This window comes from Pontibacter sp. GD13 (assembly GCF_058216355.1).
In genome coordinates this window covers 115,344-172,439 of the sequence record NZ_JBYZMQ010000005.1, presented here as the reverse complement: position 1 = coordinate 172,439, position 57,096 = coordinate 115,344, and the positions used below count along the sequence as shown (strand labels likewise).

The window sequence follows — 57,096 nt, the reverse complement described above, 5'->3', positions numbered from 1 at the left end:
CGGATGTGAAGCATGCCATCCGGACCACCACCTGGGAGTGGAAACAGCTGTTTACATTTCAGGGCAAGGCCTTGAAAGTGAATGGACGCTACGCCGATCCGGAATTTTTTGAGGTGTTCTCTTTTCCGCTTTTGTATGGCGATGCCCGGCAGGCGCTGCAGCAGCCAAACACAGTGGTTATTTCAGAAACAGTGGCAAGGCAATTCTTCGGTTCGCCGGGCAATGCCATGGGCAAAGTGTTTACTGTAAATAATGAGAAAAGCTACAGCGTTACCGGCGTAGCACAGGAGGCGCCTAAAAACTCCTCGATGCAATTCGATTACGTGATGCCGGTAAATGACTGGATCAACAGTCCGGGCTCGGAGTGGCTGAAAGGTTGGCGGGGCAATGCCCTGCGCACCTTCCTGCAGTTGAAGCCCAACACTGATCTGGCGGCCTTTCAAACCAAAATAAAGCCCATTGTCAGCAACCACAGCGAGTCTAAAACTGATCTGTTTGTGCAGCCCTTTAAGGATATGCACCTGTATTCAGACTTTAACGGGAGCAGTGGCCAGATAGAAGATGTGCGCCTGTTCGTGATTGTGGCTTTTTTTGTGCTGCTGATTGCCTGCATTAACTTTATGAACCTGGCAACCGCGCGTTCAGCCAAACGCGCCAAAGAGGTGGGTGTCCGGAAAGCCATTGGGGCCAGCAAACCCGCTTTGATCCGACAGTTCATGGTCGAGTCTATGCTCGTGTCGCTGTTGGCCCTTTTTGTGGCGGTAAACCTGGTGGGCATCCTGCTGCCGCATTTCAACAACCTTACCGGCAAGTTTATTGCGTTCAACCTAACCGATCCGAAACTGCTGCTGCTGCTGGTGGGCGTGGCCCTGCTTACCGGTGTTTTGTCGGGCAGCTACCCGGCCTTTTTTCTCTCCTCGTTTAACCCGGCCCTGGTACTAAAAGGCACTGTTAAACTTAACCGGAAAGTAACCGCTTTCCGCAAAGGGCTGGTGGTGTTTCAGTTTATACTTTCTGCGCTGCTCATCATCAGCACGCTGGTGGTATACCTGCAACTACATTTTATCCGGACAAAAAACATTGGCCTTAACCGCGAAAATGTGGTGTATATGCCAATTGAAGGGGAGATGAACAACCGCTACGAGGTGATAAAGCGTGAACTGCAGAACATGCCGGGAATTGTGGCGGTTTCGGCCACCAACCAAAACCCGCTGATGGTGGGCAACTCAACCGGCAACATCAACTGGAAAGCAAAAGACCAGAACGCCGACATCCTGTTCAGTGTGATGACCGTGGACTATGATTTCCTGGAGACGATGGGCATCAGCCTAAAGGAGGGCCGCGACTTCTCAAGGGAGTACGGCACCGACACGGCAGCCTTCCTGGTGAATGAGGAGGCCGTGCGCCTGATGCAGCTGAAAAATCCGGTGGGGGAGTGGCTGGAGTGGGATTATCCGGGCCACATCATCGGGGTGGTCAGGAATTTTCATTCGTCGTCTATGCATTATCCGGTGCAGCCCCTTATCATGCGCTTGCAGCCAAAAGACGAAAACGTGTTGTTGATGCGGATCGCACCGGGCAAAACGACGCAGACACTCGCATCGGTAGAGCAATTACTAAAGCGGCAGAATCCATCTTTCCCGTTTGAGTATCATTTTATGGACGACGACTATGAGCAAATGTACAAGAGTGAGAGCATCGTTGGGGAGCTTACCAAATATTTTGCCGGCATCGCCATCTTTATCTCCTGCATGGGCTTGTTTGGACTGGCTTTGTTTACGGCAGAGCAGCGCACCAAAGAGATCGGGGTACGCAAGGTGCTGGGTGCCTCTGTGGCCAGTATTGTACTGATGCTGAGCAAGGATTTCCTGAAACTGGTACTGATCGCCAATGTGATTGCCCTGCCGCTAGGCTGGTACTTTATGAATGCCTGGCTAAACGACTATGCTAACCGGACGGAGCTTAGCTGGTGGATCTTCGCGGTGGCCTTTGCCTCCACCCTCCTGATCGCCATGCTGACTTTAAGCTTCCATGCCTTTAAAACAGCCGTTGGCAACCCCGTGAACTCGTTGCGGGCTGAATAAGAATTACCTTTTAAGCTTATATTTTCCGAACCATTACTACAAAATAAAACCATGAAAAAATCATTGCTTATCCTGTTGGTGTGGCTGGTGCTGGTGGCGCCGGGCTTCGCACAAAATATGTACAGAGGCTTGCCCGTAATTGAGGCAAATACAAGTGTTGCCGATTACCGGATCGGCACGGAACTGGTAAAAGGGAACTGGAGCATTACACCGGAGCTGGCGCCGGATGTATTGCTGGTGCCGGTGCATCAGAAAAAGGTACGCACCACTTTTTACACCGACACAGATTCCATCAGCTTCGATGTGAAACCAGGCAAAACTTACCAGTTTTATGTACACCTTGCTAAAAATGCCTATGCCCTCACAGCTTTAAAAGGATATGGCTTCGAGGCGTTAGCGTTTAATAAAACCAATACCATAGCAGCTTACACCATGTTGTACGAGCAGAACGAGGGCAACGCCTTTCTTGCCACCCTGCGTAAGCAATACGAGCTGGAAAAGCTGGTACAAGGCGCGACCAACGACACCGAAAAAGCGCTGAGAATGGTAAACTGGGTGCACAAGCAATGGCAGCATAATGGAATGAACGAGCCAAGCCAGCCGGATGCATTGACTATACTGGCAGAAGTAAAAGAAGGCAAACAATTCCGTTGTGTGGAGTATGGCATTGTAACCACTGCCTGCCTTAACGCCATTGGGCTGCCTGCCCGCACCATAGGCCTTAAAATGAAAGATGTGGAAACCATTGCATCGGGGGCAGGGCACGTGTTACTGGAAGTATACCTGCCGGACCTGAAAAAATGGGTGATGCTGGACGGTCAGTTTGATGTGATGCCAGTGCTAAACAATGTGCCGCTAAATGCCGTGGAGTTTCAACAGGCTATCGCCAATAACTATCAGAAGCTTGAGATCAGAAGCTTGTCGGGCACCAGCAAGGCGGCATACACCAACTGGGTTTACCCTTACCTGTACTATTTTGATATTCGGTTTGACAACCGGGAAGGCATGAACCTGACCAGGGAAACAGTAGATGGGAAACAATCGTTGATGTTGTTACCGGTAGGCGCCAGGCAGCCAAAGGTATTCCAACTGAAATACCCGATGGATGCGTACAAATTCACTAATTCACTGGTCGATTTTTACCAGGCCCCTGCAGGAGTTAACCCGGGAGCGTCTGCTTTAAAGTAAGTGAATTTGGGCCTTTAAAGTAGATTTCAACGTATAAATCTGAAACCCTTTTGGCTAATAAAAATGTTTTATACTTCAAGAAGTATACCGTAAAGATGCGTACCTTTGTGGTATACTTCTTGAAGTATAGTTTATAAGAACTCGTTCTTTATGTATTGGGGATGACCGGAATTGACAGCTTGTGCAGATTGCGTGTAAGCATGTCGGGTGATGAACGTGCCACCTGTTAAAAATTCGTTCGAACAATAACTGGCGAATATAACTACGCCATGGCTGCTTAATCTAGGTATTAAGCAATTGCCATAGTCTCGTGCAGGTTTCGTGAAACTGCTTGCACATTAGAGGCTTCGACTCGTTTTACTAGTTTGTGCAAAGGTGCGGTGCACAGGCGAAATTAAGCATCTAAGGAGTGCGCATAGGCTTGACCTAGGCCCGCAAGCTCCCGACAATCTAACTAGTGTCTAAACATGTAGAAAGCCCGTCGATTTCCTTGTCTGGACCAGGGTTCGAATCCCTGCATCTCCACATTTGCTAAACATAAAAGCCTGTAAATATATTATTTACAGGCTTTTATGTTTTAAGGCACGGCGTAATAGCTTTTCTAAAAGTATAAATTACGCTTTGCTATTCTCCGTTCCCGCACTACGGAGTTAACCCCGTGGTATTTTGGGGCCACGCATCTGCCGCAGCAGGCGCTCAATTCTCGTTATTTTCATAAGACAATACAGAACGCCAATCGAGCAAGACTACTAAAATCAATACCCGCATCACCCCCATGCCTTGTATAAAATCGTGAGCCCGCTTGAAAATCTATAGGAATGAGATATATTCGTATTCCGCTATGGACTTGAATAGTGGTAATGCTTCTGCAAAAGAAGTGTTTTAAAAATGCAGCAATACAACACCACATATAATGCAGATAGTGGGAGTAGGTACTCCTGCTAGCCAGTAGTTGGCAGCAATTATAATTAATGAAAATGGAATTAGAAGACTTGCTTTCAAATTATGTGCTAGGTGATGGGCAAATCATTTCCATTGAAGCAAATCTAAATTATCAAGAAAGAAGTAGGTCAACCGCAACAGTAGAATTGATTATAAGAAAATCAGCAGGAAAGAAGAAGCTTGAAAAGTGTAGAGTTAAACTGCAGTTTGAGCAGCTCATTGAAGTAGGTATAAATGAAGATATGGAAAGTGACTATTACTCTGACATAGTTCTTGTAAAACAAGAGAATGGTACTTACTACTTGTCTTTAGACCCTTATGGGAATATTGGTGTGCCACATGAAGACGATAACTTAGTCATCATTGCTAACACATTTGCTATTGAAGAAATAGAATAACTCCAGCCAACACAGTTTATACCATATGCTACGGCTGACACCTTGCACAAGGTATACACGAACTACGTTATGGGGAATAGAAATATGTGAAAATGAAAAACTAACTCTTCCGTATCTTTAAAAGAAAATGCCAGAGTTAAGCAGATTCTACGGGATCATAATAAAAATGTATTTTAGTGACCATAACCCGCCTCACTTTCATGCAGAGTACGAAAGTTATAAAGCGGAATATGATATTAGAACGTTAGATAGAATTGCAGGGACTCTACCAAACAGAGCACATGCTTTAGCTCTGGAGTAGGCTTCTCTTCATAAGGATGAATTGCTCAAGAACTGGGAAAAAGCTCAAGTACCTGCAAGCTTAGATAAAATTGAACCTTTAAGATAGTAAAGAGCCATGAATGAAATAGTTGGGTTTGAAATTTTGAGCAATTATAATATCTGGTTAAAGTTTCAAGACGGTTTTGATAAAGTAGTAAATATCAGGCCATTGATTGGACAGGGATTTACAAAGGACTTGTTGGATCACAACAACTTTAACAAAGTAACCATTGAGTCAGGTGGTGGGCTTGAGTGGTATAATGGGTATGACATCTGTCCTAACTTCTTAAGAGAAATGCCTGAAGAGAAGAAGCACGTGGCATAACCCAACACTGCTTAAACTCGCGTTTTGCTTTGAACTCAGGCAGTGCCCAACCGTTTCAACCATAGAAATTAGGTCCGTAAACCTAAAAGCTAGATCCATAAATTAAAATAACTATTTAAAAATTGAAGACCTTACACTGGAAAAGTACGGACTGGAATGCCCGAAATTTCATATTCTCGATTGGGCAAGAGCTTATTGGCCAATTGACGTTTAATAGCATTTTGAACTTCAAAGCAACATATACCGATGCGCATACGCAGCTAAATTTTACTCAAAAGAGCTTCTGGAACAGAGATGTACTAGTGACAAAGGACGGGAAGCCGATTGGTGAAATTCACAGCGGGCTACTGGGAGAAAAGACATTAAAACGATTGACAGGAGAAAGCTTTGCCATTTCTACCAGCTTTTGGGAACAAGAAGTTTATTGGAAAAATGAGCAGGGGGAAACAATCATCAAATATCAGCAAGCTACCATGAGTTCAATGGAAAAAGGATCAATAAGTGTAATGGACTCATTATCTACTGAAACAGAAAAGTTGCTTATCAGCAGTGGGCTCTTTATCCGACAAATGGCTCGTAAGCGAAGAGTGCGGACAGTGGTAGTAATGCTCTTGATTACAGCTACTGCAAGTCAATCTTAAGGTTTAGGTGTTGTTTTCCATTAACAACACTTAACATTCCCTTTTTACCAGGGCGCAATTCTGCACATTTGTTTGCCCTACTGTGTATATACTATGCGTTTAGCACCAATTAGTAATTTATAAAAGCTTAAAAATTTGCAGCTCCGCATGTCGCTTTCTACGCAGCAATCGGAGATTTCCTTCGTAAACATCCCTTCTTTTTCGTGCCGATACACGCACAGCATTAACTAAACAAAAATATAAGCGGCCAAATCAAATAAATTTACAGCCTTGCAAGCGGCTGATAAACAGTGGCTTAATGGGTTGTGCTTTGGCCTTGCATCGTTTATTTCTAATATTTTTCAGGTATGGTAAATCCGGGCCGGGCATTTGGGGCGTAAGTGAGCCATACTTAAAACAAAAAGACATGAAGAAGATCATTTTATCGTTGATGCTGGTGGCCGGAGCGGCTACGTTAACTCCTGCCCTGGCGCAGGCCCCTAAAACAGTGATGGTGGGCGGCGAGGCCATGTACACCACCAAAGACATCGTGGACAACGCCGTTAACTCCAAAGACCACACCACGCTGGTGGCGGCCGTAAAGGCGGCCGGCCTGGTGGAAACACTTAAGGGCAAGGGTCCATTCACGGTGTTCGCCCCGACTAATGACGCCTTCGAGAACCTGCCCGACGGCACGGTTGCTACCCTGCTCAAGCCCGAGAACAAGCAGACGCTGACCACGGTGCTTACCTACCACGTGGTGCCGGGCCGTATGGACGCAGCCAAGCTGATGGCCGCCATCAAGGCTGGCAAAGGCAAGGCAGAGCTCAAGACGGTGAGCGGCGGCACGCTTACAGCCAAGATGAACGGCGACCGAAACATCGTGCTGATGGACGAGCAGGGCAACACGGCCAACATTTCGGTGTACGATGTGCAGCAGTCCAACGGCGTGATCCACGTGCTCGACAAAGTGATGCTGCCTAAATAAGCATCTTTAATAAGCAGTCTGTTACAGGGCAGTTTTTAAACCAAATACCTACACAAGTTTCTGCTGCATGCTATGTTTATAGCATGCAGTTTTTTTTGTGGGCGCCTCTCTCTGCTCTATTCACTCAAGCTATGTGCTTACAGGGGCAAGGCAGCATTTACTTTTTATACTGTATAAACAGCCTGGCATAACCAAATTTTAATTTAGCAGTATCACTTTACTTTAAATTACCAATAGCCTATACTTGGGCATTCATACCACAGATATTTTAAGATGAGCATAGAGAAGGAGAAGAAGGCGCTGTTTGAAGAGGTAGAGCAGGAACTGCAAGCCAATAATTTTGAGGTAGTTAAACAAGACGATACCCGGCCCTGGGGCGGTTTCTTTGTGATAGATGAAAACCAGGCAAAAGCGTTTGCCGAGAAATATTTTGAAGGAATCCCCCTGGAGGAAATCAAAATATCAGAAAAATTAAGCCCGAAGTTTTTATTAGTGGCTCCCGGAAAGCGACTTTCCTGGCAATACCATCACCGTCGCGCAGAGATCTGGAAAGTGCTGAGAGGCAAAGTGGGCATCGTGACCAGTGCCACCGATCAGGAGGGGGAGTTGCAAGAGCTGGCGCCTGGCACTCTGATTACCCTGCAACAGGGCGAACGGCACCGGCTGGTTGGGCTTGAGGAATGGAGCGTGCTGGCTGAGATCTGGCAGCACACTGATGCCGAGAACCCTTCGGATGAAGAGGATATTGTGCGGGTGCAGGATGATTTTGGGAGGTAATGCCTTTTTAAAAGAACCCTTCAAACTAGCACCACCTAAAAGCTTTATACTATAGCCATTTTGTTATCGTTTAGCGAGCATAACTAACTTATCCTGATGAATTACTTAAGTAAAGGCCTGGTTTTACTGGGCTCCGTATTTTTAATGGCGTCCTGTTCATCCTCTAAATCAAAACCAAACAGCACCGGGAAAATAATCGTGATCGATGGGAAGCAGGTGCGCGTGGCAGATGCCCGGCATGATAACGGGTTGCACAAGGGGTGGTATAAAAACTCTAACAATCCTCACCACTCTAACACGACCAACCCGGGCCACACAAAGCAAAAGAAGAAAGGCAACGGTAAAAAGAAGAGTTAACTAACGCTTATATTAAATTAAAAAGGCGCTGTAACAGTAGTTGTTGCAGCGCCTTTTTTGTACTTTAATCCTGAATATATGGTTTTACTTATAAAATAATTTACCTTTTTTCAGGCGATGGGTATGGTGTTATTTAATTTATACTGAACCATTGTTTATTTATAAAGTATATGTAAAACTTTAATGAACTTATTTTCTACACTTTAGCTTTTACAAATCAACATTGAAAACAACTTTTAGCCATGATGCAAAATTTTAAACAAGGACTACTGGTTTTACTGCTGGGCCTCCTGATCGCCTCCTGCTCACCCTTAGCCAGAAGTAAAAAAGCAGTTGTACTGGACGATGACCATAGGAGCATGCGCTTTAACAACGGCCGCCAGGAGAGCAAGAACAAGAAATGGAATGGTTCGAAAAGTTTGGGCAAACAACGCAAGCAGCGTGATAAAGCTTTTAGAAAAAGGAGGAACTAAGCAACACGCTTACTAAAGATTGCGAAAGGCTAAAAATCACCTTTCGTCAAGGCTTCTCGTATAAGCGCGTATGTCAGAAATAAGCAACCACTATACGCGCACGCCGCACACCGAAAAGCTGAAATGGGTAGAGCGCATCGCGCGCCTCATGGATAACCAGTTCAGGTTACCGGGCACTAAATTCCGTTTTGGCCTGGATCCGATCCTGGGCTTGCTGCCTGTTGCAGGCGACCTGGCTTCCTTTGCTGTGTCTGCTTCGCTGGTCATGACCATGGCCAGACACGGGGCCAGCAGTAAGCTGGTCGTGCGCATGTTGCTGAACATAGCGCTGGATACGCTTATCGGCAGTATTCCATTTTTGGGTAACCTCTTCGACTTTGCCTTTAAAGCGAACGAGCGGAACGTGAATCTGCTGCGCGCGCATTATGTGGAGGGCAAATATCAGGGGAGTGGCAAAAATCTGGTGATTGGGGTGCTGATCGGTATACTTATACTTTTTGCATTGATGATCTGGGCGCTGTGGGAAATGGCGGAGTGGCTCTATCACTTAATAGTTTAGCTGCACGCCACGCCATTGCTGCTCCCCAGGCTACTCATACCCGGTGTTGTCTCTAAAGAACCTGTTGTAATCGTCCTTCTCTTTCCGTAGGCGCTCCAGTTCCTGCAGCAAGAGCAGTTCCTGTAGTTTCTTCTTTTCCTTGCCTTCCCTGGAGAGCATGTCGTAAAGCATGCTGGCGGGGTTAAGAATGGTAGGCGCGGCAGGCGCAGCGGGTGGCGGAGGCTCAAGGCCCGGAATATAACCCGGCTTTTTTACCTGGCTGGTCTGGTCACGCTTCATGTTGCGCAAGGCACGCTGAATCATTTCGGGGGAAGGGCGGCTGGTGATCTCCACCTCTCCCAGCATCACGCTGTCCTCTTGCAGCACAATATTTACGCGGATCTCTGAAACCGGCAATTGCTTGGGTAAATAGAGCAGGGGCTTAAACCCTATGGCCCTGATCAAAAGCGTATCCTCCTGGGCCACATCAATCAAAAATTTACCGGCCTCGTCTGAAATAACCCCCCGTTGCGAATTTACCTTTACAATGCTTGCCCCCGGTATCGGAGTTGTTTTATCAGACTCAAGCAGGGTGCCGCTTATCCTGATCCTTTTCTGCGCCTGTACCTGCGCGGCACAAATTAAAAGCAGAAGAACAAGCAAGCAGCGCAAGAGGTGTCGGAGCATGTGGTTATGTGGTAGAATAGGCCAGGCGGCGTTAACAGAGTTAATACGACCCAGCTGGCCAAATAGTATGCCAGTCTGAAACTATATCATGGCGAAGGTACAAAAGGAATCGTACAAAGGCTACAAACAAAAGCCCGTAGCGTGTCGGCTACAGGCTTTTGAATAGTAGGAGCAGGCTGTTACTGCTTCATGTTCTTATCCCCCGATTTTATCTGGTGGTATTTGTCGCGGTTCTTTTCGTAGGCTTTGTACTGCTCCGGCGTTAGTTTCTCCTTTACCCTTCGGTCCGTTTCATCGTCAATCCGTTTTTGCTCTGCCTGCATTTGGGCTTCCGTCATAGGTGCGGTACTGCCCTTAACGGTCTTATCCTCATCCCCAGCCATGCCTCCCGCATCCGTAAACTGGTAGCGCTGCTCCAACTCACTTAACTGCCTGTCGCGGTCATAGTAGATCTTTACCATCTCAGTAGCCAGGTCCTTATCCAGGCTCATGTCGTTGGTAAATTCCCCGGAATAGCGGTCAGCTTCAAAGCCATACATTTGGCCTGCCTCCGGGCTTGCTGGAGGTGCCCCGCCTGGCTCAGCGTCGCCATACCCTCTGATGTGGCTGGGATTTACGCTTTCTTCTTCGTTCGCGGTCACGGTCTCGGACGTGGTGCCCCTGTCTTCGCCGCAGGAGGTGGTTAACAACAGCATGGTGCTGAAGGCTGCTATCGGATACAAAAGTTTTTTCATAGGTCGTGTTCTAAAAATTAAATGCCTGCTGCTGCCTGGAATTCGGCTGCCAGCCAGGATGCTTTATTTTTACGGCTGCCTTTGGGTTATTGTTTGTAAGCCGGCGCTCAGCCATGCAACTGGCACGCGTCTGCTAGGCCCGCTTCAGCTCAAACACCGTTATTTCGGGCAGAAAGCCCACCCTGCCGGGGTAGCCGATAAAACCAAGGCCGGTGTTCACGTACAGGTGCTGCTTTCCTTTTTTATACAGGCCCGCCCACTGCTTATACATATACTGCACCGGGCTCCACTTCAGGCCCGGTATGTTTACCCCGAACTGCATGCCGTGGGTGTGCCCGGACAAGGTAAGGTCGATGTCCTGGTATTGCTGGTTTATCTCCCCGTCCCAGTGCGAAGGGTCATGCGACAGGAGCACTTTGAATGGAAGGTGCGCAGTGCCCAGATAGGCTTCTTCTAAGCGGCCATACTTCGGAAAGCCTGCTTTGTTGCCCCAGTTCTCCACACCCAGCACAGCTATACTTTCCCCGTCTTTCTCGATGATGCGGTTCTCGTTCATCAGCAGCTGCCAGCCCATGGCGGCATGGCTCTCCTTCAGGCGCTGCAGGTTTTCACTTTTGGCGGTTGGCGTTGGCCACTCCCGCACATAATCGGCATAGTCGTGGTTGCCCAGCACAGAGTATACGGCCGTTTTAGCCTTCACCTCTTTCAGCGTCGGGATATGGGGCTGCACCTCAGAGGCCAGGTTGTTTACCAGGTCGCCGGTAAAGAACACCAGGTCGGCCTCCTGTTTGTTTATGATCGAGACAGCTTCCTTCAGCGGGTCGGTGGAGGTGAAGCTGCCCGTGTGCAGGTCTGATATCTGAAGGATTTTATAGCCATCGAAAGCAGCCGGCAGGTTCGGGAAATGCAGGGTAATGCGCTTTACACGGTAATCATAGGCCCCCTTCACCATGCCGTAGATAAACGCCGTAAAGGGCACCGCTGCCACAACCAGCCCAAGCTGGCTGAAGAACCGGTTACGGGAAGGGTCGAAGGGCACTCCGCTGCTCACGCCGTTAAAGGCCACTTTGCCTAAGCGAAAGGCGTCATCCAGCAACAAGAATAAGATCACCACCAGCTTAGAGGCGAAAATAATGAACAGCGTGCTGGCAAGGTAGGTCTGGAACGTGCTGGGTGGCGTACCGCGTGTGGCCGTGGCCAGCACAAACGTGCCTGCCGTTATGGCAAACAACAGCCAATACAGGAAATGCACAATACGTTGAGAAGAGGGAGCCAAACTTTGTGTCACCATCCGGATAGCCTGGAATACATACAGGTCTACCAAAAAGAGGATCAGCACGATTATTCCGAATGAAAAAAGGCGTTGTATCATAAATAAAGTCGCTTGCCAGGCAAAGGGAATATGCGGAAGCGGATGCTTAGGGTTTAAAAAATAAAATATGAAAATATTTAGCTGCCAGAGCTGAACTAATCCTTAACGAAAATAATTGCACTAACATCCCAAGCATCATCAAAATCTATACCGTAAGTGAAAGAGACCGAAGCCACTGCCATTGCGCCATACCAGCAGCCCCTGAACATTAAAACCTGGGCCGAGGAAGACCGTCCGCGCGAAAAATTGCTCCTCAAAGGCAAAGCCGCCCTCAGCGACGCCGAACTGATCGCCATTTTGATCGGTTCGGGCACTCAGAAACTCACGGCCGTGGATGTGGCCAAACTCATACTTGCCGCCGTGAGCAACGACCTGAACGAGCTGGCCAGGCTTTCGGTAAAAGACCTGACCAGGCACAAGGGCATAGGGGAGGCCAAGGCCATTGCCATTGTGAGTGCCCTGGAGTTGGGCCGCCGCCGAAAAGAGACAGCCGCTACTGCCAAAACACGCATCACCTGCTCCACAGATATCTACAACTACATAAAGCCGCAATTGTTAGACCTGCCGCACGAGGAGTTCTGGATTATTCTGCTGAACCGCGCCAACGTGGTGATGAAAAAGGAGAGCATCAGCTCGGGGGGCGTGGCCGGCACCGTGGCAGACCCTAAGATCATTTTTAAGAAGGCGCTGGAGCAACTGGCGAGCTCCGTCATTTTGGTACACAACCACCCGAGCGGCAACATCAAGCCCAGCGCGGCCGATATTTCCCTTACCAAGAAAATGAAAGAGGCAGGCCAGTTCCTCGACCTGCCCATACTGGACCACATTATCTTTACCGACAACGACTACTACAGTTTTGCCGACGAAGGGGCGCTGTAGGGTTAAGGGTTAATCCTCTGACGGCAGTACCTCCTTCACCCGGCCAACTTCGCCGGTTTCAAGCCGCACTTTAATGCCGTGGTGGTGAGTGGGGGAATTGGTGAGGATGTCCTTTACATACCCCTCCGTGAGCGTGCCGCTGCGCTGGTCTTCTTTCAGCACGATGTTTACGTGTGCGCCGGGTTTGATATTCGATCGTTTTGTGCCGTCCATTAGTGTTTTAAAGTAATGATGTTGAGGTAAGGCGCATTTTCGTCAAAGCTGGTCCGTTGCACGGCGGTTACGACCTGGGTCTTGAGATCAACGGCTTGAATTAACCTGATATCTGCCAAAAGCAGCTCTTTGTGTGTTACCGGTTTATTGTTGATGGCAAGCGGCATAAGTTTTATGACTTAGAATGCGTTCGGCTGGTTATCGTCTGTGGTTTGCTTGCCGTGCTTTACCAACTGGTTTTGCTGTTGTTGGGTGTTGCTGTAATTCATGTACATAAAGATGGCAATGATGCCCACCAGGTGCCCGGCCAGGATCAGGTACCAGCCCAGGCCATTAGCAGATATGTGCAGAAAAGTGATCCCGGCACCCGCTATCACCAAAAGTATGGCAATTTTGTACAGTAGCTTCTCTATCTTTCTCGTTTTCATCAAACAAAAGTTTTTAGTGAAAAATGACTGCGCGTAACATTTGCCAGTCCGGTATTTACTGACTCGGTTTGTACTTTGAGAGGGTAATTTATAAAAAATAATTACAATAATTAAAATTATCTAGCTGAATTTCAGATCGATGGCTTGTGCGGAGGTAAAATGCAGCCGGAATACTGCGGTTGAAAGGTCTTTTATGTCAGGAGTTCAGTTCTTCCAGGTCGGATATGTGCAGGCTGCGCAGCATGGAGGTTTTCTTGCTTTGGTGCTCCTGCATGCGCACCAGGATGTCGTGTAGCAGCTCAATGGCCTTTACTACATGAGGCCCTTTGTTCAGCATCACGCAGTCGGCGCGCTGGGCCATGGCGGCATCCGTGATCTCGGCCCTGGAGGGGCGCCCTTTTTTGGCCAGGCTCTCCAACACCTGCGTCGCCCAAACCACCGGCATGTGCGCGGCCTCGCAGAGCCAAAGGATCTCCTCCTGCACCTCAGCCAGCCTTTGCCAGCCGCACTCCACGGCCAGGTCGCCGCGCGCGATCATGATGCCGGCAGGATAGGTTTTCATGGTGGCCAGCAGCAAGCGGGGCAGGTTCCGGAATCCCTCCTGCGTTTCGATCTTCAGCATCACCCCAAGGTTTTTAGCCTTTAGCTTCTTAAGCTCGCGGTGCAGCGCCTCCACATTCTCCACCTGGTTCACAAACGACAGGTTAACCACATCGCCATACCTGGCCACAAAATTCAGGTCGCGCTTATCCTTCTCGGTCAGGCCGGGCACATGGATCATACTCTCTGGCAGGTTAATCCCCTGGTCGGCACGCAGCTTACTGCCTGCCTGGCTGGCCGAGGTGATCTTTATCAGCAACTGCTCCGGGTTAACCTCCTGTATCTCTCCCTCTATCTTGCCATCGTTAAAAAGAATAAGCTGCCCTTGCTTTACCTGCGAGAAAACCTCGGGCAGGGTGCAGGCAATGTGTGCCGGCTGTACCACATGGCCCTTCGCATCGTATTGCGCAGGTTCTCCGGGTATTTGCGCTTTGGTGAGCACCAACAGACTGTCCGTTTTAAGAATAATGGGAGAGAAAGAGGCGGGTAACTCGCCCACCACTGTTTTCCGTGTGGGTATGGCTTTGCTACTTACCCGCAGCGCGGTGCCGGAAGTGATGTAGGATGTTTTAAACAGGTGCGTTACAAGCCCTTTGGCCTCTTTCTGGAAAACAGAGAGTGAACGCTTGCGGCCACGGGTGTCGGTAAAATGAATTTTATCACCTTCCTGCAGCTGTGTGAGCCATTCTGGCGGAACAGGCAGCGTGGCGTCGGTGTTTTTGGGAGGCGGCGTGCCGGGTGGGGCAAGCCATACCCTGGCAGCTTCGGTTACCTGGCCCAAATCGTTCTGCACCGGGTGCAGCACCACCAGTTTTGGTCCTTCCTTTAAAGTGCCGGTGCGTAGTTTGGGCCCCATCAGGTCCATCAGTATTTTACAGGGTATGCCTGTTTCCTTCTCGGCCGCTCTGATCTGCTGTACCATTTTCAGCCATACTTTCGCGTTATCGTGGGCGCAGTTAATGCGGGCACAGTTCATGCCAGCGTTCAACAGCCTAAGTATAAGTTCGTAGTTATCGGCTGCCTCGCCGGGAATGGTGACCATGATGCGGGTAGACCGTTTCTCAGGCGCAGGCCCCAGCAGCGCTTCGGTATGCGCAGCAAGCAGCTTCCGGTTCTCTGCAAACGAAACAGCCAGGGTTTTGGTGGTTGTGTGGCAGCCTGCCAGGTGGCAGAGGTGGTTGCGGACAGCCAGCAGGCTGGCCAGTACGTGGCCCTCTGCCCGGCCCAAAGACGATAAGCCCAGTTGGGAGAGCTGTGTCTGAAGTTCCCTGATGTCGTGGTGCCGCAGCACCAGGTAGTGCAACAGGTTCCTGGCGCTTTTTCGGAAATCGGGGGATACTTTTTTAAGCGTCGGTGCAAATTTCTGCTCCAGCTTCACGGCTTCCTCATACAGCTGATCGAGCTGTGCTATCAGTTGCGTATAATTTTCCGTTTTCTGCTTTGGCATGACCTGGCGTACTTCTACTTGGTCAAACTGCAGATAAGGGGTGAGGGTTGTGCCGAAGTATCAAATCTGATTGAAGTATAGCGCAGCCGGGTGTAACGCTGTTCTGGGAGGGTAGGTGTAGCTGCATATTCGTTTAAAACCCGTTGCCCTTTTTTGGGTTTTTGTTTAATAAAGCTGCCTTGTTATTTGCCCTGAAGTGCTGTGTCTATCAGTACTTCCAAAACCTTTAGGTCTATGTCAGCCAGCTTGTTGATGTAGAGGCAGCCTGCCCCGGTTTTGTATTTGCCCAGCTTGTCAAGTTCCGCCGCATGCCGCTTCATATCGAGTACAAGGTGTAGCGAAAGGTTTGCTTTGCGTGGGGAAAAACCGAGAAGAAACCATACCCTCAGAAGGAAGTCTGGGCGCCTGTGCGAAACTTGCCAAAAATTACGACCTTTGCACAAACAACAGAAATCGTGTTTTATGCAGGGACCGCTGAGACTGATCATACTTGCTGGCGTAGCGCTGGTACTTTTCTATTTCTTTAAGGATGCTTTTTTTAACGAGGAAAATTACCTGAAGCCCCTGCAGAAAGAGCGGGAAGACAAAGACCTCTCATTCCGGAGTCAGGCAAACTCCCCTTTCCTGGATAAAGACCGCCGCAGCTTCAAGAACCTGGTATACTACGCGCCAAACCAGGAGTACCGAGTAAAGGCGCAGGTAGAGGAGTTGCCAAAGCAGGACACCCTGCTGATGACGCTGACCAGCGGCAGCTACGAACCCTACTTGCGCTACGGCACCGCCACATTTGAGCTGCAGGGGCAGCCACAGCGCCTTACGCTCTACAAAAAGCTGAGCGGAGAGGAGAAAGAGGAGCTTTTCGTGCCCTTTACCGATAAAACAAACGGCTTTGAGACCTATGGCGGGGGCCGCTACCTGGATGTGCCCTTCAAGGAAGGCGATAAATCAGTAGTCCTGGACTTTAACCGTTCCTACAGCCCTTTCTGTGCCTACAACCCGGAATATGTGTGCCCCGTACCGCCCAGCGATAACCGTTTGGACATAGCCATACCGGCAGGAGAGAAAACCTACGACAAGTAGCGCCACATTTCAGCTCCGCACAAAATCCCGTTTCCCGTGCGCCACTAAACAGAATTATGTTTAATTTTGGAGTAGATGGGCTGCTGCAGGAGCAACCTTCTTTTAACAGAGACAGAAAACGATATGCTGATTTCATTCGACTGGCTGAAACAACTTATACCCACAGATAAAGACGCAGACGAAATAGGCACCTTGCTGACAGGTGCAGGCCTGGAAGTGGAGGCAATCCATAATTTTGAAATGGTGAAAGGGGGCCTGGAAGGCATCGTGCTCGGCGAGGTGCTTACCTGCGAACGACACCCCGATGCAGACCGCCTGAACATTACCACAGTAGCTATTGGCGCTGATGAGCCTAGCCAGATCGTGTGTGGCGCCCCTAACGTGGCCGCAGGCCAGCGTGTGGTGGTGGCCACGGTAAACAGCACGCTGCACCCCACTGCCGGCGACTCTTTCAAGATCAAAAAGTCCAAGATTCGCGGTGCCGTGTCGGAAGGGATGATCTGTGCCGAGGATGAGATCGGGATTGGCGTGTCGCATGCCGGCATCATGGTACTGGACACCGACCTGCCTAACGGCACGCCTGCCGCTGAGTTCTTTGGCCTGGGCTCTGACAAGGTTTTTGAGATCGGCCTCACGCCAAACCGGGCCGATGCCGCCTCGCATTACGGGGTGGCCCGCGACTTGCAGGCCCTGCTTCACACACCGGCTATACTTCCTGCTGTAAACGATTTTAAAGTTGACAATACAAAAAAGCCGATCGCTGTTGAGGTGCAGAACACGGAGGCTTGTCCGCGTTACGCGGGCGTAACCGTATCAGGTTTGCAGGTAGGGCCGTCGCCGGAAAGGATGCAGAAGCGGCTGCGGGCCATTGGCTTGTCGCCCATTAATAACGTGGTAGATGTTACCAATTATGTGCTGCACGAGTTAGGCCAGCCCTTGCATGCTTTTGATGCTGATAAAATAAAAGGCGACAAGATCATTGTGAAGCCTGTTGCCGAAGGCACCACATTTAAAACACTGGACGGGGTGGAGCGCAAGCTGAAAGCAACCGACCTGATGATATGTGATGCTGAAGGCCCGATGGCCATTGGGGGCGTATTTGGAGGCGAAGCCTCCGGCGTAACCGACGAAACGCGTAGCATCTTTATCGAGAGTGCTTATTTCTCGCCGGACTGGGTGCGCAAAACAGGCATGGCGCATAACTTAAAAACCGATGCCTCGTTCCGCTTTGAGCGCGGCACCGACCCCAACATGGTTATCACCGCCCTAAAGCGCGCCGCGCTGCTGGTGCAGGAGGTTGCCGGCGGCGAGGTGTCTTCGGAAATAGTAGACGTGTATCCGAACCCGATCGGGGAGAAAGAGATAACGCTCAGCCTGGCACGTACCCATAGTCTGATCGGGCAGCACATTGGCGCTGCGCGCATCAAGGCTATACTTACGGATCTGGGGATAGTGGTTGCAGGGGAAACATCTGAGCACCTGACCTTGCAAGTACCGGCTTTTAAAGTGGATGTTACCCGCGAGGCCGATGTAGTGGAGGAGATCCTGCGCATCTATGGCTTCAACAACATTACAATGGACGAGCACCTGGCCACCACCTTTCTGGCCCGTTTCCCGAACCCGTACGCTGAGGATGTGACCGATGTGATCATGAATTACATTGCGGCTAACGGCTTCCACGAGATCATTACCAACTCCATCACCAACTCCAACTACTACCAGCCGGCAGGCGGGCAGGAGGTGTCCGGGCTGGTGCAGGTGGTCAACTATAACTCCGAAGACCTGGACGTGCTGCGCAAGAGCATGGTGTTCTCCGGCCTGGAGGTGCTGCGCCGCAACATCAACCGCCGCCAGCGCGACCTGAAGCTGTTCGAGCTGGGCAAAGTGTACGCCCGGCAAGACGGAGAGCTGCAGGAAAGCCGCAAGCTGTCGCTGTACATGGCGGGTAACCTGAGCGCCGAAAGCTGGAAGCAGCCAAGTATGAAAACCAGCTTCCACGATTTAGCGGGTGTGGTGCAGAACGTACTGCGCAAGCTGAACGCCGGAGACTTTGAGGAACAGCCGCTGGAGCAGAACAGCTACATGCGCCAGGGAATAGCGTATGTGAAGAACGGTACGGAGGTAGCCAGGCTGGGCGTGCTCGATGCAGACGTTACCAAATTGATGGAAGTGAAGGAGCAGGTGTGGTATGCCGAGCTGAACTGGGATTACCTGCTCAGGAAGTATAAAGACAAGCTGGTGGCCGACGAACTGCCAAAGTACCCGGAAGTGCGCCGCGACCTGTCGCTGGTGCTGGATAAGCATATTTCTTTTGACCAGGTGAAACAGATCGCGTTGCGCACGGAGCGAAAGCTGCTGCAGGACGTGAATGTGTTTGATGTGTACGAGGGAGACAAGATTGAGGCAGGTAAGAAAGCCTATGCCGTTAGCTTCACGTTGCTGGACAAACAGCAAACATTAACCGATAAGGTGATTGAAAGTGTGATGAATCGCCTGATGCAGCAATTTGAGAAACAGTTAGGGGCTTTTATACGCAAATAGTGCTATGCCAAAGGAAAAGCAACTACAACAACTCCAGCACATTGAAGACAAGCTGCGCAAGCTGATTTCCCGCTACGCCGAGGTGCAACAGAAGCTGGCACAGGCCCAGGATGACGTAAAATATCTGGAGGGAAGGCTGGAAGAAAAGGAGCAGCAAATAAAAAATTTTCAAAATCAGGAGAATATTGTTAAAATTGTAGAGACGATAGCAGGAAACACTGCAAATTCGACAGAGTTAAAGCTTAAGCTAAACGAATACATTAGAGAAATCGATAAATGTATTGCTTATTTACAGGACTAAACTGCAGCCAGAAAGGGCGTTAATGCCTTTTAACTGCGGCAAGGCCGGCAAGCAACACAATAAAAACGCAACGGATGGGTGAATTAGCAATTAAGATTCGCATCGCGGAACGCGAGTATCCGATGCGGGTAAAGGAGGAGGAGGAAGAAAGACTTCGGGTGGTCGGGAAATTACTGAACGAGCGCCTGCGTTTTTACAAAGACCAGTTCAGTATTCAGGACAAACAAGACCTGTTGGCTATGGTAGCCTTTGAAACCATGGCGGAGAAGTTAAAGCTGGAGGATGAGAAAGAAGCTCATCTCTCTAAAGTGGGACAACAACTCAACGTACTGGATGACCTTCTCTCATCGACAAATAAATAAGCCCCGTTGCCGGCCCTGCGCTGGCATGCCGCTTATACTTCGTTCAGGCTTTTAAGCCATACACTGTTCCTTTGCAGGTGCCGCTATACGTTTTTAATTAAACCTAAAACGATAGTTATGCCCATTATCCTTTATATTTTATTAACAGCCATTGTAGCGCTAGGAGTAGGCGTTTACATTGGGCGATCGCTGTTGCAAAAAGTGTACAAGCAACAGGAGGACGAAGCGCGCCGGACAGCCAAAAACATCATTCGCGAGGCCGAGATAAACGGCGAGAGCATTATGAAGGACCGTATCCTGGAGGCAAAAGAGAAATACCTGAAGCTGAAGTCGGAGTTCGAGGAGGAGTCTAACAAGAAGAAGAACATCATCATCCAGAACGAGAACAAGGTAAAGCAGCGCGAGCAGCACGTGGCCAAGCAGATGGAGGATACCAAGCGCCGCGAGCATGAGCTGAACAAGGAGAAAGAGCACCTGGATACGCAGCTCGAGCACCTGAAAAAGCGCAAGGAAGAAGTAGAGCAGCAGCACGAGAGTGTGGTGAGCCAGCTGGAGAAAATTGCCGGCCTGACGGCTTCTGAGGCCCGCGAGCAAATGGTGGAGGCGCTCAAGAGCGAAGCCACCACACAGGCTTCATCGCACATCAAAGACATTATTGCCCAGGCCAAGCTTACCGCCACAAAAGAAGCCAAGAAGATCGTTATCGAAACCATTCAGCGCACAGCCGCTGAGCACGCCATCGAGAACTGCGTGTCGGTGTTCAACATCGAGAGCGACGATATCAAAGGAAAGATCATTGGCCGTGAAGGACGTAACATCCGTGCGCTGGAGGCTGCCACTGGGGTGGAGATTATTGTGGATGACACACCGGAGGCGATTATTATCTCTGGTTTCGATCCGGTGCGCCGCGAGATTGCGCGACTGTCGTTGCATCGTTTGGTAGCCGATGGCCGCATTCACCCTGCCCGCATTGAGGAGGTAGTTTCTAAAACACGCAAGAACATCGAAGAGGAGATCGTGGAGATCGGGGAGCGCACAGCCATTGACCTGGGCATCCACGGCTTGCATCCCGAGCTGATCAGGATGGTGGGCCGCATGCGTTTCCGTTCATCGTACGGCCAGAACCTGCTGCAGCACTCACGCGAGGTAGCTAACCTTTGCGCCACCATGGCCGCAGAGCTGGGCCTGAACGTGAAACATGCCAAGCGCGCGGGTCTGTTGCACGATATCGGTAAAGTAACCCCGGATGAGCCGGAGTTGCCACACGCGATCATAGGTATGGAACTGGCCAAAAAGTATAAGGAGCATCCGGATGTTTGTAATGCGATAGGGGCTCACCACGACGAGGTAGAGATGACCGCCATGGTTTCGCCGCTTATCCAGGCCTGCGACGCCATCTCTGGTTCCAGACCAGGTGCCCGTCGCGAGATCATGGAGTCGTATATCAAGCGTTTGAAGGAGCTGGAGGAAACAGCTGTTTCGTTTGACGGCGTGAACCAGTGCTACGCCATTCAAGCCGGCCGTGAGCTGCGCGTGATGGTGGATGCCGACAACGTGACCGATGAGAAGGCCGCGCAGATCTCTTTCGATATCTCCCAGAAGATTGAGAAAGAGATGCAGTACCCGGGCCAGATCAAGATCACGGTTATCCGCGAGATGCGCGCCATCAGTTACGCCAAGTAAGTTTTAATTGAGATTGGATTAAGGTTAAAGCCGCCTGCCGCATTTGTGGCAGGCGGCTTTTTTGTGCCCTACTTCACGGCCACCACGCGGGCTTTCTTCCGGTGCCGTATTGGCTCAGGCAGGGCCGCCAGGATCTCCTGTTGCAGGGCTGCGATAAGTTTTTTCTTCAGGAAGCTGCGGTGCACCACCAGGCTCACCTCGCGGAGCGGCTGCGGCTCCTGAAAAGGGTGTACCAGCCGGCGTTTGCTCTCGGGCATGTCCAGCACCGATAGCTCAGGCAATAGGGTCAGACCATGCTGGGTCTCCACAATGCGCTTGAGTGTTTCCAGGGAGCCGCTTTTATAGTCGAAGTTGCCGTGCTGCTCCGGGCTCCCTTTTTTAGCGGTGCGGTTGCAGATGTTGAGCACCTGGCTACGGAAGCAATGGCCCTCGTTCAGCACCCAGAGCTCACCCAGGTCCAGCTGTCCGGGTTTTATACTTTCATAGGCTGCCAGTGGGTGCTTTGGGTTGATGTAGGTCACAAAGGCTTCGTAGAACAGCGGCAGCTCTTTTATGCTTTTGTCTTCTAAAGGCGTTACCAGCAGGCCTACATCCAGCAGCTCGTGGTTCAGCTTCTCCACGATCTGGTTGGTCAGGAGCTCCTGCACCACCACCCGCACCTGCGGATATTTTTCCAGGAAGCTGGTGATGAACAGCGGCATCAGGTAAGGGGCCAGCGTAGGGATGATGCCGATGCGCAGTTCCCCGGCCAGCTCCAGCTGCTGTCCCTGCACGATCTCCTTTACCTTCTTCGATTCGGCCATGATGATCCGGGCCTGGGCAATGATCTCTTTGCCGATCTCGGTTGGCCGGACCGGTACCCGGCTGCGGTCAAACAGCTGCGCACCCAGTTCATCTTCCAGCTTCTGCAGTTGCATGCTTAAGGTGGGTTGCGTAACAAAGCAGTGCTCGGCTGCTGTGGCAAAGTGCCGGTGCGTGTCCACGGCCAGCAGGTATTCTAACTGTACAAGTGTCATGGGTTTTACTGTTTTTCAGGCAGGCCTTTCATTTACCTAATAGCTTATACTTATAAAAGTATAAAAGTAATTGTTTCTGATGATAAGAGTAAGCGTTTTAAATAATGAGGTTGATCCTTTGACCTGCTTTTCTGGTTCCGATTAAAGAAAAAGGCCGCCCTTTGGGGCGGCCTTCCTGTATGTGCTATACTTTAAAAGTATAAGTTGTTGCGTAGTTAAGCAGAGATGCCGGCTTCCTGTAAGGCTTTCACCATGGTAGCGCCAATCTCAGCAGGAGATTCCACAACATGGATGCCGTTTTCGCGCATGATCTGCATTTTAGCAGCGGCTGTATCTTCGGCACCACCCACAATAGCACCTGCGTGGCCCATACGGCGACCTGCCGGAGCAGTCTGGCCAGCAATGAACCCAACAACAGGCTTCTTGTTACCTGTCTCGCTGATATACTTAGAAGCCATTGCCTCGTAGTTTCCGCCAATCTCGCCGATCATCACGATCGCGTCCGTCTCCGGGTCTTCCATCAACAGTTGTACCGCATCCTTGGTCGGCGTTCCGATGATCGGGTCGCCACCGATACCGATAGCCGTGGATATACCGAAGCCGGCCTTTACGATCTGGTCAGCGGCCTCGTAGGTTAAGGTACCCGACTTAGAAACGATTCCGATACGGCCTGGCTTGAACACGAAACCTGGCATGATCCCAACCTTCGCTTCGCCTGGAGTGATCACACCGGGGCAGTTAGGGCCGATCAGGGTGACATCTTTGTTAGAAAGGTAATTTTTAGCAGCCACCATGTCCTTTACAGGTATACCTTCTGTAATCGCCACGATCACTTTAATGCCTGCGTCAGCAGCTTCCATGATCGCGTCGGCGGCGAAAGCCGGCGGTACGAATATGATGGATACATCAGCGCCGGTTTTCTTTACAGCCTCTTCCACGGTGTTGAAAACAGGAAGGTCGAGGTGAAAAGAACCCCCTTTGCCCGGCGTAACACCACCTACTACGTTAGTGCCGTACTCTATCATCTGATGCGCGTGGAAAGAACCTTCTGAGCCGGTAAAGCCCTGCACGATCACTTTCGAATCTTTATTTACTAAAACACTCATGTGTATCTTTTTTAGTTTTTAATACAGTCGAACTATAAGGATGTGCAAAAATAGCCTTTTTTATGGCCTCTACAAAAAATAGTTCTACCTAATATAGCTCCATTTCAGGCATTGCCACACCAAAACGGGCCCAGGCTGGCAACACTTGTGCAGTGGCTCCTGAACTTGGTAAGCAAGGCATCTACGAAAGAGACAAGTTTTAGCGGAAAGAATAACGTATTAAATGCGTACCTTTGCACCCAAATTCACTTCAAGAAAATGAAATATCTGAACCATATTACCGAAGCCATCGGTAACACACCCCTGGTAAAACTGAATAAGGTTACTGACGGCATTAAGGCCACTGTGCTGGCTAAAGTAGAGTATATGAACCCCGGCAACTCTGTGAAGGACCGGATCGCCATTAAGATGGTGGAAGATGCCGAAAAAGCGGGCATTCTCAAGCCAGGCGGCACCATTATAGAAGGAACTTCCGGTAACACGGGCATGGGCCTGGCCCTGGCAGCCATTGCCAAGGGCTACAAGTGTATCTTTACCCTGGCGGACAAGCAGAGCAAGGAGAAAATGGATATCCTGCGTGCCGTTGGCGCAGAGGTGATCGTTTGCCCAACCAACGTATCCCCAGATCATCCGGATTCCTATTACTCTATTGCCAAGCGCCTCAACGAGGAGATCCCCAACTCTTTCTACCCAAACCAGTACGACAATACCTCTAACACGGCAGCGCATTACGAAGGAACCGGCCCGGAGGTATGGGAACAGACAGAAGGCAAAATAACCTGCTTTGCCGCAGGCGTGGGTACAGGCGGTACCATTTCAGGAATCTCTAAATTTCTGAAGGAACAAAACCCGGACGTGAAGGTGGTAGGCATAGACACCTATGGCTCTGTGTTTAAGAAGTATAAAGAGACCGGCGAGTTCGACGAGAAGGAGATTTATTCCTATGCCACCGAAGGCATCGGGGAGGATATCCTTCCTAAAAACGTGAACTTCGACCTGATCGACACTTTTGTGAAGGTAACGGATAAAGACGGCGCCCTGATGACCCGAAGGCTGGCCAGGGAAGAAGGACTGTTCGTGGGCTGGTCGTGTGGCTCTGCGGTGGTTGGCGCGCTGGAGTATGCCAAAGAGCACCTGACCGAGGATGATATTATGGTGGTGTTGCTGCCGGACCACGGCACACGCTATCTGGGCAAAATCTACAACGACGACTGGATGCGTGCGCAAGGCTACATCGACTAATCGGAGTTGGTATTAAATGGATGGAATCTAAAGCCAGGTTTTTTTTGTAGGCTTTTATACTTACCTTTTATACCTTTTCCATACTAACAGGTTTTAGTGAAGGATGTGTTACAAACACAGGGCCAAAGCGCGTTGAACATTTAACAAAATTCGTTACAGCAGGTTTAACTCAAGTAGAGAATTTCTCTGCCATAAAATCACCTGTGTGTTGATTAAAAAGTGCATTATAGGATGAGAAAACTTTCCGGCGTCTTACTGATAGACGATGATGAAACAACCAACTTTCTGAATCATCGCCTCCTGGACAGGATGGAGGTGACAAGTAATGTGCGCACATTTGTAAATGGCAAGCAGGCTTTTGATTACCTGTATAATGTGAGCAACGATAACTACGAGGCAGGCAGTAAGAGTTACTTTAAGCCCGAGCTGATCTTTCTGGACATCAACATGCCGGTAATGGATGGCTTTGAAATGCTGGACCTGTACGAACGCCTGAATGCAGGGTTCAGAAAAGGGATCGTGATGGCCGTGCTCACCACCTCCACCCACCCCCAAGACACGGAGAACTCTAAAAAATATGCAGCAGAGTACCTCACCAAGCCCCTAACCTCGGAGAAAGTAACCATGCTGCTGGAAAAGTATTTTAAGCAGGAGGAACGGGAGAAGCAGGAGGAACGGGAGGCCTAATACCCGGAAGTCCTTGGATTTTATAAAGGGAAGCCGTTACATGAACGGCTTCCCTTTTTTTATGCTTAAAAAGAGAAGCCGAAGTTAGACCGGATGGCCAGGTTAAGCAATACCCCGAAGCCCGCCAGAAACAGGCCGATGCCGATCAGCTTCTCGACGTTGGGAATTTTGGACCTCCGGTTTTTCTTGAGCAGGTTGCCACCTAGTGCGCCCAACGAGAAGGCAGCCATCAGGGGCAGGCTTCGGCCCCACATCACGTTCCCGAGCAGAAAGTGGCTGATAAAGCCCGTAAAGCTCGTTACCACCAAAATAAACAAGGCCGTAGAGGTGGCGATCTGAGGGGGGATCCTGAAGATCTTGATCATCATGGGGGTTTGCACAAAGCCGCCCCCTATGCCAAAAAGCCCGGCCATCACACCCGAAGCGAAGCCAAATGCGGAGATCAGGCCCCCGTTGATTCTGTAGGCCAGGTGCTTCACCCTGTTCTTGCGGATAAAGGAGGTAGGCATCCGGCGGATACGGTACATCATGCCCGAATGGCTGCCCCTGCCGCGTTGCTTTTTGGGCAGGAACATGGTGGTGCCAATCACAACCACAAACAACGCGAAAATAAACTGGAGCTTAAACACCGGCAAAAAAGCCACCAAGAAGGCCCCCAGCACAGTGCCTACCAAGGCAGGGAGCTGTATGAGCGTGCCAACCACATAGTCTATGCTCCTGTCGCGCAGGTTAAACACAGAGGCGATGATGGAGGCCGGCACCAGGGCGGCCATGGTAGAGCCAATGGCGATCTCGATGTTAAAGCCGAAGAAAATGATCAGGATAGGAACCATGAACACGCCACCACCGAAACCGATGATCGTGCCAAAGCCACTCACCAGCACGCCAACCAGAAATAAGATGAGTTCCTCCATGCACGTGGGCACACCTGCTGCCCTGGTTTTATACTTTTAACAGGGGTTTATTTTGCTACTGGTACGAACTGAAACACATCACCGTTGAATAACCCCTTGTCGCTAAGCTTTAAGGACGGGATAACCAGCAAAGCCATAAAAGACAGGGTCATGAAAGGCGACCCGAGTTTACTGCCCATCTCTTTGCTCATCTTATCGATGGCCGCGTACGCCTCAGCCACCTGGTACCCATCGGCCGCCGACATAATGCCCGCTACGGGCAGCGGGAGCAGTTGCTCTTTGCCCAGGCCCACAGCGGCCACCCCGCCCCGCGCCCCGATGATCAGATTTACGGCCCGGGCTATACTCTCATCATCCACGCCCACGGCAATAATGTTATGCGAGTCGTGGCCCACAGACGAAGCGATGGCTCCTTCCTTTAGCCCCATGTTTTTGATAAAGGCCACCGCCGGGATGGTGTTCTCGTAGCGGTTGACCACGGCAATTTTCAGGATGTCCTGCGCGACATCCGCTTCAATAAACCCGTTGTCGATGTTGGCCGTTGCCCAGGTTTCTTTCGTGATCAGTTGCCCGTCAAAGGCTTCGATCACGCGAATCTTGGTGGCGTCGGCTGCGGCTACTTTAAACTGCTCGGCGGCCTTCTCGTCGGTTTCAAAGTTGTTGATGATCTGGCTGGGTGTGAAGGCGGTGCGGGTAATGCCGTTTTCGGCCACCAGTTGCCCGTTGATATAGGTGGCCTTTACCTTGAAGTTATCCGGGTTGTCGATCACGATAAAATCAGCGGCATCGCCCTCGCGCAGCAGGCCTACCTCCAGTTTGTAATGCTCCACTGGGTTCACGCATGCCGCCTGCAGCACCTGGAACAGGTTGTTGCCTTTGGCCAGTGCGCGTTTTACCAGCAGGTTGATGTGGCCCTCTACCAGGTTGTCGGGGTGCTTGTCGTCGGAGCAAAACATGATGCTGCGGTAATGGATGGGCAGCAGCGGGATGAGCGCCTCAAAGTTCCTGGCGGCGCTGCCTTCCCGGATCAGGATCTTCATGCCAACGGCTAACTTGTCCAGTGCTTCCTCGGCGGTAAAACACTCGTGGTCGGTGGTGATGCCAGCCGACGCGTACTGCGCCGCCTGCTCGCCGCGCAAGCCGGGGGCATGGCCATCCACGGCCTTGCCATACTTTTTAGCCAGGGCTATTTTCGCCAGCACGTCCGGGTCGCGGTGCAGCACACCGGGCCAGTTCATCATCTCGGCCAAGTACTTTATCTCGTCGCGCTTAAACAGGGTTTCAATGTCGGAGGCGGTTATCTCGGCACCGGCCGTTTCGAAAGGCGTGGCCGGAACGCAGGATGGCGCCCCGAAGTAGAACTTGAAAGGCACTTTCCTGCCATTCTCCACCATGTACTCCACACCCTGCAGCCCCATCACATTGCCAATCTCATGGGGGTCCGACACGGTGGCAACGGTACCATGCGGCACGGCCAGGCGGGCAAACTCGCAGGGCACCAGCATCGAGCTTTCCACGTGCACATGGGCATCCACAAAACCCGGTAAGATATAATCGGTGGCAGGCGTGTGCTCACGAACTATTTTAGAAATGTGGCCGTTTGACACATGGACAGTGCCCTGGTAAATTTCCTGCTTGTGTACGTCGATGATGTTGCCCGAAACGGTATGGTCTGTGTGCATGGTGCTAGGGTGTTTAAGCGATAAATTGGCCTTGGGTAAGGCTGAAAACGGTAAATTACTTTATATTTGCATTAAATTCAGTCGTTTTGAGAAAGTATATTTCATATTTGGTTTTAGCGGCCTTTCTGGCAACCGGCACCCTGGGCGGCTGCGCTGTGAAAACCCCGCAACAGAAAAAAACGGCTTCTCTCAAAAAGAAGAGCAAGCGTGGCAAGCTGCCATGCCCCTGCGATTCCAATTAATCCCCTTTATTAGTTTCTCTCTATGAAGAAAATCGTAATCGCTCTGGACGGATATTCCTCATGCGGCAAAAGCACTACGGCAAAACTGGTGGCGGCGGCTCTGGGCTATGCCTACATCGATACCGGGGCCATGTACAGGGCCGTTACCTTATACTTTCTTCAGAACCACGTGTCGCTCACCAACCCCAAAGAGATCCGGGATGCCCTGAAAAGCATTGAGGTAGAGTTTCACTATAACTCCAAAACCAGGCGCAACGAGGTTTTCCTGAATGGCCTGAACGTGGAGGATGAGATCCGGAAAATGTACATCTCTAACCAGGTAAGCGAAGTGAGTGTGGTGCCGGAAGTGCGCCATGCCATGGTGGCCCAACAGCAAAAAATGGGCAGGAAACGCGGGGTGGTCATGGACGGCCGTGACATCGGCACCGCGGTTTTTCCGGATGCCGAAGTCAAGATCTTTATGACCGCCGACGTAGACACCCGCACCAAACGCCGCCAGGAGGAGCTGCTGGAGAAAAAACAGTTGGTAAACCTGGCCGAGATAAAAGCGAACCTGCAGAAGCGCGACCTGATCGACTCCACCCGCAAAGAGAGTCCGCTACGCCGGGCCGACGACGCTGCCCTCCTCGATACCTCCCATATGACGATTGACGAGCAGGTGGATTTTGTGTTACAAAAGGTAACCTCGGCCCTGATCAGCGAGGAAAAAGCCCTTATTGAAAATTGAAGCGAAAGATGATGACAGTAACCATAGATAAAAATTCCGGCTATTGCTTTGGCGTTGAGTTCGCCATACAGATGGCCGAGGATGAGATGGAGAACAGCGAGGAGCTTTACTGCCTGGGCGATATTGTGCATAACAGCATGGAAGTGCAGCGCCTCTACCAGAAAGGGCTGCGCATTATTGACCGTGAGCAGCTACAGGAACTGCGCGATTGCAAGGTGCTGATCCGGGCGCACGGCGAGCCCCCCGAAACCTATAAGCTGGCATTGGAAAATAACATCGAGCTGATAGACGCCTCGTGCCCGGTCGTGCTAAAACTGCAGAACCGTGTGAAGCATGCCTACGATAGCGGCAAAGTCGCAAACAGCCAGGTCGTGATCTACGGCCAGGTGGGCCACGCCGAGGTGATCGGCTTGGCCGGCCAGACAGGCGACGAGGCCATTATCGTAACAACAGAAGAAGACCTGGTGAAGATAGACTTTACGCGCCCGGTCACCCTCTTTAGCCAGACCACCAAAAGCACCAAAGGGTTTTACCATATCAAGGAGCTGATTGAAAAACGCCTGAAGCAAGCCAACCAGGATAGCACGCAGCCTTTGCTCAATGCCAACGACAGCATTTGCCGCCAGGTTTCTAACCGGGAGCCGCAGCTGGCCAGGTTCTCTACCGAGCACGATGTGATCGTTTTTGTGAGCGGCAAAAAGAGTTCGAACGGCAAAGCCCTGTACAGCGTATGTAAGCAGCACAACCCCAATAGCTACTTTGTGGAGAACGAGGATGAACTGCAGGGGGAGTGGTTTGCAGCGGCCGGAAGCGTAGGGATATGTGGGGCAACCTCTACACCTATGTGGCTGATGCAACAGGTAGCCACCTACATCGCTGACCTGAACCTGACCCAAGTGTAAAAAAGTATAGTAAATAAACTATAAGGCATTTTTTGCTACATTTAGGCTTTGCATTGGCAAAGCCTTTTTTGTGACACTAACACCATGAAAAATTTAATTCGCTACTTTGTAAACGGCCTGCTCATTATTGCCCCTTTCACCCTCACCGTGTGGATTGTGGTGGCTATCATCGACTGGCTCGACAGTATGTTTGACCTGGGCGTACCCGGCCTGGGCATTCTGCTGATGGTTATCCTAATTGCGCTGGTCGGCTTTATCGGATCATCGTTCTTTGTGAAGCCCTTTCTGGTGCTTACAGAGCGGTTGCTGCACAAGGTGCCGCTCATCAGTATTATTTATTCCAGTTTGAGGGACCTGCTGGATGCCTTCGTGGGGGATAACCAGAAATTCAACAAACCGGTTATCGTTAAAATGTCAGAAGACTCTGATAACTGTAAGCTGGGCTTTGTAACCCAGGATATGCTCCTGACCTTGAACATAGAAGGCAAAGTAGCCGTTTACTTCCCGCATTCCTACAATTTCTCGGGCGAGCTTTTTATCGTTCCTAAGCGCAATGTCACGTACCTGGAGGCCCCCAGCAGCGAAGTGATGAAGTTTATCGTATCGGGAGGAGTGTCTAAGCTGTAAAAAACATCTCCTATGCCCACCATCCTTAAAAACAGGTCGAAGCTGCATTACCGGGTGATCGGGCACGGCAGTAAGGTGATGCTGGCTTTTCATGGGTACGGGCAGAGCAGCACCTATTACCAGCCCATGAACCAGGCGCTGGGCAACGACTATACCATCTATGCCTTCGATCTGTTCTATCATGGCAACAGCCACCTGCACAAGCAGGACATGCCCCTTACCAAAGAGTTCCTGGCAGCCATTATTCTCCGTTTCCTCGACAAGTATAAGATAGCCCGCTTTTCGTTGATGGGGTTCAGCATGGGCGGTAAGTTTGCTCTTTCCCTGGTCGAGCAGATGCCCGAGCGGATAGAGGAGCTGATTCTGATAGCGCCGGATGGCATCAAGACAAGTTTCTGGTACAACATTGCCACCTACCCCGGCTGGTTACAGCAGCTTTTTAAACGCACCGTGCTAAAACCGGCGCCATTTTTCAGGCTTCTCAAAGTGCTGGAGCGCTACAACATGATCCATAAAAGCCTGGTGCGGTTTGCCGAATTTCAGATGGACAGCACGCCCAAGCGCCTGCGTGTATACCGCAGCTGGATAGGTTTCCGGGAACTGAACTTCGATATCAGGCGGATCGTGCAGCTGCTGAACAGCGCCGAGGTGGCGGTTACCATGTTCCTGGGGGAGTATGACCAGATAATTTCCCCGAAACGCGTGGGGGTGTTCGTAGATGCCCTGGACCATGGCGAACTTGTGGTGCTTAAAACCGGGCACTCGCACCTGCTGCAGGACGTGGCCGAACTGCTGCACCGGAAAAAGCACTCAGGCCAGCCCTGAGAAGCGCTGGATGCACCACGGCCACACCCACGTCATACTTTGGTAGCGCTGCGGATAAGCATGTTTTATAACATTGTGCTTTTAATAAAGTATACCTGACTTGTAATTGCTGGGCTGCAACGCCTTTTGCGGTGTTTGCGGCGTTTTTTAATTTCTATAACCCAACCACGATTTATGAAAAAGAAGTTCAGTCTGTATGGTAGTAGCGTTTTGTTACTGGTCTTTTCCTTTGCCTGCTCATCCGGCGAGGTATCAGAAGAAAACAACTCAACAAGCGCAGTAGAAGCCACAGCGGTTTCTGAAGAAGTGCGTCTCCCCACCGGGCCCATTGACAAAGACCTGGAGCGTATAAAACTGCCGGAGGGCTTTCGGATAGATTATTATGCCAAAGACGTGAAAAATGCTCGATCAATGGCGCTGAGCGAGTCCGGTATTCTGTTTGTGGGCACCCGAAGCAATGATAAGGTGTTTGCCGTAGTGGATAAGGATAAGGATGGCAAAGCGGAAGAAGTAGTGGAGGTGGCTGCCGGTTTAAACAGTCCGAACGGGGTGGCGCTGCACAACGGCGACCTGTATGTGGCGGAGATCAGCAGGGTAATTAAATTCCCAAACATCGAGCAGACCTTTCGGGACAAACCGAAGTATGAGGTGATCAATGATAAATTTCCTGCAGAGCGCCACCACGGCTGGAAGTATATCGCCTTTGGCCCCGATAACAAATTGTATGTGCCCGTTGGTGCCCCCTGCAATGTGTGCAAAGAGGAGAACCCGGTTTATGCCAGCATTACACGCATGAATCCCGATGGCACCGGCCTGGAAGTTTACGCTGAAGGCATCCGGAACAGCGTTGGGTTTGACTGGGAGCCGGGCACCGGAAATCTATACTTCACCAACAACGGCCGGGACATGTTGGGCGACAACATTCCGCCGGATGAGTTAAACCGGGCCACTAAGAAAGGGCAGCACTTTGGCTTTCCGTACTGTTATGGCGGCACCATTCCGGACCCGGAGTTTGGCAACCAGCGCAACTGCAGCGAGTTTGTGGCTCCGGTACAGAACCTGGGCGCCCATGTGGCCTCATTGGGCATGAAGTTCTATGATGGCAACATGTTTCCGGCTACCTACAAAAACCGAATTTTTATTGCCGAGCACGGCTCCTGGAACCGTTCTAACAAAACCGGCTACCGTGTAAGCCAGGTGCAGCTGGACAGCAAGGGAAACGCCACCTCCTATGAGCCTTTCGCGGAAGGTTGGCTACAGGGCGAGGATGACTGGGGCAGACCTGTGGATGTGTTGGTGATGCCGGATGGAGCCCTGCTGGTTTCTGATGACAAGAACGACGCGATCTATCGCATTACCTATTCCAAGTAACTGAAGTAAGTAGATGCATGTGAATACAGGTGTAAGCAGGGCTTGCTATGAAGCTGGCTTTTACCTGGGGCAGTGCGTGATGCTTTTGATTAAATTTAACCGCTTTCTGCCAAATTCATTAAATCTGCTCTATCTTTAACCCAAATGAAAGAGGACAAAACGGAAAAATCAAAAGGAGATAAGAAAACCATTGGGCGGAGAGAGTTGGTTTCTTTCCCTGATCTGGCCATTTATGAGCTGGAGGCGAAAGTAGACACCGGCGCTTTTACATCGGCTATCCACTGTTCTAACATTCACGAGGAGGTAAAGCCCGATGGCACCAAAGTGATCTGCCTGGACCTGCTGGACCCGTCGCATCCGCAGTATAACCACAAAAAGCTGGAGTTTAGCACCTATGACCTCCGCGAGATTAAAAGCTCGATAGGAGAGAAGCAGGAGCGCTACGTGATCCGGACCCGGATAAGCTTGTTTGATGAAACAGTGGAAACCGAGTTTTCTTTATCGGACCGCAGCGACATGAAATACCCCGTCCTGATCGGCAGGAAACTTTTAAAAGGGCGGTTTTTAGTTGACGTTTCCCGTAAAAACGTTGCCAACAAGTATAAGACCAAACCTAAGAAGAAATAACTTACAATATGAAAATAGCCATCTTGTCCCGTAACCCAAAGCTTTACTCTACCCGCAGGTTAGTAGAAGCAGCTGAGCAGCGCGGCCACGAAGCCATTGTTTTAGACCACCTGCGCTGCGACCTGGTTATTGAGCAAGGCAATCCGCATATTCTGTACAAGGGAGAGCGACTGACTGAGTTCGACGCTGTAATTCCGCGTATTGGTGCCTCGGTAACCTTTTACGGTACAGCCGTGGTGCGCCAGTTTGAGATGATGAAAGTGAAGGGCGCCGTTGACTCCCAGGCCATCGTGCGCTCCCGTGATAAACTACGTAGCCTCCAGATTCTTTCGCGCGCGGGTTTGGGCATGCCCAAAACGGCTTTTACCAACTATTCTAAAGAAACCTCGGAGCTGGTAAAAGAAGTGGGCGGGGCACCGCTGGTGATCAAGTTGCTGGAGGGAACCCAGGGATTAGGCGTGGTGCTGGCCGAAACCAAAAAAGCGGCTGAGTCCGTTATTGAGGCATTCCATAACCTGAAGGCCCGTATTATTGTGCAGGAGTACATTGCCGAGGCCGGTGGTGCCGATATCCGTGCGTTTATAGTGAACGGCGAGGTGGTAGGGGCCATGAAGCGCCAGGGCAAGGAGGGCGAGTTCCGCTCCAACCTGCACCGCGGCGGCAAGGCCATGCTCATCAGGCTGACCCGCCAGGAGAAAGCCGCAGCCCTGCTGGCGGCAAAATCGCTGGGTTTAGGCGTTGCCGGTGTCGATATGCTGCAGTCCAAGCGCGGGCCGCTCATTCTGGAGGTAAACTCCTCCCCTGGGCTGGAGGGCATCGAAAAAGCTACCCAAAAAGACATCGCCAGCAAAATAATAGAGTACATGGAGGGCCTCACCCAAAAGAAAACGGCTAAAAGAATTAAAGAGTAGCATGCCGGAGACGATCGTAATAAACGGCAGAAGTATTGACCGTGGGGAGAAAGTGCTGACCAAGCTTGTGATCAGTAAGCTGCCCAGCGGAACCGTCATTGAAATTCCTATCTACGTGTACAGGTCGGTGCACGATGGCCCGGTTGTGCTGCTCATGGCCGGCATGCACGGCGACGAGGTGAATGGTACCGAGATCATTCGCCGCATGTTGTCCAAAAAAATGCTGTACCCGCTTAAAGGTACCATCATTGCCGTGCCGGTGCTGAATATCTACGGCTTCCTGAACTTCTCGCGCGAGGTGCCTGACGGCAAGGATGTTAACCGGAGCTTCCCGGGTAACCGCGACGGCTCCTTGGCCAGCCGGGTGGCCCATCGCTTTATGAAAGAGGTGATGCCCTACGTTGACTATGGAATTGATTTCCATACAGGCGGCTCCAGCCGCGCCAACTACCCGCAGGTGCGCTGCGTGCTGGCCGACCACAGAAACGAGGAACTAGCCAGGGCATTTGCCGCCCCGTTCATCATGAACGCGCCGTACCGGCAGGGCTCCTTACGAAAGGAAGCAGGCAAGCAGGGCAAATCTATACTGGTGTATGAAACCGGGGAGGCCTTGCGTTTTGATGAGAAAGGCATTAACATGGGCATTGAGGGCACGTACCGCGTGCTGCACCATCTGGGCATGATGGCCCCCACACCCCGCCACTTGAACCGACTGTGCTCTGCTCAAAGGATGTCTGGCTGCGGGCCAAGAACGCTGGCCTTTGGCGCACCATCATATCCATCGGGCAATATGTAAAAAAGAACCAGTTCATTGGCACCATCACCGATCCATACGGCGAGATGGAAGTTCGCCTGAATGCACCGGCCGCCGGCTACGTGATCGGGTTGAACAACATGCCGGTGGTAAACCAGGGCGATGCGCTGTTGCACATTGCCTATTAAAACAATTTGACGGGGTTACCAGCAGCAGTAAAACCCACCCAGGAAACACCGAAAGGTTTAAAGCCAGGAGGCCCTGCGATACGTTATCGCAGGGCCTCCTGGCTTTAAGTTTAAACAAGGGAAACCCCGTTCAAGCTGGTGTATAAAGGCTAAAAAACGTAGCGCACATGCAGGGCAGTGTCCCAGTAGCCACCACCTCGCGGTATGTTAATGTAGGGCTTGATATCGGCGCCAATAGTAAAAGGAATGTCGCGGATATAATACTCCAGACCCAAAACGCCATCAACACCGAGGCCATACACATGGTCGTTGTAGTACTTATCATGGCCACGCTCATAGTAATAGCGGCCGTCGTAAAAGCCGACGTGGCCGCCCAGGCCATAGTACCATTGCAGGCCAGCGGCATTAAATGCCTGTGCGTGCTTCTCGTACAAAACCGTGATAACCGTGCCTCTGTACTTAAAGCTGGTGCTGAGGATACCCTCTATTGCGGCATCGCTTTTAATAAAGTGCTTTATGGTAAGGCCCGAAGCGGCGCCGCCCCTGAAACCAATACCCGTTTTGTAGCCGCTTTGTGCCTGCGCACCAAGGGCAACAGCAAACAAGAGGACAAGAGAAAATGAAATGCGAAGAATTACTTTCATGAATGTATAATGTGTAAGGGTATTAAACCACCGTGCCATGATTGGCGTGGTGGATGCAAAATTAAAACTTCTAACGGAGTTAAACGGTTTTATTGTGCGGTATTGGCTAGTTTTTAACTTCTTTCTTGTAATCCTGCAGATAGGCTGTGCGCTTCGTGCGTTGGCCCACAAGTTTAAAGAAGGAGATAAAGTTCTGGTCATCCGCTTTGATGGCCCTGGCAAAGGCATCCGACTCCTCGCTATCCTCAAAGTCCTGGATGTACTGTTGCCGTATAAAGGCAGCTTGGTCCAGCTCCTCGGCGGCTTTTATGTCAACTAGGCCGGTTTTTTGCCAAAGCTTTTTCCACCAATCAATGGTATGTATAAAGTACCAGTAGTTTTGATAATCCCCCTTTAGAAAGTCAGGCACCTGGTGGGGCGTCTCGATCTCTTTGTTAAAGCACACGTCCACTATAGCCAGATAACCATCCGGCTTGAGGAAGCGGGCAATGTAGGGCAGGTACTTCTCGTCGGTGCCGAAATAGGTGTAAGAGTCTACCACGATCACCGCATCGAAATACTCCTCGGCGAAGGGAAGTGCCCGTGCATCGGCTTCCAGGGGCATGACCCTGTCCTGGCAGCCTGCGCCGAGAATACGCTGGTAATTCTCGCTGGCCGAAACTGCCGGGTCTACGGCCCAGACGCTCACGCCGAACTCATTGGCCAGGAAGATAGAACTGATGGCTTTGCCACAACCCAGGTCCAACACGCGCATGCCCGGCTCCAGATCCAGCGACCTGGTGAGACTTTCCAGGTTTAGGAGCACATTCTCGCCCATGGAGTGCTGCCGCACCCATTCCGGGTCGTAACGCGAGGCCTTCGGGAAAGCGGAATTAAGGACTTGCTGCTGCATAGAGTAACGTAAAAGTATGTGCAGCTTACGGAGGGGCAAAGGTTATGGTTTAGCGGCCAGTGTGGCAATTTCGTGCGAAGTATGGATATGCACGCCTTTCTGATCTAGGGAGGCGGCTGCTACCATCGCGCGCGCAACTGTTTCGGCTTCTATGGGTTTGTAATCTTTCAGCGGCCCCACCATCAGGCTGCTCAGGGGCTTCATGAGTTTGGAGGCCCATTCTTCTCCGGTTCGCTTCTCTTCCCGGTCGCCCAGCAACAGAGAGGGCCTGAAGATATGCACGGCACTAAACTCCGGTAACTGCACGTCGCGCTCCATCTCGCCTTTCACCTTGTTATAAAAGATCATGGAATCGCTGTCGGCGCCCATAGAGGATACGACCATAAATTGCGCGGCCCCTTTCGTTGCCGTTACCTTGGCCAGCTCTACCACATAGGTATGGTCTACTTTATAGAAAGCTTCTTTAGAGCCAGCCTTTTTTATGGTGGTGCCCAGGCAACAGAAAACGTCATCGGCTACCAGCACGGAAGCGTAGGACTTCAGCTTGCTGAAATCCATCACTTTTTGCTCCAGTTTGGGGTGGATCAGGGGCAACTCATGGCGCCCTACAGAAATAACCTGGCTATACCTGTCGCTTTGCAGGAGCAGGTTTAAACATTGGCCCCCTACCAAACCGCTGGCACCGGCAATCAGTGCGGTTCTTACTTTTTGCATTTATTTTGGCTTACGCAGAGAGTACGTTTTTAATCGCTATATAGTCTATAAAGTATAAAAATTTAATGGAGAAATTGTTATTTTGCGGAGCCCGAAACGTGTTTGAGAGGTTATCCAGGTATAAATTCTGGATTGTGTTGCTTCTGTCCTGTATCGCATTCTTCCAGACTACACGCAGCTCGCTGCCAGGGGCAAAGCGCCAACTATACACCAGGTCGATGTTAAAGGTATTGTAATTGATGTCTTTAAACGTCGACAGGTTGCCATTCCGTTCGGCTGTAGTGGGCTGCAACAACCCACCCGCGGTCAGCTCATAAAACTGCGCATACTCGGCTCTGGACCAGTAATGGCGCATGTTCAATGACAGGCCCGCTCTCTCGTTAAAGATATAGGCCCCGGAGAGCGTGGTGGTGAATGTGGTTACCGTACGGTCTCCGAAAATAGTGTGGGAGTAGTTATCTTTACCAGCATAGCCGATGTTCCGCTTCTCCAGGTTGTAGTTATTGTTGCTAACCAATGAGAATTTATCGTTAACCCTGAAGCGCGGGTTAAGGCTTGCCCACCAGTTAAGTTGGTCATAGCGTTCTGAGCGCCAGATGCCGGTAGAGGCGTCTAGGGCTACTCGGCGGCGGTAATCGGTGCTGATGCCCAGATTGGTGTCAAAAGCGGGAGGCCGGATAAACACTTGCGGAAACGCACGCGCTTCGAAGTAATCATACAAATTGCCCGGGCGCACCCCAAACCGTGCATAGGCGCTCATGAAATTACGGAACCGCACGTTCGTGCTGGCGTTCAGAGAGTTGCTCACAAAGGCGCGTGGGGCATAGAGCAGGCTGCGCCGTACGCTCAGGCCGCTTCCCCAGGATAAGAACTTCCAGACAGGCTGATAGAATGTATAACTGACATTGGCCCCCACATTGAACTCGTTGGGGTTCTGCAAATAGCCCAGGTCGTTTATCTCGTAGGTATCAGACTCCACGCTGTGGCTCAGGCTATACTGCAGGTTGCCGCTAACTTTGGCCAGCGTAAGGTTGTACTGGTGGCCCAGCGAGACATCGGTGGGGAGCGTATCGCCCCTGAGCACCTTGTTGTAAAGCTGGCTCACGTTACCTCCCGCACGCAGGGCAAACGTGTTGGTGGCATCGGCAAAGCGCGCCTGCAAACCGGAAACGTTTGCGTCGTATTGCCCTTTGGCGCGAGTCACGTTGGTGTTGGTAAAGGTCAGGAACGAGTTGCGGGGCAAAGTCTGGTCCAGCACAAAAACATTGTAGTTGGTGAAAGGGTCAGTCAGGATCTCCCTTTTATGGCCGCTAGAGTCCTGGGCCAGGGCGTACATGTTGCGGGTAAGGGCGTTAAACAACCCGATGCCGAGGCCCGACCTTGTGCGGCCCGAGATCTTTGCGGCGTTGAGCAAACTACTTTGGGCCGGGTTCTCCACAAGGGCCTCTCCGGTGCGAAGCGAGTCGGCGGCGTAGGCCCGAAAAATGGGGGTGCCCCCAATGCGGCGTGAATAGAAAAGTCCGGCTTTGTTAAACAATTCTGTGCCCTCGGTAAAAAACTGCCTGTTCTCACTGAACTTCACCTCGAAAGGACTCAAATTCAGCACCTGGTTATCTGATTGGGTCTGGCCAAAGTCGGGAACCAGGGTCACATCTAAGGTAAAGGCATCGTTGAGGCCATACTTTACGTCCATGCCGCCGTTTAGGGAGTGGCTATACTTGCTTTGCCCTGGTTTTGCCCCCGAGTTATGGTTTACATACCCCGAAACATAGGGTGTGAACTGGAGCCGCACCGGCGACTCGATGCCTTGTATTCCTACTGCCTGCCCTTCCTGGTTCACGAATCCCTCTATGGCGTTGTCCACGTGGTTCCAGTATGATTTTTCGCGGGTGCGCCTGATGATGCGCATAAAGTTCACGCCCCAGGTCTGCACTTCGGTTTTCGGAAAGCGGATAGCGCCATAGGGAATACGCATCTCCACCACCCACCCGTCGGGGGTTCGCTTCGCCTGACTAGCCCACACCGCGTCCCAGTTCCTGTCTTCCCGCCCCTGCGATATCTTAATGTCCGTCTGCACCCCGGCCGCCGACACCATAAAGGCAAACGCGTTTTGCTTGTCGTTGTAGGTGTCCAGGAACACGCCAAACATATCGGCGTTGTTTTCGCCGGAGTCGCGCTGGCCAAGCTGGGTAAGTACAGAATCGGGGGCGGTGTCGTGTAAAACGGCGCCAATGTATACGGCCTCATTGTCGTAGAGCATGTATACCTCTGTGCGCTGCGAAGAGGGCTTGCCGTTTAGCGGGTCGTAGCGCACAAAGTTCGTGGCTGGGGTTACCGTTTGCCATATCTCAGGCTCCAGGTAACCATCCAGCACAGGCGCGGTGGCTGTACGCCCAGCCTGCGTTGTTTTTACTTTGGCGTTGTTGCCCTGGGGGTTAGTAGCGGCAAAGGCGCAGATGGCGTGGGTGAGGAAAAGGGTAAGGGCAAAAGGTAAAAGTCTGTAAAGCATGGGCTTGGCACGGCGCCAGGTGCAGGCGCGGTTGTTAATGTTTTGTGATATGGGCTCTGTTAGGATATACGGACTGGCTGCGGCAGCCAGGTCAGGCAAGGCGGATGCTGTCGTCGGACAGGGTGATCCGGCCGGCTTTGTACAAGCCACCAATGGCACGCTTAAATGTTTTCTTGCTCATGCCCAACGATTGGTAGATCTCCTCGGGTGTGCTGTTATCGGATAAAGGCAACCAGCCGCTGCCTTGCTCCAGCAAGCGGATGATTTTATCGGAGGCCTCCTCTGCCTCGTCCTTCTGGGTAAGGCCGGGCTTGCGCAGCGTCACATCAATTTTGTTGTCGGGGCGGATGAGTTTAATGTAGCCTGATGTTTTATCACCGATGCGCAGGTCTTTGAACACCTCATTTCGATAGAGCATGCCCAGGTAAGTGTTGTTGATGATCACCTTGGTGCCGAGGTCTGTGAAGCTCGCCACCAGGAGCTGTACCTCTTCGCTTTCGGTCAGCCTAATGTGCTCGTTTTGCAGGTATTTTCCCAGTTTGGTAGTGGCCACCACCCGATCCGAGGCCTCATCGAGGTAAAGGTAAACGCAGTATTTGCGGCCGATCTGCATTTTGTTCTTTTGGTTGTTCAATGGCACGAACAGGTCTTTTTCCAACCCCCAGTCCAAAAAAGCGCCAAAAGGGGTTTCATCTTTACAGGTAAGGCAGGCAAAATCGCCTACTACCGCATAAGGCGTCAGGTTGGTGGCGATGATGCGGTCCTCAGAGTCGCGGTACACGAACACACGCACGGTATCGCCTACCTGTGCCCCCTCGGGAATGTATTTGCTTGGAAGCAGAATGTCGCCATCTTCAGAGGTTAAATAAACGCCAAAATCTACTTCGCGTGCTATTTCCAGTTCGTTGTAATCGCCTAACTCTACCATGATGATGCTTGTTGTAAGATGCTGTCTTACAAAGCTAATAAAAAGCAGGGTTGCTTGAAAGTTGGAACAAGGGTTTAATAAGCCGCATCCCCTGCTTTTAGCGCAAAATGACTGTCCAGGGACAGGGCCAGCCCTACACTTACCTGAATTCCGCCACCCCCGGGCGCACAAAACGGAAGTCGGTGAAGTCGTAGTATGATCTGGAGGATTCAAAGATTTTGAAGTTATTGAAATCCTCGTTTATAGGCATTTTAGGATAATAGCCCAACAATATCTGAATGGTGCTGAAGGCGAGGTACTCGTTTCGGAACCTGAAACCGATGCCGTAGCCTCTATAAGGAGCATTTTTGAACGGGGAGCTTTTGTTGCCCGTGGAAAGCCAGGCCACATCGGCAAATAATACGGTGGCAAGCCGGAAGCCAAGCAGGGAAAGGGGGGTGTATAAATTAGCTTCGTAGTTAACCGTTACCCGGCGCGAGCCCCGAAGCAGGTCGGAACGGAAACCGCGGAGCCCGCTCTCGTTGTTAATGGCAAGCAATTCTTCCGGGTTTCTGTTAATGCCCAGGGTGCCACGCCCTAATATATAATGCCGTAGTTTCCAGTTGCCCCATTCCGCCAGCCGGGTGAAATAAAGTGACTGCATCTCTAGCACGCCCTGCTCAAAGTGTTCGTCGCGCAGGAAGGTGCCGTAGGTGGCCCCCATAAAAAGGTAACCAAAGGTGGGGCTGTACTTGGCCGTGGAGGCCGATGCCGCAAAGTAACGCCGCTCCTGAATGCTGCCTTTCTCGTAGCCTCCCGTAAACGACACCAGCGTGCCGGCAGGGATGTCCTCTGTACGGCCAAAGCCAAAAAGGTAGCGGTCTTTGTAATATTTCCGGATGCTATAGCCCACACTCCCCAGCATTAAAACATTACTTTGAAAGTTTTCGGTGGGCACCGTGCTGTAATTCGTTTCGATAAAGCGGGCCCCTACAATAATGCGCCCCCTCGATTCATAACCCAGGTTATAGGATTTGAACTTGAAGGAGCGCCCCAGCCACGCATCGCGGCGGGCGTAGCTAAGTTCTCCGAAACGCGGAATGGTATCTTGCGGCGTAGGGGGCAGGAGCAGCTGCTCGTCGATCCAGCTTACCCCGATAGCGCCGGCATACTTGGTGGTGGTCGAGAAGAAATCGCGCCGGAAGAATACACTCTTCTCCTTGTAGTAGTTTTGGTCGATGTAGGTAAGGTCGCTGGATATGTACGTTTTGCCGATGTTCTCGATGGTGTAAGCGCCTGTTACCTCCCAGGGCCGTGGCCGGTTCATGTTAAAGCGGTAACTGCCGCGCACCTGGTGGCCCTGGCCCAGGAAATTCAGCTCCCGCAGCGACACCCGGCCGGCGCCGGAAGAGGGGGAGTAGGAGCCTGAGCCCCCCAGGCTGAAGATGTCCTTGGTGAGCACGAGCACATCCACACTGTCGTCGGTAGTTGTCTGCTCGTTCACAATGATGCGGGCATCCAGGAGGTATTCCGTCTGGCGCAGCAAACGCTCCGATTCTATCAGGGCCAATGGGCTTAGAGCTTCCATCCTTCTGAAAAGCAGTTTGTTTCGGATCAGTCCCCGGCCCGTTTTCACGTGAAGCGAGTTGCCTGCTTTCTCAAAGAAATTCTGCGGAACCCGTGCTGTGTCATTTATCGAATATCCGAAAGCGTCGAGCGTGATGATATCCAGGTTCCGGACTATTTTGAAGTTATGTTTTTCATACTCCCGCCTGATCAGTTCCGCATCCAAACCATACACTTCCTCTTCGCGCCTGTCGAAAACCAGGATAGATTTGAGAAGCTTGCCCATGATGGTCTTCCGCTCAGACATTTTCCGCAGGTTATCCATAAAGCGTTCGTCAAACCGCTGCTTGAGGGTGTCGGGAGGGGCGGCGGTGGTGTCTGCTTTGGTCTTGGGTACATCCTGGGCCTGGCAAATGCCTGCACACAGCAGCAGCACCCCTAATAAAACAGGGAAGCGGAACTGCTTGATGTGAAGCTGGTGCAAAGACATGTTAAGTTAAGGGCGATGGGGTTAGGCGGCGCTGAAGCAAGTTTCTAATATAACGATTTCTGGGAGCAGAAGTGCTAAGAGGGGGCAATTTTGATATAGGGGCAGTTTTTGCCTATAAGAATGTGCTAACATTATTAGTAAAGTAAATGGCTGTTGATAACTGGTTGATAAATAAATACTAACTATTTTGGTTTTGCTAATCTCATGTGCGTATCTTTCATTCAGATTAGCGCTAAAGCTTGTGCAAATGATAGTAAAATTTCCTGTAAGCTAAAAATATTAGTACTTTAAAAGCGTGCACAGAAAGTCTCGCTGCCATGGACGCGAGACAGATAGCATGCCAGATGTATACAAAGTACAAGCAATAAGCGCAGGTTGCGCAATTGTAGTGATGTGACTCCAGGATCATGCCTTCTTTAATGAAGTAAGTTAATTTAACATAATGGCAATACCGATAAAGCGTTCGAGAGTTTTACATTACACTTCCCGAACGGTTCAAAAAAAGAAAATTAAGATCATGAGAAAAACCCAGAAAGTTGCCCGTGTTTCGATGTACTGTAAGTTGAACATGCTCGTACCAAAATTGCAGAGCCTTTCTTCCCGAATGCAGACAGAGCCCGTGGAGAAGAACAGGGGCTGTTATGTGGTTAGTAAATAAATAACACAGCCTGTAACTTGTTAGCCTAAAGCTTCCCGTAGTATATGTTTACCTGCTGGCGATGCTGCCTGATGCAGATTTGAGCCTGTTTGCACTCTTCCTTTAAAGGTGTAAAGTGAAGTGTTTGGTTACTACACGTTACGTGTAATGATCGCGCAAGCGCAGGAGAGCGTTAATTTGCCACACAAGCATTTTTGTGCGCTGAAAAAAAGGGCGGTAAAGCTGGTGCCTGAAACCAACCTGAGCGTGCGGTTCCGAAATAGGAACGAGGACCTTTAACGGGATATGTACGAAAACGAAGAGCAGAGTGGTTACCAATTGTACTCCATGTGAAACTATTTTTAAGGAATATACGTTTAAACTACTATATATTGCTTTAGTTGTACCTGCGGAAAATTGCTTTCAGAGTAAATCTCATTGCTTTTGAGCCTGATTCGCGCTAATCACATTTTTGCACCATGAATACACGCGTACGAAAGAAACTCATTCAAGTAGCTCGCGGTAGAGCTCATTTAATGACCTTCCAAAACCTTATTTATGAGGCTGAGCTCGGCCTTAACCTCGAGAACCCTTATGAAAAGTCGATGCTGGCAGAAGTTATCGATGAAATCTCAGAAAGAGAGTATCAAGCTGGCAGACCCTTGCTCAGTTGCCTGGTACGGGTGAAGGGCCAGAAAAACCAGGGCGACAGCTTTTTCAGGATGTGCGAACGCCTGGGGCTGGGAAACTGGAAAGAACTGAAGCGCAACTCGCAGTTTATAGAAGAACAGCGCGAAGCTTGCCGTGAATTCTGGCAAGACAAACAAAATTTTTCTTCTTACTTGTAGTAACCATTTTGCGTTACTAAAGGCACGTAACGGCAGAAGATCTTATCCCTGCCGTTACGTGCCTTTATATTTTATAAGCTTTTCTCACCTTGCAACTCGCTTGGACTTTGTGGCAAGGTGCCTAAAAAATTAAAGTGAGGCTGTCAGGCAATTCTTGAATAAGAGAAAAGTGCCCGCAAATAAAAAAAAACAGCACTACGCTTTCAAGCGAAAAAGATTCTATTCAAGCGAAAAAAGAACATTCCTGTCTATTTACAACGCCTCCTCATCAGGCAGTACAACTCCAAAAATATTGCTTGCTTTCCGAAAAATTAAACACAGCAATACAAGCCACAAAATTTAAGGATTGCATATACTAACAAAGGGTGTGTACACTCCACAAAAAGGGCGCTCTTGCCCGAAAACCGGAAGGCTTTATACTTTAGAATGACATATTTTTAAATATATTCTTGAATATATTTAAAAATAGCGCTTTATTTATATTTCATACATATTAAATCATCTAAAAAGCACTTTTATAAAAGTTGAAGCACTTAAAATTCCTGCTTGTTGCTTAACTGGCTGAGCCTGTTAATTCCAATTTTATAAATTCCATGTATATGAAAGCAAACTTTACAAACACGGTTTTAGTATCAGCACTTATTTTTTTATGCTGCTCCAATGCTTTTTCTCAGAAGAGAAAATTTGGGAAAGTAGATGAGTCTGAACTCACCATGCGCACCTATGCCCAGGACACCAGTGCGGCAGCGGTGATCTTGTATGATTTCGGTGAGAGTGCCTTTATTTTCAATGATAAAGTCAATGTTGTTTTTAAAAGGCATGTACGAATTAAAATACTGAAAAAATCGGGTTATGACTGGGCCAATTTCAGCATTCCCTACTACACAAAAAATGCTGACCGAGAGCGGGTAATTGGCATCAAGGGCTATACATCTAACCTGGTTGACGGAAAAGAGCAAAAAGACAGGCTGGATGCTAAAGGTATATTTGAGGAGCAGAGCTCGGAGAACTGGCATGCAAAAAAATTTACGATGCCAAACGTGAAAGAAGGCTCTGTGCTGGACATTACCTACACCATCCAGTCTGATTTTATTTACACGCTCAGAAGTTGGGAGTTCCAAACAACCATCCCTACGCTCTGGAGTGAGTACCAGGTAGAGATTCCGGAGTATTTTGATTACAAGTTTATGATGCAGGGATACCTGGCGGTGAGTGAGGCTAACAGAAGCCAAACCAATGTAGCACAGGCCAATATGTTGAACAACAAGTATTATTGGATTCTGAAGGATGTGCCCGCCCTGAAGACTGAAAAGTATATTACTACCCTGGACGACTACCAGTCGAAAATCGATTTTGAGCTGGAGCGCGTGAAATTTCCGAACGAGCCAATTAAAACCATGACGGGTAATTGGAGTGATGTGACCAAAGACCTGTTGCAAGCTGAGAAGTTTGGCCTGCAACTGAACCGGAACAATTTTTTTAAAGAAGATTTGGCCGCCGTGTTAGCCCGGCACAAAGAACCTGAACAACAGATGCAGGCAATATACAACCTGGTGAAGGCGAAAATGAAGTGGGACGAGAAGTTTGGCATTTATACCGGCAACCCAATCCGGAAAGCGTATGATACTGGTAGCGGCAGCGTGGCGGAAATTAACCTGCTCCTTACGTCTATGTTATTAGAGGCAGGCCTGGATGCAGCCCCTGTTCTGATCAGTACCAGAAGCCATGGCAGAGTACGCTCTGAAATGTCGCCGATGGTTACCAAGTTTAATTATGTGGTAGCACATGTAAAAATCGGTGACAAGGAGTATATGCTGGATGCCACAGACCCACTGCTGCCAGCTGGCATGCTTCCTGTGCGTTGCCTGAACGGGGAGGGTCGCCTGATCAAGAAGGATGACCAGCGCTGGGTAGCCCTGAATGCCACCTCGCCTTATACGAAGCTCTACAACGCAAACATTACCATAAACAAGGAAGGCGAAATTGTAGGAACGGGCAGCGAGTCTGCCGGGGGATACCATGCACTTTCGTTACGCAGATCTATTCTGGAAGAAGGGGAAACGAAGTTTCTGGATGGTTTGGCAAAAGAAGTAGGGGGCTTTACGGTGGAGAAGCCTGAGATTGGTAACCTGAAGGATATTACTGGTCCGCTTAACATCAGTTATGCCATTAAATCATCGGGAAACGGACAGGCAAACGATATCATTTACCTGAACCCGATGATGGGCCAGGGCGAAAAGGAAAACCCGTTTAAGTTGGAGGCGCGCCAGTATCCCGTAGATTTTGCCACCTCGATCGATGAAACCTTTATTGGCCGCTTCGAAATCCCCGAGGGGTATGAACTGGAGGAGGCCCCTAAAAGTATGTCGGTTACCTTACCCGAAAACAGCGGCCGGTTTATGTATATGGTGCAGCAGGAAGGCAAGGTGGTGCAGATCATGAGTAAGATCACCATTAGCAAGCCTGTTTTCTATGCTCCGGAGTACCCTTATCTAAAGGAATTCTACAACCATATTATTGCCAAGCATGCCGAGCAGCTGGTGATCAAAAAGAGTGTAGCCCTTAAAAACTAAGCCCCATGCGACTAATTTATACTTTTACCTGCCTGCTGGCTGCCTTACTCTTTGCCATACCGCAGGGGGCGGCGGCTGGTTCCTATCCCAAAGATACCAACCTCATCGTTCGCTCGGAGCAAACCGTTTTCACCGTAAATGCCATTAACAGCGGCACCACCACGTTTAACACCACCATCACCATTCTGAACGACAACGGGCAGCACCGCGCAAAACTGTATGTGCCGTACGATAAGCTGAGCAAGGTGAACTATATCAGAGGCGTGCTGTATGATGCCAACGGGAAAAAGGTGAAACAGCTTAAAAACAGCGAGATAGTGGATATAAGCGCTGTATCCAATAGCTCCCTGATCGATGATAACAGGGTGAAGGTGGCCAACCTGGTGCATCCGGTTTACCCTTACACGGTGCAGTTTGAGTACCAGGTTACATCCAGAAACATGATGTTCTACCCGTTGTGGCGCCCCCTGGATGAAGAGGGACTGATGGTGGAAAAAGCGACGCTGCGGATTGAAATACCCAAAGGTGAAAAGCTGCGCTACCTGGAAACCAACATGCCCGAAAAGGTGGCTATGGAGCACACCGCCACGCAGGATGTGTACAGCTGGCAGCTGGAAAACCTGGCGCCGATGCGTGAAGAACCCTATGGCCCGGACCTGAGCGAAGTGGCCCCACAGGTGCGCACCGCCCCCACTGATTTTGAAGTGGATGGCTACAGGGGCAACATGGAAAGCTGGGAGAGCTACGGCCTTTGGATCGGGCAGTTGAACAAAGGGCGTGATGTACTCTCACCGGAAACAGCGCAGAAGCTGCAGGAGATGGTAGCCCACCTGCCCACACCGGAGGAGAAGATTAGCAAAGTGTACGATTACCTGCAAGGGAAAACCCGCTACGTGTCCATACAATTAGGTATAGGAGGCTGGCAGCCCTTCGAGGCAAGCTTTGTAGACAGTAAAGGCTACGGCGATTGCAAAGCACTGACCAACTACACACAAGCCATGTTGAAAGCAGTTGGCATTAATGCTTACCAGGCCCTGATCCGGGCAGGCGATGATGCGCCGGATATCCTGACAGACTTTCCGAGCAGTCAGTTTAACCACGTGGTTTTGTGCGTGCCCACTGCCACGGATACCATCTGGTTGGAATGCACCAGTCAGACGAAAGCCGCCGGCTTTGCAGGCAGCTTTACCGGCGGACGGCATGCGTTGCTGATTACGCCAACCGGTGGCAAACTGGTAAGCACCCCGGCGTACTCGGCCCAGGACAACGTGCAAAAGCGGAACATACTTGTAAAGCTGGATGAGAAAGGGAACGGCCAGGCCCACGTTACCACGCTTTACACTGGCATCCAGCAGGAGTCGCGGAGTTATATCATGCAGGACTTAAAACCCGAAGAGCAACGGAAATGGCTGTACCAACAAGTAAAGGTCCCTTCTTTTGAAATTGTCAGATATACCCTGGAGCAACAAAAGAAACGAGTGCCCGAGGTAACGGAAACACTGGAGCTTACACTACGCCAGTGCGCCACTCTAAGTGGAAAACGGCTTTTTATTAGTCCTAACCTGATGAATAAGTGGACCTATGCGCCCGAGCCGGTGGTAAACAGGAAGACGGATGTGGTGCGTACCTTGTCGTTCCTGGATGTGGATTCCGTTACGTTTGAGGTGCCTGACGGCTATACTTTAGAACACAAACTGCAGGACCTTAACGTGAAGTCTGTCTTTGGGGAGTATAAAACCAACATCAAGATCAGGGAACAGCAGGTAATTTATGTTCGCTCGCTGCAGATTAACAAAGGAGCTTATGCCCCGGAAGCCTATAGCGCGTATGTTGCCTTTATGAATGACATCATAAAAGGCGATAAGCAGCAGGTGGTTTTTGTAAAGAATGCACCCTGATAGATTTATGTTTTGAGGTGTTTCTGCCTTATTAAACTAAGGTATTCAAGGTGATATCAGATTTGGAAAGGTGTAGTTTATCGGCTACTAAGTACAAAATAAAACTTAAGCAGCAGCAACAGGTGTAGGTATACTTGTTGCTGCTTTTTTTACTCCCAGCTCCCCATGTACTTATAGAGAGGGTTGAAGAATTCTTTTCGCATCAGAGGAACACAACTTCTATACTTCAGCCCCTAAAACCGATACCTTGCCTGCGCTTTCACATCCGACCTGATCGGGCCTTCAATGGTTTCTAAACCCGAGCCCACACTCTTCTGCGCGCGGTAGTGCGTAAGGCCATACTTTACCCATACATCCAGGTTGCGAAGCGGCCTGAACTGTGCCAGCGCATACACCCGGGTGCCCTTGCCGCTAAAGGCGGGAATACTGAAAGCATACAGCACATCGCGCTCATACACATACTGGCGGGTATCATAACTGTCGGTGTCGAAGAGGGCGTAGCGGGTACTGAGACGAAAGTTACCAAAATTCAGGTTAACGTCCTGTGCGATCAGGTAGCCTGTCTGTTCGGCAGCCTCCTGCGCATAGCTGCTGAACTGTACCCGCGACTTCAAGGTCAGGGTTTTAGTGGGGGCAAACTCATAGTATAACAGGTAGTTACGGCGCAGCGCCTGCGCCACATAATCGATTGGCGTGGTGTTGGCGGCGGCATTTAATCCTTTGCTCTCGGCCCTGAACTGTGCGTACAGTCCGCTTTGGCGGTTGGGTTTAAAGTATAACCTCACCAGGTACTCATCGCCATGCGAGGGGGCATCCACGCGGTAGCGGAGCCACGGAAAAACGAAGAGGTCGTAGTAGGCCGTCAGTTCCCACTTAGGATAAGGTTTGATCTTAATGCCGGTGTAAAATCCCCGTTCGTTTATGTTGCGGGTGGCCTCGCCGAACGCGCCGCCATAAAATGAGTGAAAATTGCGGGCATAATTCCGGTACAGCAACGCCACCTCGGCCTTATTCGATAAATTGGCGATGAGGCCGTTCACGGTGGCCAGGCCGCCACTTTTGCTAACCGCTGTTTCTCCGAAGGCGAAAATGTTTTGCCAGGTATAACTATAGTTGGTCCCAAAAGTATAATTATCGGTGCCGCTAAACTCAAAACGCTGATAAGGCGCCCCGGTTTTTTGTAGGGAGGCCCTGTAGTGTGTACCCAGGGCAGTTATACCTACGGTGAGCGCCTTGTCAGGAGAGAGGTAACTGACGTTGGTACCGTAAATCTGCTCCCTGACCTGCTTCCTGTTTGCCAGCTCAGTAGGCGTTCTGTGGAAACCGGTGCTTTGTATGCCTGTGAATAAATCACCCGGCAGGCTGAGGCTATCTTGCTGCTGCTGGATGTTGGCATCTACGAGCTTGTTGGAGTAAAACCCCGTCACATCCACTTTACCCAAAGTATAAGTAAGGGCCGCACCCCTGAAAAAGTCATTCTCCAGTACAGAGCTGTAGGGCCTGATGCCCAGGTTGGCCCTGCTCACCGTCGTGATCGTCTCGCTCCCTTTGCCCACGCTGTACCCCGACGATAAGAGCAGCCCCTGGCCAATTTGCAGCTGGTAATCGCCGAGGGCAATGGCTTTAAACCTGCCCTTGTTGTAAAGCTGCAGATGTGCGGTGTAAAAATCAAACCCGTACCGGTTAGTGGCCGGCGACCAGGCCAGGGCTTCCCCGGCATCTTTCTCAGCTGTAATCCCGAAGCTGTAGTCCTGGGTATGGCTGATGCGGTAGCGCAGGTACAGTTTATCGGGAGAGCCCAGGTAGCGGCTGCTGGCGCGGCTGTTGGTGTCGGTGGGGGTGTAGCCCCGCCGCATTTGCAAAGTGCGTTCATAGCGCAGGATGAGCGCATTATTATCTTCCCCCACTACGCGTTGCCATAAGGGCCGCTGGTCAGCGTTTAGGCCGGCGTCTGCCACGGTAACAAAAGGCAGCAACTGGTAGATGGTGAGCAGCTCCAGGCCAGGCACTGCCTGAAGTTCATAAATGCTGAGGAGCTGGCCATTTTCTTCTATATATTTGAACAGCGCTGCAATCTGAGGCCTTGAAAGTATAAAAAGCGAGGCCAGTTCCTCAGGGCTGGTGTGGTTCAGGTCAACGGGGCGTTGGTAATACTGGAAAAGCGTTTCGTAAAAGTCTTCGTAGGCAATGGCGTCATCTTCCTGCAGGGCGAACAGCTCCTGTACAAACAGGTCGAAATCAATGTGCTGGCGTGGGTATTGCTGCGCCTGCACCGGCAGGGTCAGGCATAAAATAAACCAACACAACAGTAAACTTCGTACCATAGGCATTCGCTGCGCCGGAGCTTTGGATTTAGGGCCTGGTCCGGAAAAACAACAATTTGAGTTAATTACGTAATAGGTTTACTGTACATCAGCTAAAAATAGTTACATGGAGTTATTTTACATCTTTTCAGGTATCCTGGTCATTTCAGCCATCTTCGCCTACATCAACCAACAGTACATCCGGTTACCGGGCGCCATTGGGCTGTTGTTGGCGGGCTTGCTCATCTCGCTGCTGGTACAAGGGATAGGGCAGGTCTCACCCAATTTTGAAACTATGGTGGAGGCCAAGCTCCGGGAGATAAACTTCTCTGAAGTACTGCTTGACTTTATGCTGAGCTTCCTGCTGTTTGCCGGTGCTCTGCACACCGACCTGGATAAGCTGCGCAAGAGCAAATGGCCTGTGCTGATATTTGCCACCGTGGGGGTACTCATCTCCACGATGGTGACTGGTACTGCCTTTTACTACTTGTTGCAGTTACTGGGGCAGCCAATCGAATTTATCTATTGCATGCTCTTCGGGGCCCTTATCTCCCCAACCGATCCGATTGCGGTGCTGGGCATCTTAAAAAAGGCCAAAATTCCGAAGCAACTGGAGGTGAGCATCACCGGGGAGTCGCTTTTTAACGATGGTGTGGGCGTGGTGGTGTTCATTGCCCTGTTCCAGATAGCCCAACGCGGCCTGGGGAACGTGTCGGGAGGCTTTATTGCAGAGCTCTTTTTGAAAGAGGTGGCGGGTGGCATCGGCTTAGGCCTGCTCATTGGCTACATCGCCTTTTACTACATGCGGCGCATTGACCATTACCAGACGGAGGTCCTGATCTCACTGGCCGTGGTTACAGGCGGCTATACTATTGCTCACCTGCTGCATTTCTCGGGACCGCTGGCCATGGTGGCCGCCGGCATCCTGATCGGTAACCAGGGCACCCAACTGGCCATGAGCAAGGTAACCGCCGATTACCTGACCAAGTTCTGGGAGATGGTGGATGAGATATTGAACGCGGTGCTGTTCGTGTTGATAGGCCTGGAGCTGATGATTGTGCCTTTTCACAGAAGCTACCTGATCATCGGCCTTATTACCACCCTTATCGTGCTACTGGTGCGTTATTTTTCCCTGGCTGTGCCGTCTTATGTGCTGCGCCTGCATCGTACCTTTGCCCCTAACACGCTTTCGATTATGACCTGGGGAGGATTGCGCGGAGGTATTTCTATCGCGCTGGCCCTCTCCCTGGCACCCGACATGCACCGTGATTTTATTGCGGCCATCACCTACACGGTCGTGCTGTTTTCACTGATGGTGCAGGGCCTCACCATTGAGCCGTTTATAAGGCGCCTGGAGAAGCGTGACCTGGTGATGAAGGGGGAGTGAGCGCTTGCAGCTTTTGAAACTGGTAACTGACAGCGAAGTGATGACTTTGCCCCAGTAAAGTTGTGGCGCCAAAAGCATAGTCAACCAGTAGGTGGCGGGCTTTAAAACCTGTCCCAAACGACAGGCTGTTACCCAGCGTATTAAAACCAGTCCGAAGCACCAGCTTATCCAGCAGGATCGTGTATTCCATTCCGGCCTTAAAGTTGGCATCGTAGTCCAGGCTCTTTTCAGTCTCTATGGCCAGCATGAGTTTTGTGTATGGCCTGTAGGCGAAACCTGCTTTCATGATGGTAGGCAAGCGCTCATCTTCATAAGAGGCCAGCTTTGCCTGGTTCAGGTTATAGGCATGGGCCCCAAAATACAGTCCGGGCACCACCTCGGCCTGCCCCCCAACAGAAAGTGCCAACACCTTGCGGCTTCCGTACCCGGCCACGGACAGCTGCCACAGGTCAAGTTTTGCCCCCAGGCTAAACTGCCCGAGCTTGTGCCCCGCACCGACCCCGATGCGCTGCTGACTGAAAAGCTCATCTCCGAACCTGCTTATGCTAAGGCCATAGTTTCCAAAACGGGCAGTAGGGTAAACGCCTGTAAAGCCTACGGTTGTAAAAGCCCGCACCCCAAACCTGTTCTCGACATATGCACCTGCCTGAGGCTGGGCAAGGCTAGCAATGCCGGCTACGTTGTTATGCGTCGCCCACAGGTCGGTTAAGGTAACAGAGGCATTGCCCAACGCGGCGGCGCGGGCACCCAAAGGTGTGCCTGGCTGGGCCAGTGCCATGCCGAAAGGCTGGCTAACTAGCAGGAATAAGCATAAAAATTTTAAGAAAGTTGTCAAGTATGCTTTTTTATTGAGGAAGTAGCTGATTCTTACGGGGTAATGTGCGATTTGATTTCATAACAAAATATTTCTCACTTTTTAACGCTTCTGGTGAGTCATCTCATTGGATATATTTTAGGCATACCCGTTCAGAAGTGATTTATTAGGAGCACTAATTTGTACAAATAGCTAAAGCAATGAATTATTATATATAATTAAATAAATTAAAAATATAAAATAAATAAGTAAAATTTTTTTATACTCTATTTAGTTTTCCAGTTAGTAATAGCTAAATACATGTATGAATAAATATTTTATCCTAAAACAAATTGCTGATTACTAAGTATTTATATCTGGTAGGTTACTCTTTCCGCTGAAGCTCGTCGGCTCTTGCCACGCTAAAAATTGTATGCAGTGGTTTGGCATCCTCTCTCACACAAATGTTTAACAATACTTATACTTGTTATGAAAAGAGTATTACTCCTTTGCTTTGTGTTAATGCTTGCCGTTTTCCAGCAGGTAATCGCACAAGACAGGCCGGTAACAGGCAAAGTGCTTGATGCCGAATCCGACCAGGGTCTTCCAGGGGTTTCTGTGGTGGTAAAAGGCACCTCTACTGGAATAACTACAGACGCCTTCGGTAATTTTGCTATCACCGTGCCAGCAACGAACCCTGTGCTGGTTATCTCCTATATTGGCTACATCCGGCAAGAGGTGCCCGTATCCGGCAGGGATAACATTACCGTGCGGTTAGAGCAGGATAACCAGCAACTCAGCGAGGTTGTGGTACTTGGTTACAGCGAACAAACCAAGCAAAAACTGATCAGCTCGGTTTCTGTAGTGGAGTCGCAGCAGCTTGAGTCTGTGCCGCTGGCAGATGTGAACCAGATCATACAGGGTAGGGCACCGGGCGTTTTATCTACAGTGGGCAGTGGGCAGCCTGGCGCGGCGGCCAATATACGCATCCGGGGTACAGGCTCTATTGATGCTGGCAGGGGCCCCTTGTATGTGATAGACGGCGTGATCATTGAGTCTGGCGATTTTACCAGAAACACCCCGACTGCAGACTTGTTAAGTACGATCAGTCCGAGCGATATTGAAAGTATCTCTATCCTGAAAGATGCCGCTGCAACGGCACTGTACGGCTCCAGGGCCGCCAACGGTGTAGTGTTGATCACCACTAAAAGAGGAAAGGCAGGCAAAACGCAGTTTACCCTCAGAACCCAGTATGGCCAGACCGTGCCAAACCACGGTGACTTTGAGGTGCTAAACTCAGAAGAGTTAACCGAGTATGACAGAGAGGGTCTCCGGAACCTGGGGCTCCCTGAAGCAGTTGTGCTTGACCTTCGGCCAGACAGAGACGTGGACACCGATTGGATTGATGCCGCTTTCAGAAACGGCACCACACAAAGCTATGATCTGTCTGCAGCTGGCGGAAGCGAGAATCTGAGATTTTTCTTTTCAGGTGGTTACTTCAACCAGGAAGGTATTCTGATCGGCAGTGAGTTTAAGCGTTATTCTACTCGCCTGAACGTTGATAACAACCCATCTGCCCGGTTTAGCTGGGGAACAAATGTTAACCTGTCGTATACAAATCAGCTTTCAGCCTCTCCGGGTAATCAGTTCAACAGTCCTTTGCTGGGAAGTTATACCATGCTACCCTGGGACAGGATAAGAGACCCCGTAACCGGTGAATTACTTGTAGGCGACGATTTTGAGAGCTTTACGGCAGACAATTTTGTCCGCTCAACCGCCCTGAACCCCACCACCACCAACACCCTGCGGGGCATTGGCAACGTCAGAGGCCGTATCGAGCTCATCCCGAACCAATTAAGCTATAAGTTAGTGCTGGGGGTTGATTATACAAATATTGACGAGGACGACTTTACCGACCCAACCACCCCTGACGGATTTGACTCACAAGGTAGAAAAACGAACATCTTTAGTAAAAACATCACGCTAACTGCACAGAACCTGTTGAACTACAACCATACTTTTGGCGAGGCGCATAATATATCAGCCCTGGCCGGTTACGAAGCGCAAAGATTTGAGCGGGATGCCTTTGATGTCTCGGGTACTGGCTTTGCATCTGGCCGCTTAACCAACCTGGGCGCGGCAGCCACCGCAGAGTCAATCGGGGGTACGGCTACAGATTATTACTTCTTATCTTATCTAAGCCAGGTAAACTACGACTACCTGAGCAAATACTTTTTAACCGCCAGTTTCCGCCGCGATGGATCTTCCAGGTTTGGGGCAAATAATCGCTGGGCAAACTTCGGGGCGGTAGGCGTTTCCTGGATCGCTACCAACGAGTCCTTCTTGGCGGGCATGGATGCCTTGACAAACCTGAAGCTGAGGTTGAGCTATGGTATTACCGGCAATGCTGACATCGACAACTTTGCCTCCAGGGGCTTGTATAGTTTTACCGCTGCCTACAACGGCACTCCGGCCAGTTTCCCTTCGCAGCTAGAGAATCCGGATTTGACCTGGGAGCGTAACAAAACCCTGAACCTGGGCCTGGATTTTGGTTTATTTGAGCGCGTGAATGCCAGCGTGGATTATTACATCCGAAAATCTGACGACCTGCTGTTGCAAGTGCCAATTTCTTCTACCTCTGGTTTTACCACCATCTTCAGAAATGTGGGTGAGGTCGAGAACAAAGGCCTGGAAATCGTGATCTCCTCCCAGAACCTGGTCGGGGATTTTACCTGGACGACAGACTTCAACATTGCCGGGAACCGCAATAAAGTGGTCAGGCTTAACGAAGGCCAGGATATTGCCAACGGCACGCAGTTGATTAGGGAAGGCGAGCCGATCAGGTCTTTCTTTTTAAGAGAATACCTCGGTGTTGATCCGCAAACAGGCACCCCGCTCTGGAGCGATGGCGAGGGGGGCGTGACAGGGAGTTACAACGTGGCGCCCAGAATGATCATCGGCAACGCAGAACCCGATTACTATGGCGGCCTGAACAACACATTTAAATGGAACGGCATAGAGCTATCAGCGTTTATTTACTTCATCGAGGGCAACGACATTTACAACCAGACCGCTCAAATTCTGGACAGCGATGGCCTGCGGTTTGGCTTCAATCAGTCTGATGTGGTGCTGGACCACTGGAGGCAACCGGGGGATATTTCGAACCGGCCTTTCCCTATTGCTGGTTCGGGCAACAACAATGCCCATGGCACCTCCACCAGATACCTGGAAGACGGTTCCTACATTCGCTTAAGAAACGTGGTTCTTGCCTATAACCTGCCTAAGAATTTTATAAGCAAGGCCGGCTTATCAAGCTTACGGGTATACCTGCAAGGTCAAAACCTGCTAACCAAGACAGATTATACAGGCTTTGATCCCGAGCTTGCCGAGAATGGCACAGAGTTTTTCCGTTATCCAAATGGCAGGGTGGCCACGTTCGGCATAGATTTCGGATTTTAAGCGGAGCTGATTGATCAACTAAAATAACTACGAAAATGAAAAAGTATCTGTATTATTCCATACTCACGGTTGCCCTGGGCTTAACTACATCGGCTTGCAACGATAAGCTGGATATAGAGCCCCAGCTGTCGTTAAGCGATGATGAGGCACTGGCCACCTTTGCGGATCTGAAAACGGCTGTGTTCGGTATGTACGATGGCCTGCAAAGTATAAATTATTACGGGCGCGACTTTATAGTGATTCCTGAGGTTGCCTCCGATAACATGTTTATCGCCATCAGAAACTCAAACAGGTATCTGGCATTCAGGGATTTTAAC

The 57,096-nt window shown here is 50.5% G+C and carries 54 protein-coding genes, 1 other RNA gene and 1 pseudogene (2 of these 56 running past the window's edge); 36 read left to right on the top strand and 20 right to left on the bottom strand.

The genetic code is table 11. From position 1 onward, the window contains the following. The 12 genes from AC4BAN_RS09550 to AC4BAN_RS09495 all read left to right on the top strand — a co-directional run. Positions 1-2,084, top strand: partial view of an ABC transporter permease gene (locus tag AC4BAN_RS09550; protein WP_490564169.1) — the 3' portion only. Its footprint begins 268 nt before the window's first position; 2,084 of the gene's 2,352 nt are visible here — the last part of the coding sequence; its start codon lies off the left edge, out of view; its stop codon occupies positions 2,082-2,084. Positions 2,085-2,135: 51 nt separating this feature from the next. Next, entirely contained in the window at positions 2,136-3,272 is a 1,137-nt protein-coding gene (locus AC4BAN_RS09545) for a transglutaminase-like domain-containing protein (RefSeq protein ID WP_490564168.1), read from the top strand. Between the two features lie 157 nt (positions 3,273-3,429). Then, positions 3,430-3,800: a transfer-messenger RNA gene (ssrA, locus tag AC4BAN_RS09540) on the top strand. Between the two features lie 449 nt (positions 3,801-4,249). Further along, on the top strand, positions 4,250-4,612 hold the full coding sequence (locus tag AC4BAN_RS09535; protein ID WP_490564167.1) for a hypothetical protein: 363 nt from the start codon (positions 4,250-4,252) through the stop codon (positions 4,610-4,612). A gap of 127 nt (positions 4,613-4,739) precedes the next feature. Then, positions 4,740-4,913: a DUF4160 domain-containing protein gene (locus AC4BAN_RS09530; protein WP_490564166.1), complete on the top strand. Its 174-nt coding sequence runs from the start codon at positions 4,740-4,742 to the stop codon at positions 4,911-4,913. A 96-nt stretch (positions 4,914-5,009) separates the two neighbouring features. Beyond that, a complete protein-coding gene (locus AC4BAN_RS09525) occupies positions 5,010-5,258 on the top strand; it encodes a DUF2442 domain-containing protein (RefSeq protein ID WP_490564165.1) in 249 nt (82 codons plus the stop codon). 122 nt (positions 5,259-5,380) lie between these two features. Continuing rightward, positions 5,381-5,899: a hypothetical protein gene (locus AC4BAN_RS09520; RefSeq protein WP_490564164.1), complete on the top strand. Its 519-nt coding sequence runs from the start codon at positions 5,381-5,383 to the stop codon at positions 5,897-5,899. Positions 5,900-6,305: 406 nt separating this feature from the next. Beyond that, positions 6,306-6,866 carry a fasciclin domain-containing protein gene (locus AC4BAN_RS09515; protein ID WP_490564163.1) on the top strand — a complete coding sequence of 187 codons (561 nt, stop codon included), beginning with the start codon at positions 6,306-6,308 and terminating at the stop codon, positions 6,864-6,866. A 273-nt stretch (positions 6,867-7,139) separates the two neighbouring features. Further along, positions 7,140-7,643 (top strand): cupin domain-containing protein, encoded by a 504-nt coding sequence (locus tag AC4BAN_RS09510; protein WP_490564162.1) that lies wholly within the window; start codon positions 7,140-7,142, stop codon positions 7,641-7,643. A 96-nt stretch (positions 7,644-7,739) separates the two neighbouring features. Then, on the top strand, positions 7,740-8,000 hold the full coding sequence (locus AC4BAN_RS09505; RefSeq protein ID WP_490564161.1) for a hypothetical protein: 261 nt from the start codon (positions 7,740-7,742) through the stop codon (positions 7,998-8,000). Positions 8,001-8,242: 242 nt separating this feature from the next. After that, positions 8,243-8,473, top strand: a complete 231-nt coding sequence (locus AC4BAN_RS09500; RefSeq protein WP_490564160.1) for a hypothetical protein — start codon at positions 8,243-8,245, stop codon at positions 8,471-8,473. A 70-nt stretch (positions 8,474-8,543) separates the two neighbouring features. Continuing rightward, the gene (locus AC4BAN_RS09495) at positions 8,544-9,032 is read left to right on the top strand and encodes a DUF4112 domain-containing protein (protein WP_490564159.1); all 489 of its coding nucleotides are present in this window, start codon (positions 8,544-8,546) and stop codon (positions 9,030-9,032) included. 30 nt (positions 9,033-9,062) lie between these two features. Here the strand turns inward: AC4BAN_RS09495 and AC4BAN_RS09490 are convergent, their stop codons facing one another. The 3 genes from AC4BAN_RS09490 to AC4BAN_RS09480 all read right to left on the bottom strand — a co-directional run bounded on the left by AC4BAN_RS09490 (position 9,063) and on the right by AC4BAN_RS09480 (position 11,804). Next, positions 9,063-9,698: a carboxypeptidase-like regulatory domain-containing protein gene (locus AC4BAN_RS09490; RefSeq protein ID WP_490564158.1), complete on the bottom strand. Its 636-nt coding sequence runs from the start codon at positions 9,696-9,698 to the stop codon at positions 9,063-9,065. Positions 9,699-9,877: 179 nt separating this feature from the next. Continuing rightward, complete coding sequence (locus AC4BAN_RS09485) at positions 9,878-10,432, bottom strand: hypothetical protein (protein ID WP_490564157.1); 555 nt, start codon at positions 10,430-10,432, stop codon at positions 9,878-9,880. Positions 10,433-10,565: 133 nt separating this feature from the next. Then, entirely contained in the window at positions 10,566-11,804 is a 1,239-nt protein-coding gene (locus AC4BAN_RS09480) for a metallophosphoesterase (RefSeq protein WP_490564156.1), read from the bottom strand. Between the two features lie 156 nt (positions 11,805-11,960). Here AC4BAN_RS09480 and radC point away from each other — a divergent pair, with 156 nt between their 5' ends. Beyond that, a complete protein-coding gene (gene radC / locus AC4BAN_RS09475; protein WP_490564155.1) occupies positions 11,961-12,683 on the top strand; it encodes a RadC family protein in 723 nt (240 codons plus the stop codon). Positions 12,684-12,692: 9 nt separating this feature from the next. Here radC and AC4BAN_RS09470 read toward each other — a convergent pair whose 3' ends face one another. The 5 genes from AC4BAN_RS09470 to AC4BAN_RS09450 form a co-directional block, all read right to left on the bottom strand. Continuing rightward, positions 12,693-12,896, bottom strand: a complete 204-nt coding sequence (locus tag AC4BAN_RS09470; RefSeq protein ID WP_490564154.1) for a YwbE family protein — start codon at positions 12,894-12,896, stop codon at positions 12,693-12,695. Next, complete coding sequence (locus tag AC4BAN_RS09465; RefSeq protein WP_490564153.1) at positions 12,896-13,063, bottom strand: hypothetical protein; 168 nt, start codon at positions 13,061-13,063, stop codon at positions 12,896-12,898. Before AC4BAN_RS09465 ends, AC4BAN_RS09470 begins: the two co-directional genes overlap by 1 nt. 12 nt (positions 13,064-13,075) lie before the next feature. Continuing rightward, a complete protein-coding gene (locus tag AC4BAN_RS09460) occupies positions 13,076-13,324 on the bottom strand; it encodes a hypothetical protein (protein ID WP_490564152.1) in 249 nt (82 codons plus the stop codon). A 196-nt stretch (positions 13,325-13,520) separates the two neighbouring features. Beyond that, positions 13,521-15,371 carry a pyruvate kinase gene (locus AC4BAN_RS09455; protein WP_490564151.1) on the bottom strand — a complete coding sequence of 617 codons (1,851 nt, stop codon included), beginning with the start codon at positions 15,369-15,371 and terminating at the stop codon, positions 13,521-13,523. Positions 15,372-15,553: 182 nt separating this feature from the next. Next, positions 15,554-15,859, bottom strand: coding sequence for a DUF1801 domain-containing protein (locus AC4BAN_RS09450; protein WP_490564150.1), 306 nt, complete (start codon positions 15,857-15,859; stop codon positions 15,554-15,556). Between AC4BAN_RS09450 and AC4BAN_RS09445 the strand changes: the two genes are divergently transcribed. From AC4BAN_RS09445 to rny, 5 genes are all read left to right on the top strand, one after another. Next, entirely contained in the window at positions 15,834-16,451 is a 618-nt protein-coding gene (locus AC4BAN_RS09445) for a DUF1684 domain-containing protein (RefSeq protein ID WP_490564149.1), read from the top strand. The genes AC4BAN_RS09450 and AC4BAN_RS09445 overlap by 26 nt on opposite strands. A 123-nt stretch (positions 16,452-16,574) precedes the next feature. Further along, on the top strand, positions 16,575-18,992 hold the full coding sequence (gene pheT / locus AC4BAN_RS09440) for a phenylalanine--tRNA ligase subunit beta (protein ID WP_490564148.1): 2,418 nt from the start codon (positions 16,575-16,577) through the stop codon (positions 18,990-18,992). Between the two features lie 4 nt (positions 18,993-18,996). Then, the gene (locus AC4BAN_RS09435; protein WP_490564147.1) at positions 18,997-19,293 is read left to right on the top strand and encodes a hypothetical protein; all 297 of its coding nucleotides are present in this window, start codon (positions 18,997-18,999) and stop codon (positions 19,291-19,293) included. 74 nt (positions 19,294-19,367) lie between these two features. Beyond that, on the top strand, positions 19,368-19,655 hold the full coding sequence (locus AC4BAN_RS09430; RefSeq protein WP_490564146.1) for a cell division protein ZapA: 288 nt from the start codon (positions 19,368-19,370) through the stop codon (positions 19,653-19,655). Positions 19,656-19,772: 117 nt separating this feature from the next. Next, positions 19,773-21,338: a ribonuclease Y gene (rny, locus tag AC4BAN_RS09425; RefSeq protein ID WP_490564145.1), complete on the top strand. Its 1,566-nt coding sequence runs from the start codon at positions 19,773-19,775 to the stop codon at positions 21,336-21,338. 68 nt (positions 21,339-21,406) lie between these two features. Here the strand turns inward: rny and AC4BAN_RS09420 are convergent, their stop codons facing one another. Together AC4BAN_RS09420 and sucD are read right to left on the bottom strand one after the other, a co-directional pair. Next, on the bottom strand, positions 21,407-22,354 hold the full coding sequence (locus tag AC4BAN_RS09420) for a hydrogen peroxide-inducible genes activator (protein ID WP_490564144.1): 948 nt from the start codon (positions 22,352-22,354) through the stop codon (positions 21,407-21,409). Positions 22,355-22,569: 215 nt separating this feature from the next. Next, the gene (gene sucD / locus AC4BAN_RS09415; protein ID WP_490564143.1) at positions 22,570-23,460 is read right to left on the bottom strand and encodes a succinate--CoA ligase subunit alpha; all 891 of its coding nucleotides are present in this window, start codon (positions 23,458-23,460) and stop codon (positions 22,570-22,572) included. 258 nt (positions 23,461-23,718) lie between these two features. On the opposite strand from sucD, the pseudogene AC4BAN_RS09410 reads away from it, so the two are divergent. Both AC4BAN_RS09410 and AC4BAN_RS09405 read left to right on the top strand, forming a co-directional pair. After that, positions 23,719-24,699: pseudogene (locus AC4BAN_RS09410) on the top strand (PLP-dependent cysteine synthase family protein); the annotation flags it as partial. 234 nt (positions 24,700-24,933) lie between these two features. After that, complete coding sequence (locus AC4BAN_RS09405; protein WP_490564142.1) at positions 24,934-25,389, top strand: response regulator; 456 nt, start codon at positions 24,934-24,936, stop codon at positions 25,387-25,389. A 65-nt stretch (positions 25,390-25,454) separates the two neighbouring features. Here the strand turns inward: AC4BAN_RS09405 and AC4BAN_RS09400 are convergent, their stop codons facing one another. After that, complete coding sequence (locus AC4BAN_RS09400) at positions 25,455-26,303, bottom strand: sulfite exporter TauE/SafE family protein (RefSeq protein ID WP_490564141.1); 849 nt, start codon at positions 26,301-26,303, stop codon at positions 25,455-25,457. Positions 26,304-26,350: 47 nt separating this feature from the next. Continuing rightward, positions 26,351-27,985 carry an adenine deaminase gene (ade, locus tag AC4BAN_RS09395; protein WP_490564140.1) on the bottom strand — a complete coding sequence of 545 codons (1,635 nt, stop codon included), beginning with the start codon at positions 27,983-27,985 and terminating at the stop codon, positions 26,351-26,353. A 31-nt stretch (positions 27,986-28,016) separates the two neighbouring features. Between ade and AC4BAN_RS09390 the strand changes: the two genes are divergently transcribed. The 10 genes from AC4BAN_RS09390 to AC4BAN_RS09345 all read left to right on the top strand — a co-directional run bounded on the left by AC4BAN_RS09390 (position 28,017) and on the right by AC4BAN_RS09345 (position 35,159). After that, the gene (locus AC4BAN_RS09390) at positions 28,017-28,253 is read left to right on the top strand and encodes a hypothetical protein (protein WP_490564139.1); all 237 of its coding nucleotides are present in this window, start codon (positions 28,017-28,019) and stop codon (positions 28,251-28,253) included. Further along, positions 28,250-28,954 carry a (d)CMP kinase gene (cmk, locus tag AC4BAN_RS09385; RefSeq protein WP_490564138.1) on the top strand — a complete coding sequence of 235 codons (705 nt, stop codon included), beginning with the start codon at positions 28,250-28,252 and terminating at the stop codon, positions 28,952-28,954. The genes AC4BAN_RS09390 and cmk overlap by 4 nt, the downstream gene beginning before the upstream one ends. Positions 28,955-28,965: 11 nt before the next feature. Beyond that, positions 28,966-29,856, top strand: a complete 891-nt coding sequence (locus tag AC4BAN_RS09380) for a 4-hydroxy-3-methylbut-2-enyl diphosphate reductase (protein WP_490564232.1) — start codon at positions 28,966-28,968, stop codon at positions 29,854-29,856. Positions 29,857-29,940: 84 nt separating this feature from the next. Continuing rightward, on the top strand, positions 29,941-30,483 hold the full coding sequence (locus tag AC4BAN_RS09375; RefSeq protein WP_490564137.1) for a DUF502 domain-containing protein: 543 nt from the start codon (positions 29,941-29,943) through the stop codon (positions 30,481-30,483). Positions 30,484-30,495: 12 nt separating this feature from the next. Next, positions 30,496-31,308, top strand: a complete 813-nt coding sequence (locus AC4BAN_RS09370) for an alpha/beta fold hydrolase (RefSeq protein WP_490564136.1) — start codon at positions 30,496-30,498, stop codon at positions 31,306-31,308. 174 nt (positions 31,309-31,482) lie between these two features. Then, positions 31,483-32,679, top strand: a complete 1,197-nt coding sequence (locus tag AC4BAN_RS09365) for a PQQ-dependent sugar dehydrogenase (protein ID WP_490564135.1) — start codon at positions 31,483-31,485, stop codon at positions 32,677-32,679. Positions 32,680-32,823: 144 nt separating this feature from the next. Further along, positions 32,824-33,306 (top strand): ATP-dependent zinc protease family protein, encoded by a 483-nt coding sequence (locus AC4BAN_RS09360; protein WP_490564134.1) that lies wholly within the window; start codon positions 32,824-32,826, stop codon positions 33,304-33,306. Between the two features lie 8 nt (positions 33,307-33,314). Next, positions 33,315-34,217: a 30S ribosomal protein S6--L-glutamate ligase gene (gene rimK / locus AC4BAN_RS09355; protein ID WP_490564133.1), complete on the top strand. Its 903-nt coding sequence runs from the start codon at positions 33,315-33,317 to the stop codon at positions 34,215-34,217. 1 nt (position 34,218) lies between these two features. Further along, positions 34,219-35,013, top strand: coding sequence for a succinylglutamate desuccinylase/aspartoacylase family protein (locus AC4BAN_RS09350; RefSeq protein WP_490564132.1), 795 nt, complete (start codon positions 34,219-34,221; stop codon positions 35,011-35,013). Next, positions 34,932-35,159 (top strand): succinylglutamate desuccinylase/aspartoacylase family protein, encoded by a 228-nt coding sequence (locus AC4BAN_RS09345; RefSeq protein ID WP_490564237.1) that lies wholly within the window; start codon positions 34,932-34,934, stop codon positions 35,157-35,159. Before AC4BAN_RS09350 ends, AC4BAN_RS09345 begins: the two co-directional genes overlap by 82 nt. 149 nt (positions 35,160-35,308) lie before the next feature. On the opposite strand, the gene AC4BAN_RS09340 is transcribed toward AC4BAN_RS09345, so the two are convergent. The 6 genes from AC4BAN_RS09340 to AC4BAN_RS09315 form a co-directional block, all read right to left on the bottom strand. Further along, complete coding sequence (locus AC4BAN_RS09340) at positions 35,309-35,803, bottom strand: hypothetical protein (RefSeq protein ID WP_490564131.1); 495 nt, start codon at positions 35,801-35,803, stop codon at positions 35,309-35,311. 106 nt (positions 35,804-35,909) lie between these two features. Beyond that, positions 35,910-36,695, bottom strand: a complete 786-nt coding sequence (locus AC4BAN_RS09335) for a methyltransferase domain-containing protein (RefSeq protein ID WP_490564130.1) — start codon at positions 36,693-36,695, stop codon at positions 35,910-35,912. A gap of 42 nt (positions 36,696-36,737) precedes the next feature. Then, on the bottom strand, positions 36,738-37,409 hold the full coding sequence (locus tag AC4BAN_RS09330) for an oxidoreductase (protein ID WP_490564129.1): 672 nt from the start codon (positions 37,407-37,409) through the stop codon (positions 36,738-36,740). A gap of 10 nt (positions 37,410-37,419) precedes the next feature. Beyond that, entirely contained in the window at positions 37,420-40,017 is a 2,598-nt protein-coding gene (locus tag AC4BAN_RS09325; protein WP_490564128.1) for a DUF5916 domain-containing protein, read from the bottom strand. Then, positions 40,010-40,846: a CvfB family protein gene (locus tag AC4BAN_RS09320; protein ID WP_490564127.1), complete on the bottom strand. Its 837-nt coding sequence runs from the start codon at positions 40,844-40,846 to the stop codon at positions 40,010-40,012. The genes AC4BAN_RS09325 and AC4BAN_RS09320 overlap by 8 nt, the downstream gene beginning before the upstream one ends. A gap of 139 nt (positions 40,847-40,985) precedes the next feature. After that, a complete protein-coding gene (locus AC4BAN_RS09315) occupies positions 40,986-42,875 on the bottom strand; it encodes a BamA/TamA family outer membrane protein (protein ID WP_490564126.1) in 1,890 nt (629 codons plus the stop codon). A gap of 1,179 nt (positions 42,876-44,054) precedes the next feature. Between AC4BAN_RS09315 and AC4BAN_RS09310 the strand changes: the two genes are divergently transcribed. The 3 genes from AC4BAN_RS09310 to AC4BAN_RS09300 all read left to right on the top strand — a co-directional run bounded on the left by AC4BAN_RS09310 (position 44,055) and on the right by AC4BAN_RS09300 (position 48,837). Then, positions 44,055-44,366 carry a hypothetical protein gene (locus tag AC4BAN_RS09310; protein WP_490564125.1) on the top strand — a complete coding sequence of 104 codons (312 nt, stop codon included), beginning with the start codon at positions 44,055-44,057 and terminating at the stop codon, positions 44,364-44,366. Positions 44,367-44,965: 599 nt separating this feature from the next. Continuing rightward, on the top strand, positions 44,966-46,939 hold the full coding sequence (locus AC4BAN_RS09305; RefSeq protein ID WP_490564124.1) for a DUF3857 domain-containing protein: 1,974 nt from the start codon (positions 44,966-44,968) through the stop codon (positions 46,937-46,939). A 5-nt stretch (positions 46,940-46,944) separates the two neighbouring features. Next, on the top strand, positions 46,945-48,837 hold the full coding sequence (locus AC4BAN_RS09300; protein WP_490564123.1) for a DUF3857 domain-containing protein: 1,893 nt from the start codon (positions 46,945-46,947) through the stop codon (positions 48,835-48,837). 233 nt (positions 48,838-49,070) lie between these two features. Here the strand turns inward: AC4BAN_RS09300 and AC4BAN_RS09295 are convergent, their stop codons facing one another. Then, complete coding sequence (locus tag AC4BAN_RS09295; RefSeq protein WP_490564122.1) at positions 49,071-51,161, bottom strand: ComEA family DNA-binding protein; 2,091 nt, start codon at positions 51,159-51,161, stop codon at positions 49,071-49,073. A 106-nt stretch (positions 51,162-51,267) separates the two neighbouring features. Between AC4BAN_RS09295 and AC4BAN_RS09290 the strand changes: the two genes are divergently transcribed. Beyond that, positions 51,268-52,527 carry a cation:proton antiporter gene (locus AC4BAN_RS09290; protein ID WP_490564121.1) on the top strand — a complete coding sequence of 420 codons (1,260 nt, stop codon included), beginning with the start codon at positions 51,268-51,270 and terminating at the stop codon, positions 52,525-52,527. Here the strand turns inward: AC4BAN_RS09290 and AC4BAN_RS09285 are convergent. Beyond that, positions 52,481-53,305 (bottom strand): PorV/PorQ family protein, encoded by an 825-nt coding sequence (locus AC4BAN_RS09285; protein WP_490564120.1) that lies wholly within the window; start codon positions 53,303-53,305, stop codon positions 52,481-52,483. The two genes, AC4BAN_RS09290 and AC4BAN_RS09285, sit on opposite strands and share 47 nt — an antisense overlap. Before the next feature lie 504 nt (positions 53,306-53,809). On the opposite strand from AC4BAN_RS09285, the gene AC4BAN_RS09280 reads away from it, so the two are divergent. Beyond that, a complete protein-coding gene (locus tag AC4BAN_RS09280) occupies positions 53,810-56,779 on the top strand; it encodes a SusC/RagA family TonB-linked outer membrane protein (protein ID WP_490564119.1) in 2,970 nt (989 codons plus the stop codon). 35 nt (positions 56,780-56,814) lie between these two features. Further along, positions 56,815-57,096 carry the 5' end (the start) of a RagB/SusD family nutrient uptake outer membrane protein gene (locus AC4BAN_RS09275; RefSeq protein WP_490564118.1) on the top strand. Its footprint extends 1,119 nt past the window's final position, so 282 of the gene's 1,401 nt are visible here — the first part of the coding sequence; it begins with the start codon at positions 56,815-56,817; its stop codon lies beyond the right edge, outside the window.

Coding starts and splice junctions, on each gene's coding strand:
- AC4BAN_RS09350 (WP_490564132.1), top strand. CDS start 34,219: ATGCCGGAGACGATCGTAATAAACGGCAGAAGTATTGACCGTGGGGAG.
- AC4BAN_RS09470 (WP_490564154.1), bottom strand. CDS start 12,896: ATGGACGGCACAAAACGATCGAATATCAAACCCGGCGCACACGTAAAC.
- AC4BAN_RS09430 (WP_490564146.1), top strand. CDS start 19,368: ATGGGTGAATTAGCAATTAAGATTCGCATCGCGGAACGCGAGTATCCG.
- AC4BAN_RS09400 (WP_490564141.1), bottom strand. CDS start 26,303: ATGGAGGAACTCATCTTATTTCTGGTTGGCGTGCTGGTGAGTGGCTTT.
- AC4BAN_RS09290 (WP_490564121.1), top strand. CDS start 51,268: ATGGAGTTATTTTACATCTTTTCAGGTATCCTGGTCATTTCAGCCATC.
- AC4BAN_RS09485 (WP_490564157.1), bottom strand. CDS start 10,432: ATGAAAAAACTTTTGTATCCGATAGCAGCCTTCAGCACCATGCTGTTG.
- AC4BAN_RS09465 (WP_490564153.1), bottom strand. CDS start 13,063: ATGCCGCTTGCCATCAACAATAAACCGGTAACACACAAAGAGCTGCTT.
- AC4BAN_RS09500 (WP_490564160.1), top strand. CDS start 8,243: ATGATGCAAAATTTTAAACAAGGACTACTGGTTTTACTGCTGGGCCTC.
- AC4BAN_RS09450 (WP_490564150.1), bottom strand. CDS start 15,859: ATGATCAGTCTCAGCGGTCCCTGCATAAAACACGATTTCTGTTGTTTG.
- AC4BAN_RS09300 (WP_490564123.1), top strand. CDS start 46,945: ATGCGACTAATTTATACTTTTACCTGCCTGCTGGCTGCCTTACTCTTT.
- sucD (WP_490564143.1), bottom strand. CDS start 23,460: ATGAGTGTTTTAGTAAATAAAGATTCGAAAGTGATCGTGCAGGGCTTT.
- AC4BAN_RS09530 (WP_490564166.1), top strand. CDS start 4,740: ATGCCAGAGTTAAGCAGATTCTACGGGATCATAATAAAAATGTATTTT.
- AC4BAN_RS09495 (WP_490564159.1), top strand. CDS start 8,544: ATGTCAGAAATAAGCAACCACTATACGCGCACGCCGCACACCGAAAAG.
- AC4BAN_RS09435 (WP_490564147.1), top strand. CDS start 18,997: ATGCCAAAGGAAAAGCAACTACAACAACTCCAGCACATTGAAGACAAG.
- rny (WP_490564145.1), top strand. CDS start 19,773: ATGCCCATTATCCTTTATATTTTATTAACAGCCATTGTAGCGCTAGGA.
- AC4BAN_RS09445 (WP_490564149.1), top strand. CDS start 15,834: ATGCAGGGACCGCTGAGACTGATCATACTTGCTGGCGTAGCGCTGGTA.
- AC4BAN_RS09295 (WP_490564122.1), bottom strand. CDS start 51,161: ATGGTACGAAGTTTACTGTTGTGTTGGTTTATTTTATGCCTGACCCTG.
- AC4BAN_RS09280 (WP_490564119.1), top strand. CDS start 53,810: ATGAAAAGAGTATTACTCCTTTGCTTTGTGTTAATGCTTGCCGTTTTC.
- AC4BAN_RS09340 (WP_490564131.1), bottom strand. CDS start 35,803: ATGAAAGTAATTCTTCGCATTTCATTTTCTCTTGTCCTCTTGTTTGCT.
- AC4BAN_RS09310 (WP_490564125.1), top strand. CDS start 44,055: ATGACCTTCCAAAACCTTATTTATGAGGCTGAGCTCGGCCTTAACCTC.
- AC4BAN_RS09335 (WP_490564130.1), bottom strand. CDS start 36,695: ATGCAGCAGCAAGTCCTTAATTCCGCTTTCCCGAAGGCCTCGCGTTAC.
- pheT (WP_490564148.1), top strand. CDS start 16,575: ATGCTGATTTCATTCGACTGGCTGAAACAACTTATACCCACAGATAAA.
- AC4BAN_RS09370 (WP_490564136.1), top strand. CDS start 30,496: ATGCCCACCATCCTTAAAAACAGGTCGAAGCTGCATTACCGGGTGATC.
- AC4BAN_RS09535 (WP_490564167.1), top strand. CDS start 4,250: ATGGAATTAGAAGACTTGCTTTCAAATTATGTGCTAGGTGATGGGCAA.
- AC4BAN_RS09490 (WP_490564158.1), bottom strand. CDS start 9,698: ATGCTCCGACACCTCTTGCGCTGCTTGCTTGTTCTTCTGCTTTTAATT.
- AC4BAN_RS09405 (WP_490564142.1), top strand. CDS start 24,934: ATGAGAAAACTTTCCGGCGTCTTACTGATAGACGATGATGAAACAACC.
- cmk (WP_490564138.1), top strand. CDS start 28,250: ATGAAGAAAATCGTAATCGCTCTGGACGGATATTCCTCATGCGGCAAA.
- AC4BAN_RS09285 (WP_490564120.1), bottom strand. CDS start 53,305: ATGGCACTGGCCCAGCCAGGCACACCTTTGGGTGCCCGCGCCGCCGCG.
- AC4BAN_RS09515 (WP_490564163.1), top strand. CDS start 6,306: ATGAAGAAGATCATTTTATCGTTGATGCTGGTGGCCGGAGCGGCTACG.
- AC4BAN_RS09320 (WP_490564127.1), bottom strand. CDS start 40,846: ATGGTAGAGTTAGGCGATTACAACGAACTGGAAATAGCACGCGAAGTA.
- AC4BAN_RS09545 (WP_490564168.1), top strand. CDS start 2,136: ATGAAAAAATCATTGCTTATCCTGTTGGTGTGGCTGGTGCTGGTGGCG.
- AC4BAN_RS09375 (WP_490564137.1), top strand. CDS start 29,941: ATGAAAAATTTAATTCGCTACTTTGTAAACGGCCTGCTCATTATTGCC.
- AC4BAN_RS09380 (WP_490564232.1), top strand. CDS start 28,966: ATGACAGTAACCATAGATAAAAATTCCGGCTATTGCTTTGGCGTTGAG.
- AC4BAN_RS09460 (WP_490564152.1), bottom strand. CDS start 13,324: ATGAAAACGAGAAAGATAGAGAAGCTACTGTACAAAATTGCCATACTT.
- AC4BAN_RS09360 (WP_490564134.1), top strand. CDS start 32,824: ATGAAAGAGGACAAAACGGAAAAATCAAAAGGAGATAAGAAAACCATT.
- AC4BAN_RS09480 (WP_490564156.1), bottom strand. CDS start 11,804: ATGATACAACGCCTTTTTTCATTCGGAATAATCGTGCTGATCCTCTTT.
- AC4BAN_RS09305 (WP_490564124.1), top strand. CDS start 44,966: ATGAAAGCAAACTTTACAAACACGGTTTTAGTATCAGCACTTATTTTT.
- AC4BAN_RS09525 (WP_490564165.1), top strand. CDS start 5,010: ATGAATGAAATAGTTGGGTTTGAAATTTTGAGCAATTATAATATCTGG.
- AC4BAN_RS09330 (WP_490564129.1), bottom strand. CDS start 37,409: ATGCAAAAAGTAAGAACCGCACTGATTGCCGGTGCCAGCGGTTTGGTA.
- AC4BAN_RS09505 (WP_490564161.1), top strand. CDS start 7,740: ATGAATTACTTAAGTAAAGGCCTGGTTTTACTGGGCTCCGTATTTTTA.
- AC4BAN_RS09455 (WP_490564151.1), bottom strand. CDS start 15,371: ATGCCAAAGCAGAAAACGGAAAATTATACGCAACTGATAGCACAGCTC.
- rimK (WP_490564133.1), top strand. CDS start 33,315: ATGAAAATAGCCATCTTGTCCCGTAACCCAAAGCTTTACTCTACCCGC.
- AC4BAN_RS09365 (WP_490564135.1), top strand. CDS start 31,483: ATGAAAAAGAAGTTCAGTCTGTATGGTAGTAGCGTTTTGTTACTGGTC.
- AC4BAN_RS09420 (WP_490564144.1), bottom strand. CDS start 22,354: ATGACACTTGTACAGTTAGAATACCTGCTGGCCGTGGACACGCACCGG.
- ade (WP_490564140.1), bottom strand. CDS start 27,985: ATGCACACAGACCATACCGTTTCGGGCAACATCATCGACGTACACAAG.
- AC4BAN_RS09510 (WP_490564162.1), top strand. CDS start 7,140: ATGAGCATAGAGAAGGAGAAGAAGGCGCTGTTTGAAGAGGTAGAGCAG.